The 57,013-nt window shown below is 64.9% G+C and carries 48 protein-coding genes (2 of these 48 only partly in view); 22 read left to right on the top strand and 26 right to left on the bottom strand.

Features of this window, described 5'->3' with window-relative positions; translation table 11 throughout:
- Both WN72_RS15740 and WN72_RS15735 read left to right on the top strand, forming a co-directional pair.
- Positions 1–505, top strand: the 3' portion of a protein-coding gene (locus WN72_RS15740) for a fumarylacetoacetate hydrolase family protein (RefSeq protein ID WP_092216948.1). 365 nt of this gene lie to the left of the window's left edge; only the last 505 of its 870 coding nucleotides appear in the window; its start codon lies off the left edge, out of view; it ends in the stop codon at positions 503–505.
- Positions 506–530: 25 nt separating this feature from the next.
- Positions 531–2,156: a thiamine pyrophosphate-dependent enzyme gene (locus WN72_RS15735; protein ID WP_092216947.1), complete on the top strand. Its 1,626-nt coding sequence runs from the start codon at positions 531–533 to the stop codon at positions 2,154–2,156.
- Positions 2,157–2,267: 111 nt separating this feature from the next.
- Here the strand turns inward: WN72_RS15735 and alkB are convergent, their stop codons facing one another.
- The 4 genes from alkB to WN72_RS15715 all read right to left on the bottom strand — a co-directional run bounded on the left by alkB (position 2,268) and on the right by WN72_RS15715 (position 5,885).
- Positions 2,268–2,921 carry a DNA oxidative demethylase AlkB gene (alkB, locus tag WN72_RS15730; RefSeq protein WP_027558654.1) on the bottom strand — a complete coding sequence of 218 codons (654 nt, stop codon included), beginning with the start codon at positions 2,919–2,921 and terminating at the stop codon, positions 2,268–2,270.
- A gap of 9 nt (positions 2,922–2,930) precedes the next feature.
- On the bottom strand, positions 2,931–3,680 hold the full coding sequence (locus tag WN72_RS15725; RefSeq protein ID WP_092216946.1) for a 2OG-Fe(II) oxygenase: 750 nt from the start codon (positions 3,678–3,680) through the stop codon (positions 2,931–2,933).
- A 176-nt stretch (positions 3,681–3,856) separates the two neighbouring features.
- Positions 3,857–4,543: a DUF2848 domain-containing protein gene (locus tag WN72_RS15720; RefSeq protein ID WP_092216945.1), complete on the bottom strand. Its 687-nt coding sequence runs from the start codon at positions 4,541–4,543 to the stop codon at positions 3,857–3,859.
- Positions 4,536–5,885, bottom strand: a complete 1,350-nt coding sequence (locus WN72_RS15715) for an amidase (protein ID WP_092216944.1) — start codon at positions 5,883–5,885, stop codon at positions 4,536–4,538. The genes WN72_RS15720 and WN72_RS15715 overlap by 8 nt, the downstream gene beginning before the upstream one ends.
- 192 nt (positions 5,886–6,077) lie before the next feature.
- Between WN72_RS15715 and WN72_RS15710 the strand changes: the two genes are divergently transcribed.
- The 4 genes from WN72_RS15710 to WN72_RS15695 all read left to right on the top strand — a co-directional run bounded on the left by WN72_RS15710 (position 6,078) and on the right by WN72_RS15695 (position 9,930).
- The gene (locus WN72_RS15710) at positions 6,078–6,491 is read left to right on the top strand and encodes a Zn-ribbon domain-containing OB-fold protein (RefSeq protein ID WP_027558650.1); all 414 of its coding nucleotides are present in this window, start codon (positions 6,078–6,080) and stop codon (positions 6,489–6,491) included.
- A gap of 4 nt (positions 6,492–6,495) precedes the next feature.
- On the top strand, positions 6,496–7,635 hold the full coding sequence (locus WN72_RS15705; protein WP_092216943.1) for a thiolase C-terminal domain-containing protein: 1,140 nt from the start codon (positions 6,496–6,498) through the stop codon (positions 7,633–7,635).
- A 138-nt stretch (positions 7,636–7,773) separates the two neighbouring features.
- Positions 7,774–8,688 carry an SDR family oxidoreductase gene (locus WN72_RS15700; protein WP_027558648.1) on the top strand — a complete coding sequence of 305 codons (915 nt, stop codon included), beginning with the start codon at positions 7,774–7,776 and terminating at the stop codon, positions 8,686–8,688.
- 129 nt (positions 8,689–8,817) lie between these two features.
- A complete protein-coding gene (locus WN72_RS15695; protein WP_092216942.1) occupies positions 8,818–9,930 on the top strand; it encodes an SMP-30/gluconolactonase/LRE family protein in 1,113 nt (370 codons plus the stop codon).
- Between the two features lie 68 nt (positions 9,931–9,998).
- On the opposite strand, the gene ppc is transcribed toward WN72_RS15695, so the two are convergent.
- Both ppc and WN72_RS15685 read right to left on the bottom strand, forming a co-directional pair.
- Positions 9,999–12,788, bottom strand: a complete 2,790-nt coding sequence (gene ppc, locus WN72_RS15690) for a phosphoenolpyruvate carboxylase (RefSeq protein ID WP_092216941.1) — start codon at positions 12,786–12,788, stop codon at positions 9,999–10,001.
- Positions 12,789–12,988: 200 nt separating this feature from the next.
- Positions 12,989–13,393 carry a YccF domain-containing protein gene (locus tag WN72_RS15685; RefSeq protein WP_027558645.1) on the bottom strand — a complete coding sequence of 135 codons (405 nt, stop codon included), beginning with the start codon at positions 13,391–13,393 and terminating at the stop codon, positions 12,989–12,991.
- A gap of 192 nt (positions 13,394–13,585) precedes the next feature.
- Between WN72_RS15685 and glgX the strand changes: the two genes are divergently transcribed.
- The gene (glgX, locus tag WN72_RS15680; protein ID WP_092216940.1) at positions 13,586–15,703 is read left to right on the top strand and encodes a glycogen debranching protein GlgX; all 2,118 of its coding nucleotides are present in this window, start codon (positions 13,586–13,588) and stop codon (positions 15,701–15,703) included.
- 188 nt (positions 15,704–15,891) lie between these two features.
- Here the strand turns inward: glgX and WN72_RS15675 are convergent, their stop codons facing one another.
- The gene (locus tag WN72_RS15675) at positions 15,892–17,436 is read right to left on the bottom strand and encodes an acyl-CoA synthetase (protein WP_092216939.1); all 1,545 of its coding nucleotides are present in this window, start codon (positions 17,434–17,436) and stop codon (positions 15,892–15,894) included.
- Between the two features lie 155 nt (positions 17,437–17,591).
- Positions 17,592–18,401 (bottom strand): crotonase/enoyl-CoA hydratase family protein, encoded by an 810-nt coding sequence (locus WN72_RS15670; RefSeq protein ID WP_092216938.1) that lies wholly within the window; start codon positions 18,399–18,401, stop codon positions 17,592–17,594.
- A gap of 105 nt (positions 18,402–18,506) precedes the next feature.
- Between WN72_RS15670 and WN72_RS15665 the strand changes: the two genes are divergently transcribed.
- Both WN72_RS15665 and WN72_RS15660 read left to right on the top strand, forming a co-directional pair.
- The gene (locus WN72_RS15665; protein WP_027558641.1) at positions 18,507–19,379 is read left to right on the top strand and encodes an SDR family oxidoreductase; all 873 of its coding nucleotides are present in this window, start codon (positions 18,507–18,509) and stop codon (positions 19,377–19,379) included.
- Positions 19,380–19,635: 256 nt separating this feature from the next.
- Positions 19,636–21,216 (top strand): fatty acid--CoA ligase, encoded by a 1,581-nt coding sequence (locus WN72_RS15660; RefSeq protein WP_092216937.1) that lies wholly within the window; start codon positions 19,636–19,638, stop codon positions 21,214–21,216.
- 270 nt (positions 21,217–21,486) lie between these two features.
- Here the strand turns inward: WN72_RS15660 and WN72_RS15655 are convergent, their stop codons facing one another.
- The gene (locus WN72_RS15655; RefSeq protein ID WP_092216936.1) at positions 21,487–22,761 is read right to left on the bottom strand and encodes an acyl-CoA dehydrogenase family protein; all 1,275 of its coding nucleotides are present in this window, start codon (positions 22,759–22,761) and stop codon (positions 21,487–21,489) included.
- A 229-nt stretch (positions 22,762–22,990) separates the two neighbouring features.
- Here WN72_RS15655 and WN72_RS15650 point away from each other — a divergent pair, with 229 nt between their 5' ends.
- Entirely contained in the window at positions 22,991–23,770 is a 780-nt protein-coding gene (locus WN72_RS15650; protein ID WP_092216935.1) for an enoyl-CoA hydratase-related protein, read from the top strand.
- 239 nt (positions 23,771–24,009) lie between these two features.
- On the opposite strand, the gene WN72_RS15645 is transcribed toward WN72_RS15650, so the two are convergent.
- Genes WN72_RS15645 through WN72_RS15635 form a run of 3 tightly spaced genes read right to left on the bottom strand, consistent with a single transcriptional unit; the run spans position 24,010 to position 26,162 of the window.
- Complete coding sequence (locus WN72_RS15645; protein ID WP_092216934.1) at positions 24,010–24,387, bottom strand: DUF6285 domain-containing protein; 378 nt, start codon at positions 24,385–24,387, stop codon at positions 24,010–24,012.
- Positions 24,388–24,390: 3 nt separating this feature from the next.
- Positions 24,391–25,377, bottom strand: a complete 987-nt coding sequence (locus tag WN72_RS15640; RefSeq protein ID WP_092216933.1) for a phosphotransferase family protein — start codon at positions 25,375–25,377, stop codon at positions 24,391–24,393.
- Positions 25,374–26,162 (bottom strand): enoyl-CoA hydratase/isomerase, encoded by a 789-nt coding sequence (locus tag WN72_RS15635; protein ID WP_027558635.1) that lies wholly within the window; start codon positions 26,160–26,162, stop codon positions 25,374–25,376. The genes WN72_RS15640 and WN72_RS15635 overlap by 4 nt, the downstream gene beginning before the upstream one ends.
- Before the next feature lie 167 nt (positions 26,163–26,329).
- Here WN72_RS15635 and WN72_RS15630 point away from each other — a divergent pair, with 167 nt between their 5' ends.
- From WN72_RS15630 to WN72_RS15615, 4 genes are all read left to right on the top strand, one after another.
- Positions 26,330–27,109, top strand: a complete 780-nt coding sequence (locus WN72_RS15630) for an SDR family NAD(P)-dependent oxidoreductase (protein WP_092216932.1) — start codon at positions 26,330–26,332, stop codon at positions 27,107–27,109.
- A gap of 133 nt (positions 27,110–27,242) precedes the next feature.
- Positions 27,243–27,623 carry a VOC family protein gene (locus tag WN72_RS15625; protein WP_027558633.1) on the top strand — a complete coding sequence of 127 codons (381 nt, stop codon included), beginning with the start codon at positions 27,243–27,245 and terminating at the stop codon, positions 27,621–27,623.
- Positions 27,624–27,925: 302 nt separating this feature from the next.
- The gene (locus tag WN72_RS15620) at positions 27,926–29,203 is read left to right on the top strand and encodes an acyl-CoA dehydrogenase family protein (RefSeq protein ID WP_092216931.1); all 1,278 of its coding nucleotides are present in this window, start codon (positions 27,926–27,928) and stop codon (positions 29,201–29,203) included.
- 150 nt (positions 29,204–29,353) lie between these two features.
- Complete coding sequence (locus WN72_RS15615; protein WP_092216930.1) at positions 29,354–29,971, top strand: flavin reductase family protein; 618 nt, start codon at positions 29,354–29,356, stop codon at positions 29,969–29,971.
- A gap of 192 nt (positions 29,972–30,163) precedes the next feature.
- On the opposite strand, the gene yghU is transcribed toward WN72_RS15615, so the two are convergent.
- Positions 30,164–31,042 (bottom strand): glutathione-dependent disulfide-bond oxidoreductase, encoded by an 879-nt coding sequence (gene yghU / locus WN72_RS15610; protein WP_027558630.1) that lies wholly within the window; start codon positions 31,040–31,042, stop codon positions 30,164–30,166.
- A 169-nt stretch (positions 31,043–31,211) separates the two neighbouring features.
- Positions 31,212–32,867: a flavin-containing monooxygenase gene (locus WN72_RS15605; RefSeq protein WP_092216929.1), complete on the bottom strand. Its 1,656-nt coding sequence runs from the start codon at positions 32,865–32,867 to the stop codon at positions 31,212–31,214.
- Positions 32,868–33,121: 254 nt separating this feature from the next.
- Here WN72_RS15605 and WN72_RS15600 point away from each other — a divergent pair, with 254 nt between their 5' ends.
- Together WN72_RS15600 and WN72_RS15595 are read left to right on the top strand one after the other, a co-directional pair.
- A complete protein-coding gene (locus WN72_RS15600; RefSeq protein WP_027558628.1) occupies positions 33,122–34,255 on the top strand; it encodes a nitronate monooxygenase in 1,134 nt (377 codons plus the stop codon).
- A 204-nt stretch (positions 34,256–34,459) separates the two neighbouring features.
- The gene (locus tag WN72_RS15595) at positions 34,460–35,974 is read left to right on the top strand and encodes an acetyl-CoA acetyltransferase (RefSeq protein ID WP_092216928.1); all 1,515 of its coding nucleotides are present in this window, start codon (positions 34,460–34,462) and stop codon (positions 35,972–35,974) included.
- A gap of 125 nt (positions 35,975–36,099) precedes the next feature.
- On the opposite strand, the gene WN72_RS15590 is transcribed toward WN72_RS15595, so the two are convergent.
- The 6 genes from WN72_RS15590 to ltnD all read right to left on the bottom strand — a co-directional run bounded on the left by WN72_RS15590 (position 36,100) and on the right by ltnD (position 45,548).
- Positions 36,100–37,296: an efflux RND transporter periplasmic adaptor subunit gene (locus WN72_RS15590; protein WP_027558626.1), complete on the bottom strand. Its 1,197-nt coding sequence runs from the start codon at positions 37,294–37,296 to the stop codon at positions 36,100–36,102.
- A complete protein-coding gene (locus WN72_RS15585; protein ID WP_092216927.1) occupies positions 37,283–40,462 on the bottom strand; it encodes an efflux RND transporter permease subunit in 3,180 nt (1,059 codons plus the stop codon). Before WN72_RS15585 ends, WN72_RS15590 begins: the two co-directional genes overlap by 14 nt.
- Positions 40,463–40,708: 246 nt before the next feature.
- Positions 40,709–42,400 carry a methyl-accepting chemotaxis protein gene (locus WN72_RS15580; protein WP_092216926.1) on the bottom strand — a complete coding sequence of 564 codons (1,692 nt, stop codon included), beginning with the start codon at positions 42,398–42,400 and terminating at the stop codon, positions 40,709–40,711.
- A 165-nt stretch (positions 42,401–42,565) separates the two neighbouring features.
- A complete protein-coding gene (otnK, locus tag WN72_RS15575) occupies positions 42,566–43,840 on the bottom strand; it encodes a 3-oxo-tetronate kinase (RefSeq protein WP_092216925.1) in 1,275 nt (424 codons plus the stop codon).
- A complete protein-coding gene (gene otnI, locus WN72_RS15570) occupies positions 43,837–44,619 on the bottom strand; it encodes a 2-oxo-tetronate isomerase (RefSeq protein WP_092216924.1) in 783 nt (260 codons plus the stop codon). The genes otnK and otnI overlap by 4 nt, the downstream gene beginning before the upstream one ends.
- A gap of 11 nt (positions 44,620–44,630) precedes the next feature.
- The gene (ltnD, locus tag WN72_RS15565; protein WP_092216923.1) at positions 44,631–45,548 is read right to left on the bottom strand and encodes an L-threonate dehydrogenase; all 918 of its coding nucleotides are present in this window, start codon (positions 45,546–45,548) and stop codon (positions 44,631–44,633) included.
- 102 nt (positions 45,549–45,650) lie between these two features.
- Between ltnD and otnC the strand changes: the two genes are divergently transcribed.
- A complete protein-coding gene (gene otnC, locus WN72_RS15560; RefSeq protein WP_167380891.1) occupies positions 45,651–46,337 on the top strand; it encodes a 3-oxo-tetronate 4-phosphate decarboxylase in 687 nt (228 codons plus the stop codon).
- Between the two features lie 181 nt (positions 46,338–46,518).
- Here the strand turns inward: otnC and WN72_RS15555 are convergent, their stop codons facing one another.
- From WN72_RS15555 to WN72_RS15530, 6 genes are all read right to left on the bottom strand, one after another.
- Entirely contained in the window at positions 46,519–47,223 is a 705-nt protein-coding gene (locus tag WN72_RS15555) for an ABC transporter ATP-binding protein (protein ID WP_027558619.1), read from the bottom strand.
- Positions 47,207–47,938: an ABC transporter ATP-binding protein gene (locus WN72_RS15550; RefSeq protein WP_092216921.1), complete on the bottom strand. Its 732-nt coding sequence runs from the start codon at positions 47,936–47,938 to the stop codon at positions 47,207–47,209. Before WN72_RS15550 ends, WN72_RS15555 begins: the two co-directional genes overlap by 17 nt.
- Complete coding sequence (locus WN72_RS15545) at positions 47,935–48,918, bottom strand: branched-chain amino acid ABC transporter permease (RefSeq protein WP_027558617.1); 984 nt, start codon at positions 48,916–48,918, stop codon at positions 47,935–47,937. The genes WN72_RS15550 and WN72_RS15545 overlap by 4 nt, the downstream gene beginning before the upstream one ends.
- Positions 48,918–49,751: a branched-chain amino acid ABC transporter permease gene (locus WN72_RS15540; RefSeq protein ID WP_231164374.1), complete on the bottom strand. Its 834-nt coding sequence runs from the start codon at positions 49,749–49,751 to the stop codon at positions 48,918–48,920. Before WN72_RS15540 ends, WN72_RS15545 begins: the two co-directional genes overlap by 1 nt.
- Positions 49,752–49,950: 199 nt before the next feature.
- Positions 49,951–51,195 (bottom strand): ABC transporter substrate-binding protein, encoded by a 1,245-nt coding sequence (locus WN72_RS15535; RefSeq protein ID WP_027558615.1) that lies wholly within the window; start codon positions 51,193–51,195, stop codon positions 49,951–49,953.
- Between the two features lie 88 nt (positions 51,196–51,283).
- Positions 51,284–52,099, bottom strand: coding sequence for a putative hydro-lyase (locus WN72_RS15530; RefSeq protein WP_027558614.1), 816 nt, complete (start codon positions 52,097–52,099; stop codon positions 51,284–51,286).
- Between the two features lie 119 nt (positions 52,100–52,218).
- On the opposite strand from WN72_RS15530, the gene WN72_RS15525 reads away from it, so the two are divergent.
- The 5 genes from WN72_RS15525 to WN72_RS15505 all read left to right on the top strand — a co-directional run.
- Positions 52,219–53,136, top strand: a complete 918-nt coding sequence (locus tag WN72_RS15525) for a LysR family transcriptional regulator (RefSeq protein ID WP_027558613.1) — start codon at positions 52,219–52,221, stop codon at positions 53,134–53,136.
- Positions 53,137–53,168: 32 nt separating this feature from the next.
- Positions 53,169–54,419 carry a Zn-dependent hydrolase gene (locus WN72_RS15520; RefSeq protein WP_092216920.1) on the top strand — a complete coding sequence of 417 codons (1,251 nt, stop codon included), beginning with the start codon at positions 53,169–53,171 and terminating at the stop codon, positions 54,417–54,419.
- A gap of 12 nt (positions 54,420–54,431) precedes the next feature.
- Entirely contained in the window at positions 54,432–55,343 is a 912-nt protein-coding gene (locus WN72_RS15515; RefSeq protein ID WP_092216919.1) for an NAD(P)-dependent oxidoreductase, read from the top strand.
- A gap of 12 nt (positions 55,344–55,355) precedes the next feature.
- Positions 55,356–56,429 carry a malate/lactate/ureidoglycolate dehydrogenase gene (locus tag WN72_RS15510; protein ID WP_092216918.1) on the top strand — a complete coding sequence of 358 codons (1,074 nt, stop codon included), beginning with the start codon at positions 55,356–55,358 and terminating at the stop codon, positions 56,427–56,429.
- Between the two features lie 165 nt (positions 56,430–56,594).
- On the top strand, positions 56,595–57,013 hold the 5' portion of the coding sequence (locus tag WN72_RS15505) for a suppressor of fused domain protein (protein WP_092216917.1). 223 nt of this gene lie beyond the right edge of the window; 419 of the gene's 642 nt are visible here — the first part of the coding sequence; it begins with the start codon at positions 56,595–56,597; the stop codon falls past the right edge of the window.

Below are 57,013 nucleotides of genomic sequence, written 5' to 3'. Positions count from 1 at the left end.
TCCGCGCGCCTCACACCAGCTCGACTATGAAGGCGAGATCGTGCTGGTGATCGGCAAGCCCGGGCGGCACATTGCGGAAAGCGCCGCGCTCGACCACATCGCCGCGCTGACGCTCTGCAACGAAGGCTCGGTGCGCGATTGGCTCCGCCACGCCAAATTCAACGTCACGCAGGGCAAGAATTTTGATTCCAGCGGCAGCCTAGGGCCGTGGCTCGTGCCTTACGCAAAGGAATCCCAGATCGCCGACATCCGCCTCACCACGCATGTCAACGGCGAGCTGCGCCAGGACGACCGCACCAGCCGACTGATGTTTCCGTTCCGCTACCTCATCAGCTATATCTCGACCTTCGCAACGCTCGTTCCCGGTGACGTCATTGTGACAGGCACGCCGACCGGCGCCGGTGCACGGTTCGAACCGCCGCGTTACCTCAAGCCGGGCGACGTGATTGAGGTCGCGGCCGAGGGCATCGGCTCTTTACGTAACGGTGTCGTCGACGAAGCCTGAACAACAATGGAAGTGGAATAGTGCAATGACCACCCTCACCGGCGGCGAAGCGATCGTCAGCGGCCTTGTCGCTCACGGGGTCGACACCGTGTTCGGCCTGCCCGGCGCGCAGATCTACGGCCTGTTCGACGCATTCCACCAGGCCCAGCTCAAGGTGATCGGCGCGCGGCACGAGCAGGCCTGCGGCTACATGGCGTTCGGATATGCGCGCGCAAGCGGCCGGCCCGGGGTGTTCAGCGTGGTGCCCGGCCCCGGCGTGCTCAACGCCAGCGCGGCGCTGCTCACCGCCTATGGCTGCAACGAGCCGGTGCTGTGCGTCACCGGCCAGGTGCCGACGCAGTTCCTCGGCAAGGGCCGCGGCCATCTGCACGAGATGCCGGACCAGCTCGCGACCTTGCGCACCTATGTGAAATGGGCCGACCGCGTCGAGACGCCCGGCAACGCGCCGACCACGGTGGCGCGCGCCTTCCAGGAGATGACCTCAGGCCGGCGCGGCCCTGCCTCGGTCGAAATGCCCTGGGACGTCTTCACCCAGCGCGCCGACACCTGTGCCGCACAGGTGCTGGAGCCGCTGCCCGCGCCGCTGCCTGATCCCGACACGATCAAGCAGGCGGCCGCGCTGATCAAGGCCAGCAAGGCGCCGATGATCTTCGTCGGCAGCGGCGCGATCGATGCGGGCGCGGAGATCCTCGAGCTCGCCGAGATGATCGATGCGCCTGTGGTCGCCTTCCGCAGCGGCCGCGGCATCGTCTCCAATGCGCATGAGCTCGGCCTCACCATGGCCGCCGCCTACAGGCTGTGGCCGAACACAGACTTGATGATCGGCATCGGCACGCGGCTGGAGCTGCCGACCATGTCGCGCTGGCCGTACCGGCCCGACGGGTTGAAGTGCATCCGGATCGACATCGATCCCGTCGAGATGCGGCGCTTCATCTCCGACATCGCCATCGTCGCCGATGCCAGGGCCGCCACTGCCGATCTCGCCGCCGCCGTCAGCAAGGCCGGCTACAGCAAGACCGCCGGCCGCCGTGCCGCGATCCGTGAGGCCACTGCCGCCGCGCAAGCCGATATCCAGCGCGTCCAGCCGCAGATGGCGTATCTCAACATCCTGCGTGAGGTGCTGCCGGCGAACGCGATCGTCACCGATGAATTGTCGCAGGTCGGCTTTGCCTCCTGGTACGGCTTTCCGATCTATGAGCCGCGCACCTTCATCACGTCGGGCTATCAGGGCACGCTCGGCTCGGGCTTCCCGACCGCACTTGGCGCCAAGGTCGCCAATCCCGACAAGCCGGTCGTCGCGATCACCGGCGATGGCGGCTTCATGTTCGGCGTGCAGGAGCTTGCCACCGCCGTGCAGTTCAACATCGGCGTGGTGACGCTGGTGTTCAACAACAACGCCTATGGCAATGTCCGCCGCGACCAGCGCGAACGTTTTGACGGCCGCGTGGTGGCGTCGGATTTGGTCAATCCGGATTTCGTCAAGCTCGCGGAGTCCTTTGGTGTGGCGGCGGCGCGTGTGACGGCGCCGGAGCAGTTCAAGGCGGCGATGGAGAAGGCGCTTAGCCACGGTGGGCCGTATCTAATCTCGGTCGAGGTGACCAGGGATTCGGAAGTGAGCCCGTGGGCGTTCATTCATCCGCCGAAGCCGTAGTTTCTGTCATTCCGGGGCGCGCGTAGCGCGAGCCCGGAATCCATAACCACGATCGGGAGTATGGATTCCGGGCCTGCGCCTTACGGCGCATCCCGGAATGACGGAAAAGCTTCACCGCGTCCTGCGAAACGTCAGATTGATCCGCTTCCGTCCAAGCAGCGCGTGCTCGCCCTCGGCGAGCGGCGCGACGCCGTGATAGGCGAGCCTGCTGGCGCCACCCCACACCACGACATCGCCGTGGACGAGGCGGAAGCGGCGCGGCTTGTCGCTGCGGGCGAGGCCGCCGAACAGGAAGGTCGCGGGCAGGCCCAGCGAGACCGAGACGATCGGCGCCGAATAATCCAGCTCGTCCTTGTCCTGATGCAGCGACAGCCGCGTGCCGGGCTCGTAGCGATTGACGAGGCAGGCATCGGGCGCGAAGTTCTGGAAGCCGCCCTGCTCCGCCGCGTTGCGGGCGAGATCACGGAGCACTTGCGGCATCGCCGGCCACGGCGCGCCGGTCCGCGGATCGATCGGATCATAGCGATAGCCGGTGTGGTCGGTGATCCAGCCGCGCTCGCCGCAATTGGTCATCGCCACCGACATCAAATGGCCGCCGGGCGTCGTCATCCGCCGGAACGGCGATTGCGCCACGATGGCGCGCACGGCGTCGATCAGCTCACTCTCGATCGGCTTGACGAAGCCGCGCAGCAGCACCGCGCCGTCGGCGATCTCCTCGCGTGACGGCTGCGCCTCGGCAACACTGTCGAACAGATCACCAATCAATCGTAGCGCTCATTTGGCATCATGGAAGATCACACCCACCGTGTGGCGCTGCCCCGAACGAAGCCGGCTGACGCCGTGGCGCAGATTAACGCGATAGGTGCCGCGTGTCCCCTGCACCGGGCGGTGATGCACAGCGAAGGCAACCGCGTCGCCCTGCGTGAGCGGAACCACCTCGGCGCGCGACTGCATGCGCGGCCGCTGCTCTGTCAGCACAAACTCGCCCCCGGTGAAGTCGCGGCCCGGCTCGGACAGCAGGATCGCGACCTGGAGCGGGAAGACGTGCTCGCCATAGAGGTCCTGGTGCAGGCAATTGAAATCGCCGGCTTCATATTGCAGCAGCAGCGGCGTCGGCCGCGTCTGGCCGGCCTCATGGCAGCGCTTCAGGAATGCCGGATGGCTCGCGGGATAGCGGATGTCGATCCCCATCGCCTCGTTCCAGCGATTGGCGACGGCTTGAAGATGCGCGTAGAGCGCCGGGCGCAGCTGCGCGATCAGGTCGGGCAGCGGATAGGAGAAATATTTGTACTCGCCGCGGCCAAAGCCGTGGCGGCCCATGACGATGCGGCTGCGGAAGTGCGCGTCGTCCGGATAGAGAGCGGCGACGGCGCGGCATTGGTCCGGCGTGAGCAGGCCCTTCAGGACGGCGCAGCCCTGGCTGTCGAGCTCGGCGCTGATTTGCGGCCAGTCGAGGGTGTCGACGTGGGCGGTGAGGTCGGTCGCGTCATCGACAGCGGCGGAAACACGTTTCGCGATAGCCATTAGCGCTCATCCTATCCACTCCGTCATTCCGGGGCGCGCCACTTGGCGCGAGCCCGGAATCCATACTCCCGATCGTGGTTATGGATTCCGGGCTCGCGACTACGTCGCGCCCCGGAATGACAGGAGTGGGTGTGGCAGATCGCGGCAGCCACAGCCACCCGATTTCCGGATGGGAGCTAGCCCCGCACCGGCAGCGTCAACACGTCGTAGCCGTGCCTGATCGTCCGCTTCAGCACGGGGTCCTCCAGCTCGAAGTCGAAGCGATCAGCCGAGCGGATGCCGCCCTTGGCGGCAAAGGTCCCGCCAAACATGGCGCAGCCGTCGGGCAGCTTGCCGCCCTCGAAACCTCGCGCGATGAGGTCATTCACCGGCAGCATCGCGTCCAGCGTGCCCTCCTGGTAGAGCACGCGCTCGCCCTTGATGGTGGCGTAGGAGCGCAGGATCATCTTGTCCCAGTGGCCGAGCACGTCCTCCAGCTCCCACAGCGTGGAGGCGACCGGCTTGTCGCACATCTGCTTGGAGACCGTGACGTTGTAGGCCTCGACCTTGCGGTCGGTGTGGTCGGAGCCGCAGCCGACGAAGATGCGGCCCTGCCAGCCGATCAGCACGAACTCGACCTCGCCCGAGGAATCGCCGCCGGTGCATTCGATGCGGTCTTCCATGGTGAGCCGCCGCGCCGAGGCGCGGTAATAGATCGGCGTCGAGGCCGGCGGGGCGATGCCCATCTCCTGCAACTCTTTGATGTGCTTGTCGCGCGCGACGGGATCGCGGCCGGTCCAGCCGGCGATGACCATCTGGTCGATCGCCAGCGTCAGCGGCGTGGTGGTGTCCTGGGCGTCGACGGTGAAAGTGAGATCAAACACGAATGACGGCCTCCATGCCGGCAGCAAGTTCAAAGATACGGCGATCGGAACCGCCCGCCCCCGCCAGCATCAGACCGACGGGAATGTCGCCCTCGCGATGACACGGCAGCGAGATGGCGCAGCCGTCGATCATGTTGATCAGGGTGCAGTTGCGCAGCGCGCGCAGATTTTGCGTGGCGAACGCCTTGTCGTCGGCCAAATCTGAAATCTTCGGCGGCGTGTTGGCGGTGGTCGGCAGCACCAGGGCGTCATAGGGCGCGATGCGCGCGTTGACGCGGGCGACCAGCGAGCGGCGCTCGTTGAGGAGATCGATGTAATCGGCCGCGCTCTGCGCCTCGCCGCGCATGATGCGCACGAAGACCCTGGGATCGTAGACGTCCCCCTTGGCGGTGATGAGATAGCGGTGCCAGGCGTAGCTTTCGGAGGCCGCAAAGCCGCCCTTGGCGTTCATCGGCCCGACGTCGTGGAACTCCGCCATCTCGATGCGCTCGATGCTGGCGCCATGATCAGAAAGTGTCTTCAACGCGCGCTCGAAGGTCCCGGCGACAGCCGCATCGAGATCATCGAGCGCGACCGTGGTGGGCACCGCGAGCCGCATGCCCTTCACCGGGCGCGGCTTGAGCGGAACGATCGGCTCGTTCGCGAGCACCGCATCGAGAATGGCACAGCAGCTGACCGATCGCGCCAAGGGCCCGATGCTGTCGAGCGAGTACGACAGCGGCACGGAGCCGTCGAGCGGCACGCGCCGCTGCGTCGGCTTGTAGCCGACGATGCCGTTGAAGGCCGCCGGAATGCGGCAGGAGCCGCCGGTGTCGGTGCCGAGCGCGCCATGCGCCATGCCGTCGAGCACGGACACCGCCGCGCCCGAGGACGAGCCGCCGGGCACATGGCCCTGGGCCCGGTTCCAGGCGCCCTTCGGCGTGCCGTAGTGCGGATTGATGCCGATGCCGGAATAGGCGAACTCGGTCATGTTGGTGCGCCCGATCAGCACGAAGCCGGCGTGGCGCAGCCGCGCGACCGCCGCCGCGTCGTGCTCCGCCGGATCGGAATCGTCGAGCGCACGGGAGCCGGCGCGCGTCGTCTGCCCCCTGATGTCGAAGAGATCCTTGATCGAGATCGGGATACCCGCATAGGGCGACGGCGCCGCCTTGACCTTGCGCAAGGCGTCCATCGCATCCGCGGTCGCGAGCGCGGCGTCCTTGTCGACATGGATGAAGGCACGCTGGCCCTCGCCGGCGGGGTCGGCGATTTTGGCGATGCACGCCTCGACCAGCTTGCGGGAGGTGGTGCGGCCGCTTTCGAGGTCTTCGGCCAGTTTCGCCAGTGTCGGAAAATCGGGCATGTCTGTCTCACGGAATATTGGCGCGCGCAATCTATAGCGCTGGCTCAGTTCGACACAAGCATTGTGCGCATGATGGCATGCATGCGCATTGCTGGACCGTTGACGCGCCATGGTCGATTGTCGCATCAAGATCGAAACAGGCGGGCGTCAAGCCTGCCCTTGTCAAAAGAAGTCCTGGGAGGGCGTTCCGAGATGGCCGAACCGCAGCGCGCGCGACCGAAACCGACGCCGGAAACCCAGCATTTCTGGGACGGCACGAAAGCCGGCGAGCTGCGGCTGCAGCGCTGCGACGCCTGCGCGCATGTCTATTTCCCGCCGCGCCCGTTCTGCCCATCCTGCGCCTCGCGCAAGGTCAGCATCTTCAAGGCGAGTGGCAAGGGTTTCCTCTACAGCTACGTGATCAACCACCGGCCCGCCGCGCCCGGCTTCACGCCGCCTTACGCCATCGCGGTGGTCGAGCTCGACGAGGGCCCGCGGATGATGAGCAACATCATCGACTGCCCGCAGACGCCGGAGGCGCTCGAGCTCGACATGAAGCTCGAGGTCGCGTTCCAGGAGCTGGACGACAAGATCACCCTCCCCGTCTTCCGTCCGGCGAAGGGGTAAGGCCATGCGCAAGAACCAGGTTGCCGTCGTCGGCGCGGCCGAGACCACCGAGCTCGGAATCATCCCCAATATGTCGCAGCTCCAGCTGCACGCGGATGCGGCGCTCAATGCCATCGCCGATGCCGGGCTGAAGCTCTCGGACATCGACGGTTTCGCCACCGCGGTCGAAACGCCGCAGCAGGTCTGCCACTATCTCGGCATCAAGCCGACCTGGGTCGACGGCACCTCGGTCGGCGGCTGCTCGTTCATGCTGCATGTCCGCCACGCGGCCGCAGCGATCGAGGCTGGTCTCTGCAAGACCGTGCTGATCACGCATGCCGAAAGCGGCAAGTCGATGATCGGCAAGCAGCCACGTTCGACGCCCGCGGACAGCCTCAACGGCCAGTTCGAGGCGCCCTACGGCGTCTACGGCCCGCCGAGCATGTTCCCGATCCCCGTGCTGCGCTTCATGAAGACCTACGGCATCACGCACGAACAGCTCGCCTCGGTGGCCGTGGTGCAGCGCGAATGGGCGGCGAAGAACCCGCGCGCGATGATGAAGGACCCGATCACGGTCGCCGATGTCCTCAATTCGCGCATGATCGCCTATCCGTTCCGGCTGCTGCAATGCTGCCTCGTCACCGACGGCGGCGGCGCGCTGATCCTGACTTCGGCCGACCGCGCCCGGGATTTTCCAAGGAAGCCTGTCTACATCATGGGCACCGGCGAGAGCGTGGAAACGCCGATGGTCAGCCAGATGGAGACATTCAACTCCTCGCGCGCCTTCAAGACCGCGGGGCCGCTGGCGTTCAGGGAGGCCGGCATCGCGCACAAGGACGTCGATCATCTCATGATTTATGATGCGTTCGCGCATCTACCGCTGTTCGGGCTCGGCGACCTCGGCTTCATGCCGTATGAGGAAACCGGCAAATTCATCGCGGACGGCAATACGCGACCCGGCGGGAAGCTGCCGCTCAACACCAATGGCGGCGGCCTCTCCTACATGCATTCGGGCATGTACGGCATGTACGCGCTCCAGGAGAGCGTGCGCCAGATGCGCGGGATCGCACCGGCGCAGGTGGCTGGCGCGAAGATTTCGGTGTGCCACGGCGTCGGCGGCATGTTCGCGGCGAGTGGCACGATCGTGTTTACGAACGAGAGGTAGTGGCTGTCATTCCGGGATGCGCCGTCAGGCGCAGGCCCGGAATCCATAACCACGATCGGGAGTATGGATTCCGGGCTCGCGCCAAGAGGCGCGCCCCGGAATGACGGCGGAAATTGGAACGGCTAGCGGAGAACCCACATGAGCAAATCACTGCAGGACAAGGTCATCATCGTCACCGGCGCAGGCCGTGGCATCGGGCGCGAGATCGCGCTGCTCTGTGCCGCCGAAGGCGCCAAGGTCGTCGTCAACGATCCCGGCGGCGCCGCCGACGGCGCCGGCACCAGCGCCACCCCCGCGGAAGAAGTGGTCGAGGAGATCAAGAAGCGTGGCGGCATCGCAGTCCCCAACTTCGAGTCGGTGGCAGAAGCCGTGCCCGCCAGCAAGATCGTGAAGACCGCGACCGATCATTTCGGCAAGCTCGACGGCGTCGTCAACAATGCCGGCATTTTGCGCGACATGATCTTCCACAAGATGAGCGTGGAAGCGTTCGAGGCCGTCATCAAGGTGCATCTGATGGGCTCGTTCTATGTCAGCCATGCCGCGGCGCGCATCTTCCGCGAGCAGGAGAGCGGCTCCTTCGTGCACTTCACCTCGACCTCGGGCCTGATCGGCAATTTCGGCCAGGCCAATTACGCCGCCGCCAAGCTCGGCATCATCGGGCTGTCGAAGTCGATCGCGCTCGACATGGGCCGCTTCAACGTCCGCTCCAACTGCGTCTCGCCGTTCGCCTGGACCCGCATGATCGGCACCATCCCGACCGAGACCGAAGCCGAGAAGGCGCGCGTCGAGAAGATCAAGCAGATGGGGCCGGAGAAGATCGCGCCGATCTGCGCCTACCTGCTCTCCGATGCCGCCAAGGACGTCACCGGGCAGATCTTTGGCGCGCGCATGAACGAGCTGTTCCTGTTCAGCCAGAACCGCCCGCTGCGCTCGGTGCACCGGAGCGAAGGTTGGACGCCGCAGTCGATCGCGGAACACGGCATGCCGGCGCTGAAGGGCTCGTTCTACAAGCTCGACCGTTCCGCCGACATCTTCCCCTGGGACCCCGTGTAAGGATTTCCGTCTAGCCACATTTTTGGCATCCCTGCGCTGCGATCCCTGGTTGTCTTCTCCAGAGATCGCCCCGTTTTATGCCTGAATGCGGGCGAATGGTGTCCTCCCAACAAACTTTGGGAGGAAACCATGACAAGAATACTGACCAACTCCGACGACACGATTGTAACCCGCGGTCTCGGCCGCCGCACGCTCCTCAAGGGCGCGGCAACTGTCGCCGCAACCACCCTGCTCGCCTCGAAGGCCGACGCCCGCGACTTCGGCGCCAATGCCGAGCCGCAGCGCTATCCCGACCCCGACATCGTCGTCATCGATCCCAAGCGCTTCAAGGCCAAGGTCGGCAACACCTCGATCAAGCGGCTCTATACCGGCTGCCTGTGGGCGGAAGGACCGGCGTGGAATGCGCAGGGGCAATATCTCGTCTGGAGCGACATCCCGGCCAACCGGCAGCTGCGCTATCTCGACGATGACGGCCACATCTCCGAGCAGTTCCACAAGCCGTCGAACGAGGCCAACGGCAACTCGTTCGACACCGAGGGACGTCAGATCACCGCAGAGCGGACCCGCCTCGTCCGCTACGAGCACGACGGCGCGGTGACGACGCTGGCCGAGCAAGCGAACGGCAAGCCGCTCAACGGCCCCAACGACATGGTGGTGCATCCCAACGACAAGGCGATCTGGTTCACCGATCCCGGCTATGGTGCGATCAGCATCTACGAGGGCAAGCTCGCCAATACCGGCTCGCTGCAGCCGTACCAGAAGGAAGCGGTCTACCGGCTAGACGCACAGACGGGGCAAGTCGCGAAAGTCGCCGACGAGCCGTTCAAGCCGAACGGCATTGCGTTCTCTCACGACTACAAGAAGCTCTATGTCTGCGACACCGGCATCACGCATTATCCGCAAGCGGAGAATGTCGTGTGGTCCTACGACATCGACGGACCCAAGCTGTCGAACCCGAAGAAGCTGATCGACATGAAGCTCGAGGGCAAATCAGGCTTCCCGGACGGATTGCGCGTCGACACCGAAGGCAACATCTGGGTCGGCGCCGGCTGGGTTGGCCCCGGCTATGACGGCGTGCAGGTGTTCTCGGGGGCCGACGGCGCGCGGATCGGACAGATCCTATTGCCGGAGACCTGCGCCAACCTCTGCTTCGGCGGCAAGAAGCGCAACCGCCTGTTCATGACCGCGAGCCAGTCGCTGTATTCGGTCTATGTGGAGACGCAGGGCGCGCATTTCTGTTGAGTGAGGCGAATGGTGAGTAGCGAATGGCGAGTGGACTCCATTCGCTATTCGCCATTTCGCTATTCGCCCTACCCCGTATTCCTTAGCCCCGCCGAGATGCCGTTGATGGTGAGCTGAATCCCGCGCAGCACCTGCTCGTCCGGGTTCTGCGCGCGGTGCTCCTTCAAAAGCTCGACCTGCACGTGGTTGAGCGGATCGAGATAGGGGAAGCGGTGGCGCACCGAGCGCTCCAGCAACGGATTGCCTTGCAGCAGGCGGTCCTGCCCCATGATGTCGAGCAGCGTCTCGATGCAGGAATGCCATTCACGGCGGATGCGGCCGAATATCTTTTCGCGCAAGCCCTCGTCCGGCACCAGCTCGGCATAGCGCGAGGCGATCGCGATCGAGCTTTTCGCCAGCACCATGTCCATGTTCGACAGCAGCATGCGGAAGAACGGCCATTCCTTGTAGAGCTCTTTTAGGAACGGCATGCCCTGTTGCGGATGCGCCGCGATCCACTGCGCGACCGCGCTGCCAAAACCGTACCAGCCCGGCAGCATCAGGCGGCATTGCGCCCATGAGAACACCCAGGGGATGGCGCGGAGGTCCTCGATCGCGCGGGTCTTCTTGCGCGAGGCCGGACGGCTGCCGATGTTCAGCGTCGCGATCTCGTTGATGACAGTCGAGGCCCAGAAGTAATCGACAAAGCCCTCGGTCTCGTAGACGAGGCCGCGATAGGCCTTGAACGCAAGGTTGGAAAGCTCGTCCATCGCGGCGAGATATTCGCGGCGCGGCGCGCTCTGGCGCGGCTGCAGCAGGCTCGCATCCAGCGTGGCGGCTGCGAGGATCTCCAGATTGTTGCGGCCGACTTCGGCGTTGGAATATTTCGACGAGATGATCTCGCCCTGCTCGGTGATGCGGATCTGGCCGTTCACCGCGCCGCCGGGCTGCGCGACGATGGCATCATAGCTCGGACCACCGCCGCGGCCGACTGAGCCGCCGCGGCCGTGGAAAAGACGAAGGCGCACGTGATGGCGCTCGAACACCTCGACGAGCCCGATCTCGGCCTTGTAGAGCTCCCAGCCCGAGGTGACGAAGCCGCCATCCTTGTTCGAGTCGGAATAGCCGAGCATGACCTCCTGCACGCTGCCGCGGCTGTCGACCAAGCGCCGGTAGTCGTGCAGCGACAGCATCCGGTCCATGATGCCGGAGGAAGCCTGCAGATCCTCGATGGTCTCGAACAGCGGCACGACGTTGATGGCGCTGCGCCCGGAGGGATGGACGAGCCCCACTTCCTTGAGCAGGACCGCGACCTCGAGCATGTCGGACATGCCCTTGCACATCGAGATAATGCATTGGGGAATCGCGTCCGAGCCGAACTTCGCATGCGCTTCGGCGGCGGCATGGAAGACGTTGAGCTCGCCCATGGTCTCGTCGCTGTATTTGACGAAGGGCGAGACCAGCGCGCGCGTCGAGCGCAGCTCATTGGTGAGCAGCGAGATGCGGGCGTCCTCGCCGAGCGCGAGATAGGACATGCCGGGGTTGGCGGCATCCATCAGTTCGGCGATGGTGCGCTCGTGCACGGCCGAATTCTGGCGGATGTCGAGCCGCGCCAGATGGAAGCCGAAGCAGTCCACCGCGCGCCGCAAGAGCCGCAGCCGGCCGCGGGCGATGACGCGGGCATTGTTGGAGATCAGGGAGCGATGCAGCACGTCGAGATCGGCCTGCAATTCCCTGACGCTCTCGTAAGGCTTGCCCTTGCCGACCGGCCGGCGCGTGATCTCGACCTCGAGCTTTTCGGCCGTCGCCGTCAGGCGTGCATAAATGCCGGAGACTGCGAGACGATAGGGCTCGCCGCTCCGGTGCGGCGAGGTGTCCGGCGAGCGCTCCGCGAGCGTACGCAGCTCCTCGGAGACGTCGGCGAGATGCGCCGCGATCGACAGTTCCGAGCCGAGCACGTGCAGCTCGTTCAGATAGAACTGCATCACCCGGCTCGACTGCAGCCGCAGCGTGCCGCGCATCACGTCGGCGGTGACGAAGGGATTGCCGTCGCGGTCGCCGCCGATCCAGCTGCCCATGCGCAGGAACGAGGCGAGCTCGCTCGCGGCCGCCTCGCCGCCCTCCTCCAGCCGGTCTTCCAGCACGTTGACCAGCCGCGGAACCTCGCGCAGGAAGGTGTAATCGTAGAATGACAGGCCGTTGGCGACCTCGTCGAGCACGGTGAGCTTGGTGCGGCGGAGCAGATTGGTCTGCCACAGCGTCAGCACCTCGCGGCGGAGCTGCTCATCGCTGGCGGCGGCCTCGTCCGCGGTCAGCGCGACCCGCTCGCGGCGGTCGAGCAGCGCGGCCACCTCCATCTCGCGGTCCATGGTGCTCTTGCGGCGGACCTCGGTCGGGTGCGCGGTCAGGACCGGGCTGACCAGCGCACTCTTGAAGAAGCTGCGCAAGGTGTCGGAGTTGATGCCCGCGGCCCTGGCATGGGCCAGCGTCTCCGCCAGCACACCGGAGCCGCCGCCCTTGCCGGCGCGCATCTGGCGGATGTTGTTCTGGTCCTCGGCGATATTGGCGAGGTGGGAAAAATAGCTGAAGGCGCGGACGATCCGCACCGTCTCGGAGGTCGACATGCTGTCGAGGATCTGCTCGAGCTCGCGGCGGGCAAGCCGGTCCTCGTCGCGGTGGAACCGGATCGAGGTCTGCCGGATGCGCTCGACCAGGTCGAACACGTCGGCGCCCTCCTGGTCGCGCACGGTGTCGCCAAGAATGCGCCCGAGCAGGCGGATATCGTCGCGCAGCCGCGCGTCCGCCTCCAGCGCCTGAACGTCCTCAGGGCGGTTGGAGCGGTGATCAGGCGCGTCGGATGGTATGGTCTGGAGGGACATTGGCTCGCTCCCCTTAAGTAGAGCTCCCTATGGCTCCCCGGCTGACCGAGTGTGCAAGTTTTTTGCCGCAGCGCAAGACGAAGTTGGGGGCGGCGCACACCTAGAGGGCTAGAGCGCGAAGATAATCGTCCTCGCGCTCTAGGTCGTTGTTTAGGCATGATCTTTTCGGAAAAACGCGCCGCACTTTTCCGGATCATGCCCTAGGCCGGCACGATGACCTTGCCGATCGGCCAGAGCGCGATGCCGGCGAGCTTCAGATGGGCCCATGCGAAGGGGATGCCGATGATGGTGATCGCCAGCACCAGCGCGGTCACGAGGTGGCCGAGCGCCAGCCACCAGCCCGCGAGCACGAACCAGATGATGTTGCCGATCACCCCGAGCGGGCCGGTGCCGATATCGCTCTCGCCGGTGACGTCGTAGCGATTGACCGCGCGCGAGCCGAACGGCAGCAGCGTGTAGACGGCGATGTTGAACGCCGCCCGCGCCCAGGGCAGGCCGATGATGGTGACGGCCATGATGACCGCAGCCACCAGCCAGCCGAACGCCATCCAGGCGCCGCCGATGAGAATCCAGAGAATGTTGAGCAGGATGGAAACGGGGGACATGGCTTTATCCGCGGGTCGATGACCCCGCCTATATAGGTGCGAAAGTCATCGCTGCGAAGACATTGCCTCAAAACGCGTCACCCGCTCTCGCTTCATTGAATTGACGCACGTAGCGCCCAGAATGGCACGCCGCTTGAAACATTCGGCAGGCGATGGCGTTGGCGTCGCGGCCATCGGGGCCTGGGGATTCACATGTCCGATTTCATCATCGAGGAAGGCCTGCCTTATCCGCTGGGTGCGCATTGGAGCGGCAGGGGCACGAATTTTGCGGTGTTCTCCGCCAACGCCACCAAGGTGGAGGTCTGCCTGTTCGACGGCGACCGAGAAACACATCGCTTCGAGCTGCCGGAATATACCGACCAGGTCTTTCACGGCTACATCGCCGGCATCGGTCCCGGCACCTTCTACGGCTACCGCGTCTACGGGCCCTATCAGCCGGACGGCGGTCATCGCTTCAATCCGAACAAGCTGCTGCTCGACCCCTATGCCCGCGCGCACGCCGGGAGCCTGAACTGGAATCCGGCGGTGTTCGGCTACAAGATGGAGAGCGGCGACGACCTCACCTTCGACGAGCGCGACAGCGCGCCGTTCATGCCGAAATGCGTCGTAGTCGATCCCGATTTCGACTGGCAGGCCGAAGCGGCGCGGCAGAACGTCCATTGGGACGAGACCATCGTCTACGAAACCCATGTCAAAGGCTTCACGAAGAAGCACCCGGGTGTGCCGGAGAACCTTCGCGGCACCTATGCCGGTTTCGCTGCGCCTGAGCTGATCGCCTATCTGACTTCGCTCGGCATAACCTCGATCGAGCTGCTGCCGATCCATTCCTTCGTCAACGACGACAATCTTCTGAAGAAGAACCTCGTCAATTACTGGGGCTACAACACCATCGGCTTCTTCGCGCCCGATCCGCGCTATGCCTCCGATGTGCCGAACAGCCTGCGCGAATTCAAGGAGATGGTGTCGAAGCTGCACGGCGCCGGGCTCGAGGTGATCCTCGACGTCGTCTACAACCACACCGCCGAAGGCAACGAGCTCGGGCCGACGCTGTCCTTCAAGGGCATCGACAATGCGAGCTACTATCGCCTGCTGCCGGACCGTCGGCGCTACTACATCAACGACACCGGCACCGGAAACACCGTCAATCTCTCCCATCCGCGCGTGATCCAGATGGTGATGGATTCCTTGCGCTACTGGGCCGGCCACATGCATATCGACGGCTTCCGCTTCGACCTCGGCACCATTCTCGCCCGCGAGGTCTACGGCTTCGACGAGGAGAGCGGCTTCCTGAAGGCAATGGACCAGGATCCGCTGCTGTCGACCGTCAAGCTGATCGCCGAACCCTGGGATTGCGGACCCGGCGGCTACCAGGTCGGCGGCTTCCCGCCCGGCTGGGCGGAGTGGAACGACAGATTTCGCGACACCGCGCGCGACTATTGGCGCGGCGAGGCGCCGCCCTCCGCGCTCGCAACGCGGCTGCTTGGCTCCGGCGATATCTTCGGCCGCTGGGGCGGCCGCCGCTCCTGGGCCAGCGTCAACTTCATCACGGCGCATGACGGTTTCACGCTGAACGACTGGGCGAGCTACAACGACAAGCACAACGAGGCCAATGGCGAGGGCAACCGCGACGGCAATTCCAACAACCGTTCCTGGAATTGCGGCGTCGAGGGCCCGACCGACGACAAGAACGTCATTGCGCTGCGCGAGCGGCAGAAGCGCAACATGCTCGCCACCTTGCTGCTGTCGCAGGGCACACCGATGCTGCTCGGCGGCGACGAGTTCGGCCGCACCCAACAGGGCAACAACAACGCCTATTGCCAGGACAGCGACATCTCCTGGTTCGACTGGAGCATGGGCGAGAACTCGCAGAAGCTGCTGGCTTTCACCAAGCGCGTGATCCAGCTCCGGCGCGACTATCCGATCCTGCGCCGCAGCCGCTTCCTCACCGGCGTGCACGACACCAAGCTCGACATCCGCGACGTGGTCTGGGTCAATGCCAATGGCAGCGAGATGTCCAGTGCTGACTGGCAGACCGGCTGGCTGAAATGCTTTGGCGTCGTGCTCGACGGCCGCGCGCGAAAGACCGCGATCCCGCGCCGCGGTGAGGACGACAGCGTGCTGATCATCCTCAACAGTTTTGAGGGCGAGGTTGATTTCAAGCTGCCGCACACTTCGGCCGGCCCGTGCTGGTCATTGCTGCTCGATACCAATGTCGGCGACGGCGGATCCGGGGCACGGTTCGAGTTCGACAGCATCTACAAGGTGCCGGGCCGGTCGTTCCTGTTGTTCGTGGGCGGGGAGCTGGTTTAGGGGCGCCGGGCACGGCCCTCGCTCCTGTCGCCTGCGCCAAATCTTCCGTCCCGCCTTCTCCCAATAGGGATCGCGCAGTCTCGTAGGGTGAGCAAAGGCGCGCTTGCGCCGTGCCCACCATCTGTCTCCGTAAGCGAATTTGGTGGGCACGCTTCGCTTTGCCCACCCTACGGGTTCTCGTTGAATTGTCAGATTTTCCGCCCAGCCTGCTCCCAATAGGGATCGCGCAAGCGGCGCTTGAAGATTTTTCCGGAGTCTTCGCGCGGCAGCCCAGAGCGGATCTCGATGTGCTTGGGCACCTTGTAATCGGCGAGCGAGGTCTTCAGCTTTGCGCGGACGTCGGCGGCATCGAGCGCGACGCCAGCTTGCGGCTCGACCACCGCCATCAGCGCCTCGCCGAACTCGGCATCGGGGATGCCGAACACCGCGCAATCATGCACGCCGGGCACGGCATGCAGCACGGATTCGATCTCGGCCGGGTAGATGTTCACGCCGCCCGAGATCACCATGTCGCGCTTGCGGTCGCAGATGAAGACGTAGCCGTCCTCGTCGATATAGCCGACGTCGCCCGAGGTGATGAAGCCGCCGAGATCGATCTCGGCGCGTTTGTCCGGCTTGTTGTGGTAGGTGAAGTCGGCTAGCTCCGCCATGCGGGAATAGATCTCGCCGATCTCGCCGACGCCGCGCTCGCTTCCGTCCTCGCCGATGAAGCGCAGCTCGGCGCCGGGTGAAATCTTGCCGACGGTGCCGGGCTTCTTCAGCGCGTCCTCGGAAGTTGCGAACGTGACGGCGCTTGATTCCGTCGAGCCGTAGAATTCGTAGATCACCGGCCCCCACCATTCGATCATGGCGCGCTTGACGTCGGCCGGGCACGGCGCGGCGGCATGGATGACATGGCGGAGCGAAGAGACGTCGTATTTCCTGCGCACCTCTCCTGGTAGCTTCATCAGGCGGATGAACATGGTCGGCACCATGAAGATGGTGTCGATCTTGTATCTCTCGATCAGCGCGAGAAACTCCTCCGCCTCGAAACGCGGCATCAGCACCAACGCGCCGCCGAGCTTGCCGGCGCGGATGCCGAACGAGTTCGGCGCGGAATGATAGAGCGGCCCCGGCAGGATCGCGCGGGCGCCGGGCTTCAGCCCATAGATCATCGCGCGCATGCGCTCGCCGGCCGCTTGCTGATCCGGCGTCGGGGCATTGCGCCGCACGCCCTTGGGATGGCCTGTCGTGCCTGACGTGTAGATCATGTTCATCGGCTGCGGCACGACCGGGCCCTCATAGGGCTGGAATTGCGCGAGCCAGGGCTCGAAATCGATGGCGAAATCCGGCGTCTTGAGGTGATCGGGATCGATCTTGTAGTTGGACAGGATCTCCGGCGGCGTCGGCACGCTGAGCACGGTGACGCCTTTCGGGACCGCATCGCGCAAGGCGTGCAGCATGTCGGCGTGCCCGATCAGCACGGACGTGCCGGTGTCATCAAGGATGTAGTTGATCTCCTCCGGCTTGAAGTGCCAGTTGATCGGCACGCCGTAGGCACCCAGCCGCATCGCGGCGTAGGCGGCTTCCAGGAAGGCGATGTCATTGCGCATCAGCATGCAGACGCAATCGCCCTGGCGGACGCCGATTTTGGCAAGGCCCGAGGCGATGCGGTCGGCGCGGGTGGCGACTTCGGCGTGGGAACGGCGGCGTTCGCCGGAGACGATGCCGAGGAATGGGGACGTTTCGCTCATTTTTGTTTTCCGATCTTTCGTCGGGTTAGAACAGTAGCCACAACCACGCTCGTCATTCCGGGATGCGCCGAAGGCGAGGCCCGGAATCCATAACCACGAGCCGGGGTTATGGATTCCGGGCTCGCCGCTCACGCGGCGCCCGGAATGACGGGAGACTAATCCGCATACTTCGCCGCGCGCTTCTCCAGATTCGACCGCACCGCCTCGGTCTGGTTCGCGCTGCCGATCAGCTTCTGCTGCTCGACGGACTCGGCGAGCAGCGCAGGACCCGGATCGACCGAGAGGTTGTTGAGCAGGCGCTTCGCCGCGCGGATCGCATCAGGGCTCTTGCCGGCGATCTCGCGCGCGACTTCGAACGCGGCAGCGCGCGGATCGTCGCAGATGCGCGTCGCGAGACCGTAAGCCATCGCCTCCTGCGCGGAGAAGATGCGACCGGTGAAGGTGAGATCTCGCAGGATATCATCGCGCACCAGCGAAGCGAGGATCGGCGTGCCCGCCATATCGGGGACGAGGCCCCATTTGATTTCCATGATCGACATGCGCGCATCTGCGCTGAGGAAGCGCATATCTGCACCGAGCGAAAGCTGGAAGCCGCCGCCGAAGGCAACGCCATGCACGGCCGCGATCACCGGAACCGGAAGCTGGCGCCATCCCCACACCGCCTGCTGCGGAAAGTTCGCCTGGCCATGAGTCCGCTTGGTGAGATCGCGATTTTCGCCACCCGGAATTCCGTTGCCGCCCTTCTCCTTCATGGCGGCAAAACGCCCCATGTCGAGACCGGCGCAGAAGGCGCGGCCTTCACCCGACAGCACGACGACGCGCAGGCCTTTTTCCTTCGAAAGCCGCTCGGTTGCCGCGACAAGGGCCTCGAACATGGCCTGATCCAGCGCATTCATCTTGTCCGCGCGCACCAGCCGCACGTCGGCGACGCCTTCTGAGATCGAAATCGAGACGCGCTCTTCCATGGACGAATTCTCCCCTGTTCTTGTTCAGTGCCGCTTTACAGGAAGCTGGCGGCCGGATTTAGTCAATCGACCAATTAACTGACAATCCGTACGGGAGAAACAGCCATGTTCAAGGAAAATCTTCTGGCCGGGCGGCGCATTCTCGTGACCGGCGGCGGCACCGGGCTCGGCAAGTCGATGGCGGCGCGCTTCCTCCAGCTCGGCGCCGAGGTGCATATCTGCGGCCGGCGCAAGATCGTGTGCGACGAGACCGCGACCGAGCTGATGGCCGAGTATGGCGGCCGCGTCACCAGCCACGGCGTCGACATCCGCAACGCGCTCGCGGTCGAGGAGATGATCGAGAACATCTTCCGCGACGGACCGCTGACCGATCTCATCAACAACGCCGCCGGCAATTTCATCTCGCGCAGCGAGGAGCTGTCGCCGCGCGGTTTCGATGCGGTCGCCAACATCGTCATGCACGGTACGTTCTACGTCACGCATGCGGTCGGCAAGCGCTGGATCGCCTTGAAGCAGCCCGGCAATGTCGTGTCGATCACGGTGACCTGGGTGCGCAACGGCTCGCCCTACGTGGTGCCGTCGGCGATGAGCAAGTCGGCAATCCACGCCATGACGATGTCGCTCGCCACCGAATGGGGCCGCTACGGCATCCGCCTCAACACCATTGCGCCGGGCGAAATCCCGACCGAGGGCATGAGCAAGCGCATCAAGCCCGGCGATGAGGCCGGTGCACGGACCAAGGCGATGAACCCGATGGGCCGCGTCGGCACCATGGAGGAATTGCAGAACCTCGCGGTGTTCCTGATCTCCGGCGGCTGCGACTGGATCACCGGCGAGACCATCGCCATGGACGGCGCGCAGGCGCTCGCGATGGGCGGCAATTTCTACCAGCTGCGCGACTGGAGCGACGACGACTGGAAAGCCGCGCGCGAGAGCATCATGGCGCAGAACGAGAAGGACCGGGCGAAGCGGGGGTAGATGTGCGAAAGCTTGTAAGTGGCTGACACTTTCGCCCCACCCGCAATTGTCGTCCCTGCGAAAGCAGGGACCCATAACCACAGGGAAGAGTTGTAGTGCGAGACAGGCAACTCCGAGTCTTCGCCAAACCACTCCCTGTGGTTATGGGTCCCGGATCTTCGCTTCGCTCGTCCGGGACAGTGGGGCTCCCATCTTGTCTTCACGCGCTTATGACGCCACACTCCCCGGCATAAAAACAAGACGCCACGGGAGAAACATGTCCACCACACAGCCATTGGCGAATCTCGCCGACATGGTGCGCGAGCGCGCGACGAGCCGCGGCGATGCCATCGCCTATGAGTTCGAAGGCCGCATCACCAGCTTTGCCGAGTTCGACATCAAGACCAACAAGGTCGCCAACGCGCTTCTCGCGATGGGCGTGAAGAAAGGCGACCGCATCGCCTATCTCGGCAAGAACAGCGATCTCTATTTCGAGCTTCTAATGGGCGCGATGAAGGTGGGCGTCGTGATGGCGCCGATGAACTGGCGGCTCGCCGGGCCCGAGGTCGCCTTCATCGTCGCCGATTGCAAGGCGCCGGTGCTGTTCGTAGGACCCGAGTTCATCACACTGGTCTCGCAGATCAGGGACCAGATACCAGGCGTGCGCACGGTCATCACGACCGAAGGCGGCGCGCCGGAATGGCAGGATTTTACAGCCTGGCGGGATGCGCAGAGCGGCACCGATCCGAAGGTGCCGATCGACACCAAGGACATCGCGATCCAGCTCTACACGTCGGGCACCACGGGCAAGCCGAAAGGCGCGATGCTGAGCCACGCGAACTTCCTCAACCTCGTGCAAACCGGCAATGCCGAGGACAAGCCGGAGTGGAACCGGTGGTCGACCGACGATGTCTCGCTGGTCGCGATGCCGATCTTCCATATCGGCGGGTCGGGCTGGGGCGTGATGGGCCTCTATCACGGCGCGCGCGGCGTCATCGCGCGCGAGTTCGATCCGACCAAGGTGCTGGATTTCTTCGAGCAATCCGGCATCACAAAACTGTTCATGGTGCCGGCGGCGATGCAGTTCGTGGTGCGGCAGCCGCGCGCGAGAATGGTCGATTTCTCCAGGCTGAAATACATGCTGTACGGCGCCTCCCCGATTCCGGCGGCACTGCTGAAGGAATGCATCGAGGTCTTCAAATGCGGCTTCGTGCAGATGTACGGCATGACGGAGACCACCGGCACCATCGTCGCGCTGCCGCCGGAGGATCACGTCGAGGGGCTTGAGCGGATGCGCTCGGCCGGCAAGGCCCTGCCGGGCATCGAGATCGCGATACTCGATGCGGACGGCAAGCCGCTGCCGCCGCGTGAGGTCGGCGAGATCGCGACGCGCTCGGGCTCTAACATGGCCGGCTACTGGAACCTGCCGGAGGCGACCGCCGCGACGCTGCGCGGCGACGGCTGGCTGCGCACGGGTGATGCCGGCTACCTGGACGAGGACGGCTACCTCTACATCCACGACCGCATCAAGGACATGATCATCTCCGGCGGCGAGAACATCTACCCCGCCGAGGTCGAGAGCGCGCTGTGCGATCACCCTGATGTCGCGGAAGCTGCCGTGATCGGCGTGCCCGACGATAAATGGGGCGAGGCAGTGAAAGCCGTCGTGGTGATGAAGCCGGGCAAGCAGGCGAGTGCCACCGACATCATCAACTTCACCCGCGAGCGCATCGCCGGCTACAAGACGCCGAAGAGCGTGGAGTTCTTGCCGGCCCTGCCGCGCAATCCGTCAGGCAAGATTTTGCGCAGACAGTTGCGCGAGCCGTATTGGGCGGGGAAGGATCGACAGGTGAATTGATCCCCGCTGTCGTCCCGCGGCGCGCGCAGCGCGAACCCGGGACCCATAACCACAGGATCGGGTTTTGCGAAGACTCGGAGTTACCATCTCGCCTCAAACTTCTCCCTGGGGTTATGGGTCCCCGCGTTCGCGGGGACGACTCGGGAGAGATATGTGCGCAATCCCGTAGGGTGGGCAAAGGCGCAACGCGCCGTGCCCACCATCTCGTTCCGTATTCGAGGGATCGTGGGCACACTTCGCTTTGCCCACCCTACGGCACCGGTGCAAGTCTCAGTGCTTGTTCGGCCCCATATAGCCGAACAAGAACCCCGCCACTTTCCGCATCTGGATCTCCTCGCTGCCTTCGGTGATCCGGTAGCGGCGGTGATGCCGATAGATGTGCTCGAACGGCTTGTGGCGTGAATAGCCCATGCCGCCATGGACCTGCATGGCGCGGTCGGCGGATTCGCAGCAGAGGCGGTTTGCCCAGTAGTTGCACATCGAGACGCGGTCGGAGAGCGTGCGCTCGATCTGCTCCTCGGTGAGCTGGTCCATCTCCCAGGCGGTCTTGCGGATCAAGAGGCGCAGCATCTCGGCTTGCGTGGCGAGCTCGACCAGCGGAAACTGGATCGCCTGGTTCTCGGCGAGCGCCCGGCCGAACGGCTTTCGCTCGCGCGCGTATTTGACGCTCTCGTTGATGCAGTAGACGGCGGCACCGAGCGAGCTCGCCGCCTGGCGGATGCGGTTCTGGTGCACAAAACATTGCGCCAGCGACAGGCCGCGGCCAACCTCGCCGAACTGCGCATCCCCCGGCACGAACACGTCGGTGAAACTGACGCGCGGATGGTCGGTCGGCATGTTGAAGGTCCACATATACTCTTCGACCTTCACGCCGTGGCTCTTGGCCGGCACGAGAAAGCAGGTGATGCCGCGGGCATCGCCGTCATTGCCCGACGTGCGTGCAAACAGCGCGCAATGCGTGGCGACGTGCATGCCTGTGGTCCACATCTTCTCGCCGTTGATGATCCAGCCCTTGACGTTGTCGCGGGTCGCCGGCACCGCGCGTGTCTCCATGTGGGTGGCATCCGAGCCGTGATGCGGCTCAGTCAGGCCAAAGGTGATGCGGTACTTGCCCTTGATCGACCCGTCGATCATCGCCTTCTGATCGTCGCGACCGTAGCGGTCGAGCATGGTGACGACGGGGAAGTTGCCGACGATGGAGTGCTCGTTCTGGAGATCGTTGTGCAGGCCGAGGCCCTTGGCGGCAAAATGCTCGCGGATCACGGCCATCCAGAGGTTGGAGCCGTCCTTGCCGCCATATTGCTTCGGCACCGGAAAGCGCAGATGGCCGGCGGCGTCGGCGAGATCCTTGGCCTTGCGCAGCAACGCTTCCCATTCATGGCGCGGCAGACCGCCATTCTCGAAATCGGTGCGCGCCCATTCGCGGCGATGATCGAAGAAGCGGATGTTGTCGTCGGCCTCCTCCAGCGGCTTGATCTCACGTTCGATGAAACGGTCGAGCTCTCCGAGATAGGCGACGAGATCGGCAGGCAATGAAAAATCCACAGATTCTCTCCCGGATTGATTTTATCGTTTTGTGTTAAGGCGCTAGGCGCGATCTTGCTTCGCACGATTAAGGTGAGAAGAGCGGGCTCAAGTCAAGCAAGCAGAAATCAAGCAAGGCGAGACGTGCCAGATGCGCAAGGCGTGCCCGCGCAATTCGATGGTGCTCTGGCGCCAACGCGCGGTAGTATGACGCCAATATTCATTTCAGAAGAAAATGCGGGAGCGCGCGATGGAGCTGAAATTTTCGAAAGTGGAACGCAAGGGGCCGATCACGATCATCACGCTGTCGCGGCCGGAGGTCTACAATGCGCTGCATACCGATGCGCATTTCGAGCTGCAGAAGGTGTTCGACGATTTCGCCACCGATCCCGAGCAGTGGGTTGCGATCGTCACCGGCGCCGGCGACAAGGCGTTCTGCGCTGGCAACGACCTGAAGTGGCAGGCGGCGGGCGGCAAGCGCGGCTGGGACAAGGGCGGCTTTGCCGGCCTCACCTCACGCTTCGACTGCGACAAACCGATCATCGCGGCGGTCAACGGCGTCGCCATGGGCGGCGGCTTCGAGATCGCGCTCGCCTGCGACCTGATCATCGCCGCGGAGAACGCGACCTTCGCCCTGCCCGAGCCGCGCGTCGGCCTTGCTGCGCTTGCCGGCGGCCTGCACCGGCTGCCACGGCAGATCGGCCTCAAGCGTGCCATGGGCATGATCCTTACCGCGCGCCATGTCAGCGCGAAGGAAGGCCAGGAACTCGGCTTCGTCAACGAGGTGGTGCCGCAGGGCGAGGCACTCGCGGGCGCATTGCGCTGGGCGGAGATGATCACCAAGAACTCGCCGATGTCGATCCGCGCATCCAAGCAGGCGATCCAGCGGGGACTGGGCGTGTCGCTGGAGCAGGCCATCGCGGAGCAGCGGGACTATCCGGCCGTGCAGGCGATGGCGGCCTCGCAGGATTACATCGAGGGGCCGAAGGCGTTTTCGGAGAAGCGGCCGCCGAAATGGGTGGGGAAGTGACCGCGCTTTTGCGCGGCCATTCCGGGGGCGCGCCCACTTGGCGCGCGCTATGATGCGCAATTGCGCATCTGAGAATCCATCGCGCGTCAGTGAAAGTGGATGAATGGATTCCGGGCTCGTCGCTGCGCGACGCCCCGGAATGACAGAGGGGAGAGTGCGTAGGATGGGTAGAGCGCAGCGAAACCCATCGATGACAAAGCAAGGTGCGAGATGATGGGTTTCGCTGCGCTCTACCCATCCTACGGATTGCGGCCGAGCTCGCGCTTGTAGGACGCGTAATTCGGCTGATCGACGGCGAGCTTGTCCATCGTGGTCGCCCACAGGTGCTCGGCGAGGCCGGGCGTTGCGAGATCGACCTCGCCCTTTGCAATACGCTCCGCGAGCGCGCGGTTCAGCTCTGTCACCGAGCCATCCATGCCGAGCAGCGCGCGCAGCCGCTCCACCTCCTTCGCATCGCTCCCCGCCTCCTGCGTCAGCTGCCGTGTGACGAGGTCGAGGATGTTGATGGCGACGCGCAGCTTGAAGGCCTGATGACCGGAGATCAGCGGCGTGATGTCGCTCCGGAGGAAATCGGCGACCGCCTTGGTCAGCTCGATCGGCGTCGGTTCATCCTGCATGTGTCAACTCCCGCGCGGCGCCAGCAGCCGCAACAGATCGATCTCGGTCTCGCTGGCGCGGCGGCCGATCATGGCGCGCTCCATGGAATGATCCGGGCCCTCGCGGAACCGTTGCATCATGCCGCCGCACATGATGCCCCAGCGCAGCGTCCCCATCACTTCCCAGAATTTGACGCGCGCGGGATCGACCTTGCGGCCCGCGGCCTCATAGCCCGCGAACAGCTCCTCGCGCGAGCCAAAGCCGCCGACGGGCTTGTCGATCTCGCCGAACCGCCAGGAATTGACGCAGACCCAGCCGAGATCCTCCATGGGATCGCCGAGATGGGCGAGCTCCCAGTCCAGCACCGCGCGGACACCATCAGATCCGATGATGAGATTGCCGTTGCGGAAATCGCCATGCACCAGCGTGGTCTCGACTGAGGGCCCGGGATCGTGGTCGCGCAGCCAGCGCAGCGCCAGCTCGAACACGGGCTTGGGCCACTTCAGGCTACGATAGTCGCGCTCGAACTCCGAGATCTCCTGGGTCACGCCGCGGCTGCGCAACTCGGGCAACTTGTCCCGCGGCAACCGATGCAGGCCGGCGAGCACGCCGCCGATCTGCCGCGCAAGTAGCGGCCGCGCCGCTGCGAACTCATCATCGCGAAGGATCTTGCGCGCGATGGTCTCGCCCTCGACGCGCTGCATGATGAAGCCCGTGCCGAGATCGTCGTCCGGCGTCAGCACATGCATCACGCGCGGCGACGGCACGCCGGCCTCGTAAGCGAGTTGCATCAGCTGCGCCTCAGCCGCGAGACCCGCCGCACGCGTGGGAGCCGCGCCATAACCTTTCGGCGAGCGGCGCAGGATCGCACCGATCGGCCCGTCAGGATGCGTGATGTCGAAGCGCCAGGTCTCCTGACTGGCGCCGCCCGACAGTTTTGCCGCGCCGGTGACGCCGGTCGCGCCCTTACACCAGCGCGCGACGCTCCGCGAAAGCTCCGCCTCGATCATTTGCCTTTGAACTGCGCGGGGCGCTTCTCCAGGAACGCGCCGACGCCCTCACGGAAATCCTGGGTGTCGCCGGCACGCAGCTGGCACTGGAATTCGAGATTGAGCTGGTCCTCGAAGGAATTTTCCGGGCTGTCCCAGTAGAGCTTGCGGATCAGCGACAGCGCCACTGTCGGCCCGCTGGCGAGATCGCGCGCGAGCTTCATCGCCTCCTCCATCAGCACGCCGTCGTCATAGACGCGATTGACGAGGCCCCATTCCAGCGCCTTCTCGGCCGGCAGCCGCTCGCCCATCAGCGACAATTCGATCGAGCGCGCCCGGCCGACGAGGCGCGGCAGCAGCCAGGTCGAGCCGCAATCCGGCACCAGGCCGATGCGGCGGAACGCTTGCAGGAAATACGACGAGCGCGCGCAAAGGATCATGTCGCCGAGCAGAGCGAAGCTCATGCCGGCGCCCGCCGCCGGCCCGTTGACCGCGGTGACGATCGGACAGTGCAGATTGCGGATGCGGCGGAGGAAGGGATGAAAGCCGGTCTCCAGCGTCAGGCCGGCCTTGGTCTTCTTCGACTGGTTGTTGCGCCCTTGCAGATTAGCACCCGTGCAGAACGCCCGCCCCGCGCCGGTTAGCACGACGCAGCGCACATCGTCCTTCTTCTCCTCGATCGCGTCGAGCGCCTCGGCAAGGCCGCCCAGCATGTCCACGGAGACCGCGTTCATCACCTCCTGATGGTCGAGCCGGAGGATCGCAACCGAGCCATCGAAATCGAGCGTGACGTGTTTGAACTGCATGGTTTCCTCGTCAGTTGCGGACCGCGCCAGTTTCGCAGACCGGAATTTAGTTTTGCCGGGGCGCATATTTGATTTTTGTCGCGGCCTTGTCCATGGTGATCACAGCATAGCAAGCAATCTTGTGCGCAGCGGCTGATGCGCCTCATATCAAGAACAGGAAACGCGCCATGAACATTTTCGACCTCACCGGACGCGTCGCCGTGATCACCGGCGGCAATGGCGGCATCGGGCTCGGCATCGCGCAGGCCCTCGCCGGCCAGGGCTGTAACGTCTCGATCTGGGGCCGCAATGCTGACAAGAACAAGGCCGCTGCCGCGAGCATGGCGGGGCTATCAGGCAAGGTCGATAGCCGCGTCTGCGACGTCACCGATCCCGCCTCGGTCAACGCCGCGATGAAGGCAACGCTCGACACGTTTGGCCGGGTCGACGGCTGCTTCGCCAATGCCGGCATCGGCGGCGGCGGCCGCAGGTCTTTCATCGAGCGCACCGAGGACGAATGGCGCACGATGTTCGCGACCAATCTCGACGGCGTGTTCCACGCTTTCCAGGCCGCCGCAAGGCACATGACCGACCGCGCCAATGCCGGCGATCCCTTTGGCCGGCTGGTGGCGACCTCGAGCCTCGCTTCGATCTTCGGCACCGCGCGCAACGAGCACTATGCCGCGACCAAGGCCGCCATCAACGCGCTGGTGCGCGCGCTCGGCGTCGAGCTCGCCCGCCATGGCGTCACCGCGAATGCGATCCTGCCCGGCTGGATCAAGAGCGACATGACATCAGGTCTCATGGCCAACGAAAAGTTCGTCGCGAACGTGATGCCGCGGATTCCGGTGCGGCGCTTCGGCGAGGCCTCCGATTTCGGCGGCATCGCGGTGTATCTGATGAGCAAGGCGTCGTCGTATCATACGGCCGATACGTTCGTGATCGACGGCGGCTATACCGCGTTTTGAGATTTCGTAGGGTGTGCAAAGGCGCGCCTGCGCCGTGCCCACCAGAAGCATCTCTCATTGTCGTGGTGGGCACGCTGCGCTTTGCCCACCCTACGGTTTTCCGAGTTTGTAAGCGCAGAGGGGAACAGGGCAAATGTTTTCACACGTGATGATCGGCACCAACGACCTCGACAAGGCCAAGGCGTTCTACGACAGCCTACTGAGCACACTCGAGGTGCGGCCGGCCAGGGTCGACGGGCACCGCATCTTCTACATCACCAAGACCGGCGTGTTCTCGGTGACGAAGCCGATCAACGGCGAGCCGGCGACCTGTGCGAACGGCGGCACCATCGGCTTTGCCGCCAACTCGCCTGAGCAGGTCGACAAGTGGCACGCCGCCGGCGTCGCGGCCGGCGGAACGCCGATCGAGAATCCGCCCGGCATCCGCGAGGGCGCGGGGAACAAGCTCTATATCGCCTATTTGCGCGATCTCGACGGCAACAAGATCTGCGCGATGCACCGGATGCCGAATTGATTTAGCGGCAACCACTGTTGTCATGCCCCGGCTTGACCGGGGCATCCAGTACGCCACGGCTTCTCTGTGAATCACCGCTGTCTCTGGAATACTGGATCGCCCGAACAAGTCGGGCGATGACAGCGGAGAGTGACGCACGCGCCCGCCGTCTCTCGCCCGCCTCCCATTCAAACAACATTTCAAACGCCCTCGCGAAATTCCATCACATGGCATGGCTCGCGTGAGAAAATACGCGCTCGCACTTTGGCGTCGCTGCGACTATTGTTGCGGCCAACACGATCTCAGCGCCTTCGGGAGGAACAATGACAAAGCACGCCTACATTCCCCGCACCACCAACTACACGCTCAATCCCGGCGACGAGCTGAACGACCTTCGCATGTCGGACCAGGTCCGGCCGCTTTATGATCACGTCAAGAAGTTCATCCGCGACACCGTCGAGCCGATGTCGATCGAGTTCGCCAAGGCCGGCGAAGGCAAGGAGGATCGCTGGAGCTTCACGCCGAAGCAGCTCGAGGTGCTCGAGAAGGCCAAGAACAAGGCCAAGCAGGAAGGCCTCTGGAATTTCTTCCTGCCCGACGACGAGACCGGCCAGGGCCTGAAGAATCTCGACTACGCCTATATCGCCGCCGAGCTCGGCAAGAGCCCGCTGGCCTCCGAAACCATGAACTGCTCGGCGCCCGACACTGGCAACATGGAGGTGCTGGAGCGCGTCGGCACCAAGGAGCAGAAGGAGAAGTGGCTCAAGCCGCTGATGAACGGCGAGATCCGCTCGGCCTATGTCATGACCGAGCCGAACGTCGCCTCCTCCGACGCCAAGAACATCTCGACGACGGCAAAGCTCGTCGGCGACGAATGGGTCATCAACGGTGAGAAGTATTACATCTCGGGCCTTGGCGATCCCCGCTGCAAGATCCTCATCGTGATGGTGAAGACCAATCCGGATGCGGCGCCGAGCAAGCAGCAGTCGCAGATCCTGGTGCCGCGCGACACGCCCGGCGTCGAGGTGCTCGGACCGATGTACGTGTTCGGCCAGGACCATGCGCCGCGCGGCCACATGCACATGCGCTTCAACAATGTGCGCGTGCCGAAGGAGAACATGCTGCTCGGCGAAGGCCGCGGCTTCGAGATCTCGCAGCTCCGTCTCGGGCCGGGCCGCATCCATCACTGCATGCGCACCATCGGCAAGGCCGAGAAGGCGCTCGACCTGATGGTGCAGCGTGGCCTCACCCGCGAAGCGTTCGGCAAGAAGATCGCCCATCTCGGCGGCAACATGCAGATCATCGCGCAGGCCCGCTGCGAGATCGAGGCGATGCGGCTGATGGTGCTGAAGGCGGCGAAGGCGATGGACGTGCTCGGCAACAAGGAAGCCCGCGTCTGGGTCTCCATGGTCAAGGCCATGGTGCCCGAGCGCGCCTGCAAGATCATCGACCAGGCGATCCAGATGCACGGCGCCACCGGCATCTCGCACTGGACCCCGCTCGCGGAGATGTACCAGGACGTGCGGCACCTGCGTTTCGCGGATGGTCCGGACGAGGTGCACTGGATGGTGGTGGGACGGCACGAGCTGAGCATGGCGTGAGGCGTCGCCTCTCCCCGCTCGGGAAGAGCCGTAGGGTGGGCAAAGGCGCGCACTTCGCGCGCCGTGCCCAGCATCGCGGCTCACGCGACAGGTGGTGGGCACGCTTTCGCTTTGCCCACCCTACGAAGTTGCACCCCTCCAGGAGCCGCCATGGACTACGCCGCCAGTGACCTGACGCCACGCGAGCGCTACAAGGTGCTGACGTCCTTCATCCTGCCACGGCCGATCGCCTGGGTGACGTCAGTGGGGCCGACCGGCGTGGTCAACGCCGCGCCGTTCAGCTTCTTCAACGCCTTCTGCGAGGATCCGCCGCTCTGCATGTTCGCGGCCAACCGCAAGCCGAATGGCGAGGACAAGGACACCTTTCTCAACATCCAGCGTACCGGCGAGTTCGTGGTCAACCTCGCCGACGAGCCGCTGGCGCGGGCCATGCACGAGAGCAGCGGCGATTTTCCGCCTGAGATCGGCGAGCCCGATTATCTCGGCCTGAAGCTCGCGCCCTCGACCAGGATCGCCGTGCCGCGGCTTGCCGACGCGCCCTGGGCGATGGAGTGCAAGCTCTGGAAGCTGATCGACGTCAACGACGATCGCCGCCTGATCATGGGCGAAGGCATCCACTTCCACATCCGCGACGAGCTGTGGGACGACACGGCGATGCGGGTGCACATGGACCGCTATCACCCGATCGGCCGCATGTTCGCCGACCGCTACTGCCGCACGGACGACCGCGTGGTGTTTCCGGCGGCGGAGGGAGTGAAGAAATCGTAGGGCGTAGGGTGGGCAAAGGCGCGGAGCGCCGTGCCCACGTCTTTTTGCGCATCATGCCGATTGGTGGGCACGCTTCGCTTTGCCCACCCTACGAGACTGAGATCGCAGTGAGACCCGTACCCCCTCACCCGAATTCGATCTTCGATCGAATTCGACCTCTCCCCGCAAGCGGGGAGAGGTGAAGAAAGGCACCTACGTCGCCGGCTCGATCTTGTCCTGAGTCTTCGTCTCGAAATCGCTGGCGTCGTGCCGCTCGTGGAGCTGGCTCGAGGGATCGCCGGAGACACGGTTGACCATGCGGCCGCGCTTCACCGCGGGGCGCTGCGCGATCTGGTCGGTCCAGCGCTGCACGTTCTTGTAGTCCTGCACCGACAAAAATTCGCCGGCGCCGTAGACCAGCCCCTTGGCGAGCGCGCCGTACCACGGCCACACCGCCATGTCGGCAATCGTGTACTCCTTCCCCGCGAGGTACTCATTGTCGGCGAGGCGACGGTCGAGCACGTCGAGCTGCCGCTTCACCTCCATCGCGAAGCGGTCGATGGCGTATTCGATCTTGAACGGTGCGTAGGCATAGAAATGGCCAAAGCCGCCGCCGAGATAGGGCGCGCTGCCCATCTGCCAGAACAGCCAGGACATGGTGTCAGTGCGGGCCTTGATCTCCTTCGGAAGGAAGGCGCCGCCGAATTTCTCGGCGAGGTAGAACAGGATCGAGCCGGATTCGAACACGCGGATCGGCTCCGGACCCGAGCGGTCCATCAGCGCCGGGATTTTCGAGTTCGGATTGATGTCGACAAAGCCGCTGCCGAACTGGTCGCCGTTGCCGATCCTGATCAGCCAGGCGTCGTATTCGGCGCCCTTGTGGCCGAGCGCCAGCAGCTCCTCCAGCATCACCGTGACCTTCACCCCGTTCGGGGTCGCCAGCGAATAGAGCTGGAGGGGATGCTTGCCGATGGGCAGCTCCTTGTCGTGGGTGGGGCCGGCAATGGGCCGGTTGATGCTGGCGAACTGCCCGCCATTCTCCTTGTTCCAGGTCCAGACTTTGGGCGGCACGTAGGCGGGGGCGTCGGTCATGCGGGGGCTCCGGCAAAAAGATGCGCGTGCATTAATTAGCCCGCGGATGGCCGATAGCAAGGCCTCCGAAATGCATTGCCCGGCGGGGCAACTCTACGTTTCGTCATGGCAGGTGCCCTCCCCACACAATTCCGGGGCGCCCGCAGGACGAGCCCCGGAATGACAGCCTCTATGACGCTGCCGCCTGCTGCCGCAGTTCCGCCTCCATCACAAAACCCTCATATCCCTTCGCTGCGACCTCGTCGCAGATGCGGCGGTAGACGCCGACGCCGCCGATATAGGGCATGAAGATGCGCGGCTTGCCCGGGATGTTCGCCCCCATGTACCAGGAATTGGCCTGCGGATAGAGCGTGCCGTGGGCGACCTCGTTGACATGGGCGACCCATCTCTCCTCGGCGTCCCCGTCCGCCTCAATCGTCGCGAGGCCCTGCCCGCGGATATGGACAAGGCTGTCGGCGATCCAGTCGACATGCTGCTCGATCGACACGATCATGTTCGACAGCACAGACGGGCTGCCGGGGCCGGTGACGATGAAGAGGTTCGGAAAGCCCGCGCTCATCAGCCCGAGATAGGTCTTTGGCCCCTCCGCCCATTTCTGGTTCAGCGTCTGCCCGCCACGGCCGTGGATGTCGATCTTCGCCACAGACCCCGTCATGGCGTCGAAGCCAGTCGCCATGACCAGCGCATCGACCTCGTGATCCCGTCCTGCGACACGGACCGCGTTCGCGGTGATCTCCTCAATCGGGTTGGTCTTGATGTCGACCAGCGAGACGTTCGGCCGGTTGAAGGTCTTGAAGTAATCCGTGTCGATGCAGATGCGCTTGGTGCCGATCGGATGGCTGCTCGGCTGCAGCAGCCTGGCGGTCTCAGGGTCCGTCACGATTTCGGCGATCTTGCCGCGGACGTAATTGGCGGCGGTGTCGTTCGCGGCCTGATTGAGGCCGAGATTGTTGTAGACGTACATGAAGGTGAGCCCGCCATGATCCCACCGCGCCTTGTATTTGGCGCGCCTGACGTCCTCGGCATCGTCGAGCGCGCCGCGGTCGGGCTGCTCGGCATAGATGCCGTTGCGGGCGACCTCGCGGGCGAAGCGGCGGATCTCCGGATAGTTCTTGCGGAACGCATCGCGCTCCTCGTCGGTGAGCGCGGCGTTGCGGGCGGGAATCGAGAAGTTCGCGGTGCGCTGAAACACGGTGAGATGTTTCGCCTGTTCGGCAATGATAGGCGCCGACTGGATGCCTGACGATCCCGTGCCGATGAGACCGACGCGCAGGCCGGTGAAGTCGACGTCTTCATGCGGCCAGTTGCCGGTGTGATAGACGGCCCCCCTGAAGTTTTCGAGGCCCTTGATGTCGGGCTTGCGCGCGTTCGAGAGACAGCCGGTGGCGAGCACGACGAACTGCGCCTGAACGATCCTGCCGTCGGAAGTCGTAACCGACCAGCTGTTCGCACGCTCATCGAACACGGCGCGCTCGACGCGGGTGTTGAACTGGATGTCGCGGCGAAGGTCAAAACGGTCGGCGACGTGATTGGCGTATTTCAGGATCTCCGGTTGCGGCGCGTAGCGCTCGCTCCAGTCCCATTCCTGCTGGAGCTCCTCGGAGAAGGAGTAGGAATACTGCATGCTCTCGACGTCGCAACGCGCGCCGGGATAGCGATTCCAGTACCAGGTGCCGCCGACGCCGCCGCCCTGCTCGAAGACGCGTGCCGAGAAGCCGAGCCCGCGCAACCGGTGCAGCATGTACAGGCCGGCAAAGCCTGCACCGACGACGACCACGTCGTAGGCTTCCGCACCCTGGGCTGGACTCGCTTGCGCTGACGACATCGCTTGGCGCTCCCCGATTGTTTTCTGCTGTTGTGAGCCAGCATTCTCTGAAGGATGCGAAAGCGCAAGAGGCAAATCGGACAGCCCCGGCCCGCTTATTTTGTGGAGCGGAATGGTGCATCTACTGCGCGGCGCCTGCACGCAAGATGCACGGCCGAATCCGGCATGGCATCGCTGATAACAATGGGCTAGCGTCAAACAATCTTCGCGCGCAAAGCAACAACAGCAACGAAGGCGACCGCCGGGAGAGAGCCATGAAATCGCCGATCTGCGACATGCTGGGCATCGAGTTCCCGCTACTCGCCTTCAGCCATTGCCGTGATGTCGTTGCCGCTGTCAGCCGCGCCGGTGGCTTCGGCGTGTTGGGCGCCACCGCGCACACGCCCGATACGCTCGAACGCGAGCTGAAATGGATCGACGACCACGTCGACGGCAAGCCCTATGGCATCGACGTGCTGATCCCCGAAAACATCTCGACCGCCGGCGAGAAGGACGTCACCTGGAAGAGCCTGGAAGCTCGCGTGCCGCAGGAGCACCGTGCCTACACGCGCGACCTGCTGAAGAAATACGATATCGAGCTGACCACCACTGATGTCGCCGACAACCGGCCGCAGCCGTTCGACGCCAAGACGGCGCTGGAGCTGCTCGAAGTCTCCTTCAATCATCCGATCCGCCTGATCGCGAATGCGCTGGGCGTGCCGCCGAAGGCGATGATCGAGATGGGCAAGACGCACGGCGTGCCTGTGGCCGCGCTCGTCGGCGCCAAGGAGCACGCGCTGCGCCAGGTCGCGGCCGGTGTCGACATCCTCGTGGTGCAGGGCACCGAGGCCGGCGGCCATTGCGGCGAAGTCTCGACCATGGTGCTGGTGCCCGAGGTGATCAAGGCGATCAAGAAAATCCGCGACGTACCAGTGCTGGCGGCCGGCGGCATCATGACGGGGCGGCAGATGGCCGCCTGCATGGCGATGGGCGCCGCGGGCGCATGGACCGGCTCGGTGTGGCTCGCGACCGTCGAAGCCGAGACCAGCGAGATCTTTCGCGAGAAGATGATCGCTGCGTCCTCGCGCGATGCGATCCGCTCGAAGGGCCGCACCGGCAAGCCGGCGCGCCAGCTCCGCTCGGTCTGGACCGATGCCTGGGACCGCGCGCCGGAAAGCCCGGGCGCGCTGCCGATGCCGCTGCAAAGCATCATCAGCCGCGATGCATTCAATTCGATCGATCGCGCGGCCGCAAGCGGCAATGCGAAGGCGCGTGATCTCGTCAGCTATTTCGTCGGCCAGGGCGTGGGACTGATCGACAGCGTGAAGTCGGCAGGCGCCGTGGTGCAGGAGTTCAAGGAAGATTTCGCCGAAGCCGTCGAGCACATGAATGCGCTGGTGGCGGAGTGATGGTGTGTGTGGCCAGAGCAGCGCCCGCGGCCCATCCTTCGAGGCTCGGCCGGCGGCGCAAATGCGCGGCCGACCTCGCACCTCAGGATGACGCTGTCCCCGTAGCCGTCACCCTGAGGTGCGAGCCGCGCGGTGCGTAGCGCCGCGCAGCGAGCCACGAAGGGCGACGGCGTGCCCAAGATCCGAAACGTAAAGCAAGAAGAAATGACCAATTCCCTTACTCCCGAAGAGCGCATCCCCGTCATCGTCGGCATCGGCGAGATCGTCGACCGCCCGAAAGAAATCACCGAAGGCCTCGAGCCGCTCGATCTCCTCGAACAGGCATTGCGACGCGCAGAAACTGATGCCGGCGCAAGGCTGCTCGGTGAGGTGCAGTCGCTCGACGTCGTCAATTTCCTGAGCTGGCGCTATCGCGATCCGGAAAAGCTGCTGGCGCAGCGCCTCGGCGTCTCGCCGGCGCATTGCTATTACGGCCCGGTCGGCGGCGAGAGCCCGATCCGTTACATCCACGAGGCGGCCAAGCGCATCGCGCGCGGCGAATGCACCGTGGCGGCGGTGTGCGGCGCGGAGGCGCAGTCGACCGCGACCAAGGCCGAGCGCGCGGGCGCAAAGCTACCATGGACGCCGTTTGCGCATGACGTCGAGGAGCCCAAGCGCGGCGCGGCGTTCCAGAAGCCGCTAGCGGTGAAGCTCGGCGTGTTCCGGCCCGTCACGGTCTATCCGTTCTATGAGGCCGCCTCCTCCGCGCATTGGGGCCAGACGCCGCGCGAGGCGATGGCGGAGTCAGGCACGCTGTGGTCGCGCTATTCGGAAGCGGCCGCGCAAAACCCCAATGCCTGGCTGAAGCGGCGCTATGCGCCTGAGGAGATCACGACGCCGACCGCGGACAACCGCCTGATCGCGTGGCCCTACAACAAGCTCATGGTGGCCAATCCCAGTGTCAACATGGGCGGTGCGCTGCTGCTCACCAGCCTTGCCAAGGCGCGCGCGGCAGGCGTCGCGGAAGACAAGCTGGTCTATCCGCTCGGCGGCGCCTCCGCGGAAGAACCGCGCGACTATCTCTTGCGCGACCAGTTTTACGAGAGCCATCCGCAGAATGCGGTGCTCGGGAGCGTGATGGACCTCGCTGGTGGCGACGGCAAGAAGTTCGACGCGATCGAGCTCTACAGCTGCTTCCCCTGCGTGCCCAAGATGGCACGGCGGACGCTGGGTCTTTCCGACGACGTCCAGCCGACCGTGACCGGTGGCCTCACCTTCTTCGGCGCGCCGCTCAACACCTATATGACGCATGCCGCCTGCGCGATGGTGCGGCGGGTGCGTGATGGCGCCAGTCTCGGCCTGCTCTATGGCCAGGGCGGCTTCGTCACCAAGCACCACGCGCTGGTGGTGTCGAAGGCGCCGCCGCGCGAGGCGCTGGCGCAGGAGACGAGCGTGCAAGGCGAAGCCGATCGCAACAAGCGCGCGGTGCCGGAGTTCGTGACGGAGGCCTCAGGCAAGGGCAAGGTCGAGAGCTTTACGGTGCTCTACGGCCGCGGCGGCGAGGTCGAGCATGGCGTGGTGATGCTGCGGACGGAAGACGACCGGCGCACGCTGGCGCGGATTCCGGCGAGCGATAGCGCGACGCTGACCCATCTGCTGAACATGGATCGCACGCCGGTGGGTTCGATTGGCGAAATCACGATAGCCGCGGATGGCGTGCCGGAGTGGCGGGTGGCGTAGGTCTTGTAGGGCGGGCAAAGGCGCACTTGCGCCGTGCCCACCAATCTTTCCGGATCACATGAAATGGTGGGCACGCTTCGCTTTGCCCACCCTACGAGACCGGCGTCCGGGGTATGAGACCGCGCCTAGCTCTTCGGCTGCTGCTTCTCCGACGCCGTGGCCGGCTTGCCGCCGGCGCCCACGACCCGCACCGCATCGCCGTCGGAGAGGCCGTCCGGCGGAGCGGTGATGACGCGGTCATCAGGGGCAATGCCCGAGGCGAGCTCGATCTCGCGGCCGAGGTCGCGGGCGATGGTCACGGTCTTGAACAGCACCTTGTCGTCGGCACCGACGGTCGCAACCCGCAATCCGCTGCCGTTGAAGATCAGGGCGCTGGCGGGGATGCTGAGCGGCGCGGTGTCGCGCTGGAGGTTCAGCTTCACGCTGGCATAGCCGCCGGGCATCAGTTCGCCGGAGGAGTTGTCGAGGCCGAGCTGCATGCGCGTGGTGCCCGAAGCAACATCAACCGCTTGGGATGAGGCTTCCACCGTCGCCTGGAAGGTCCGGTTCGGATACTCCGGCAGCGCGATGGTGGCCTTGGCGCCGATCTTGATCGCCGGCACGTAGTTCTGGGGCACGTTGACATAGACGCGCAGCTTGGTGATGTCGGACACCACGAACATCGCCGGACCCGAGCCGCCGCCGGCATTGATCAGCGCGCCGACGTCGGTGTCGCGCGAGGTCACCACGCCGTCGAACGGCACCGTGATCTTCTTGTAGCCGGCGAGCGCTTCGAGCCGCTCGACATTGGCCTGGCCCGACTTGACCGCGGCGTTCTTGTTGGAGAGGTCGGCGGTACGCTCGTCGATCTCCTGCGCGGAGACGAAGTTGGAAGCGACCAAGGTCTTGCGCCGGTTCAGCGTCGCCTCCGACAGCCTGGCGCTGGCCTGCTGGCTGGCGAGGTCGGCGCGGGCCTGGAGCAGCTGCTGGTCGAGGTCCGGCGCCTCGATCTCGGCGATCACCTGCCCTGCCTTGACGCGGGCGCCGATGTCGGCGCTCCAGCTCTTCAGATAACCTTGGACACGGGCGAAGATCGGAGCGCGGTAATAGGCCTCCAGCCGGCCCGGCAGATCGATGGTCGCATTGAGGGACTTGGCGTTGGGCAGGGTCACTGCAACGCTGGGGACGGCCTGGTCGTCGGTCCATTCCTTCAGCTTGGAGCCCTGCTCCTCGCGGGCCCGGATACCGGTGCCGACGGCGAGGCCTGCCGCGATCAGCGCCACCACGCCGAAGATGCCCAGTTTCCGGTGCGACACCGGGGAGCGAGGTTCAGTGGGCGACATGCGGGGTCTCCGATGAGGCGGCGGCTTTGGCGCCTTGTTTCTTGTGTACCATACTGAACACCACGGGAACAAACATCAGCGTGGCGAAAGTTGCAAAGATCAGGCCGCCGATCACGGCGCGGCCAAGTGGCGCATTCTGCTCGCCGCCCTCGCCCAGCCCTAAGGCCATCGGTGCCATGCCGATGATCATGGCCAGCGCGGTCATCAGCACCGGGCGGAACCGGACGAAGCCTGCTTCGAGCGCGGCCGCGACGGGATCGCCGAGTTCCTCGTAGCGCTCGCGAGCGAAGGAGATCACCAGCACGCTGTTGGCGGTCGCAACGCCCATGCACATGATCGCGCCTGTCAGCGCCGGCACCGACAGCGTCGTCTCCGTCATGAACAGCATCCAGACGATGCCGGCGAGCGCGGCCGGCAGCGCGGTGATGATCACGAACGGATCGGACCAAGACTGGAAGTTCACGACGATCAGGAAGTAGATCAGCACGACGGCGCCGAGCAGGCCGAACAACAGGCCGGTGAAGGCGCTGTTCATGGTCTGCACCTGGCCTAGCAGCACCACGGACGAGCCCTTCGGCACGTCCTTGGCGGTGTCGGCGATCACCTTGCGGATGTCGGCGGCGACCGCCCCGAGATCGCGACCCGAGGTCGTCGCGAAGATCTGCACCATCGACTGGATGTCGTATTGCGAGACCACCGCGCTCGAGGTCGAGCGCTTGATGTCGGCGATGCCGCCGAGGATCGGCGACTGCGAATTGCCTGCTGCCGTGATCGGCAACGTCTGCAGCGCGCTGAGCGAGTCAATCTGGTATTGCGGCGTCTGCATCACGATCGAGTAGGACACGCCGTTATCGGGGTTGAGATAGTAGGTGGGCGCGACCTGCGAGGAGCCGGCGAGGTTGACCACGAGGCTGTTGGTGACGTCGCGTTCGGTCAGGCCAACATATTGCGCGCGGGTGCGGTCGACATCGATGTTGAAGGTCGGGTTGTTCGGCGATTGCTGGATGCGCGCGTCCGCAACGCCCGGGATCTTGCGGACCTTGGCCAGCAGGTTGTTGGCGTAGACGAAGTTGGCGGCGAGATTGGCGCCGCGGATCTGCAGGTCGATCGGTGCCGGCGCGCCGAAATTCAGGATCTGGCTGACGATGTCGGCGGGCAGGAACGCGAAGCTGACGCCGGGGAACAGCCGCGGCAGCTGCTCGCGCAGAACCTTCACGTGCTCCTCGGTCGGCTTGTGGCCTTCCTTGAGCTTGATCTGGATGTCGCCGTCCTGCGGGCCGATCACGCCGGTGTTGTTGTAGGTCATGTTGATGCCGGAGATCGGCATGCCGATGTTGTCGGTCATGGTCTCGATCTCGCCAGGGATCAGCTTGCGCACCGCCTTCTGCACGTCGGCGAGCTGGTTGGCGGTCTCCTCGACGCGGGTGCCCACTTGCGTGCGAACATGCATCAGGATGTTGCCGGCATCGACGGCCGGGAAGAAGTTGCGGCCGAGGAACGGCACCAGCGCGAAGGAGGCGCCGACCACGCAGAGGAAGCCGATCACGAACACCGCGCGGTGCGCCAGCGCAAGGCCAAGGAAATCATGATAGCCGCCGCGAATGCGCTCGAACCGTTTCTCGAAACCACGCTGAAACCAGACGAACGGATTGCGCGATTTCGGCGGCTCGCCCTCATGATGGACATGCGCCTGCAGAAGGTAGTTCGCCATGGTCGGCACCAGCGTGCGCGACAGGATGAACGACCAGATCATCGCGAACATCACCGCTTCCGCCATCGGCACGAACAGGAAGCGCGCGACGCCGGTGAGGAAGAACATCGGCACGAACACGATGCAGATGCAGAGCAGCGAGACGAAGGCCGGCGTCACGATCTGGTTGGCGCCGTCGAGGATCGACTGCTCGACCGGCTTGCCCTGCTCCAGATGGTAGTTGATGTTCTCGATCGTCACGGTGGCGTCGTCGACGAGGATGCCGACCGCGAGCGCAAGACCGCCGAGCGTCATGATGTTCAGCGTCTCGCCGATCGCCGACAGCATGATGATGGCGCCGAGAACGGAGAGTGGGATCGACACCGCGATGATGATGGTCGAGCGCCAGCTACCGAGGAACAACAGGATCATGACGCTGGTGAGCAGCGCGGCGATCACGCCTTCGAAGGCGACGCCCTCGATCGCGCCGCGGACAAACACCGACTGGTCGCCGATGAAGCCGATCTTCAGCGCATCCGGCAGCTGATCCTTGACCTCGATCACCTTCTGCTTGATGCCGGCGATGATATCGAGCGTCGAGGTCGCGCCCGCCTTCAGCACCATCATCAGCACGGAGCGGTTGCCGTCGACATGGACGATGTTGGTCTGCGGCGGATTGCCGTCGCGCACGGTCGCGACGTCGCGGACATAGACCATCGCACCGTTCACGGTGCGGATCGGCAGATTGCCGAGCTCGTCGATCTTCAGCGGCGAGTTGTTGAGCTGGATGTTGTACTCGAACTGGCCGATCTTCTGGGTGCCGACCGGCGTGATCAGGTTCTGGGCTGCGAGCGCATTGGCGACGTCCTGGCCGGACAGGCCGCGGGCCTGGAGCGCGGTGGGATCGAGGTCGATCTGGACCTGGCGCTGCTTGCCGCCGAACGGATAGGGGATCGCCGCGCCCGGCACGGTGACCAGCGGCGTGCGGAGCTGGTTGATGCCGATGTCGGCAAGGTTCTGCTCGGTGAGGCCCTCGCCCGACAGCGCCACCTGGATGATCGGCACGGTCGAGGCGGAATAGTTCAGGATCAGGGGCGGCGTCGCGCCCGGCGGCATCTGCTTGAGCAGCGTCTGCGAGATCGCGGTGACCTGCGCGTTGGCGGTGCGGATGTCGACGTTCGGCTGGAAGAAGATCTTGATGATGCCGAAGCCGTTATAGGAGTTGGCGGTGATGTGCTCGATGTCGTTGACCGTCGTCGTCAGCGCGCGCTGGAACGGCGTCGTGATGCGGCCGGACATCTGGTCGGGCGGCAGGCCGGTGTACTGCCAGACCACACCGATCACGGGGATGCGGATATCAGGGAAGATGTCGGTCGGCGTCCGCAGCGCCGCCAGCGGCCCGATGATGAGCAGCAGGAGCGCGAGCACGACAAACGTGTAGGGTCGGCTCAGGGCAATACGGACCAGAGCAATCATTCTCAGGTAATTCCAAATCAGGGGACACGGGAACACGCCCCTACGGTTCCTAGCGCTGATTTACCTGAACACCGCCGAAATGGCTAACCACGGCGCGTTACGAGGCGGTCACTTCCCTGCTATCGCACAGCGAAATCGCATTCCAGATATGCAGCGCTCGCCCGGAAGAAGATCGAAACGGCTTACCCCGACGTAAAAAAGCGGCGCCCGCGGGCGCCGCTTCCAGGATTTCCACGGCCTCGCGCCTCAGGCAGCGCGGACGTTGGTCAGGAATTTGCTGACCTCGGTCTTGAGCCGGCTCGAATCGTTGGACAGCATCTGCGCCGCCGACAGCACCTGCGAGGAGGCCGTGCCGGTCTCGGTGGCGCCGCGCTGCACGTCGGTAATGTTCGACGAAACCTGCTGGGTGCCCTGCGCCGCCTGCTGCACGTTGCGGGCGATCTCCTGGGTCGCGGCGCCCTGCTCTTCCACCGCAGCCGCGATCGCCGACGAAATCTCCGAGAGGCGCTCGATGGTCGAGGAGATCTCCTTGATCGCGCCGACCGAGTCGTTGGTCGCCGCCTGGATGCCGGAGATCTGCTGGCCGATCTCGCCGGTCGCCTTCGCGGTCTGCTCGGCCAGCGCCTTCACTTCGGACGCCACCACGGCGAAGCCGCGGCCGGCTTCACCCGCGCGCGCCGCCTCGATCGTGGCGTTGAGCGCCAGGAGGTTGGTCTGGCCGGCGATGGTGTTGATCAGCTCGACGACGTCGCCGATGCGGGACGCCGCCTTGGAGAGCTCGCTGACGCGCTCGGTGGTGGCGCGGGCCTGGCCGACGGCATCGCCCGCCATCCGCGCCGATTCCTGCACCTGACGGCTGATCTCGCCCACCGACGAGGCCATCTCCTCGGTCGCCGAGGCCACCGACTGCACGTTGGTCGAGGCTTCCTCCGAAGCTCCGGCAACCGTGGTCGCAAGCCGCTGGGAGCGGTCGGCGGTCGAGGTCAGCGTCGAAGCGGAGGCCTCCAACTGGGTCGAGGCCGACGACACGGTCTGGACGATCTCGCCGATCATCGATTCGAATTCACGGGTGATGTTGTCGACGCGGCGGCCGCGCTCGATCTTGGCCTCGGCGTCGGCCGCGGCAGCCTCGTCGGCGGCCTTCTTGGCGATCAGCGCCTCCTTGAAGATCTGGAGCACGTCGGCCATGGCGCCGATCTCGGTCTTCTCGCCGCGATGCGGGACCTCGGCGGAGAGGTCGCCCTTGCCCAGCGCCTGCATCGGCAAGGTGATCGAGTTGATGCCGCTGGAGACGTCTTGGACCAGATAGAAACCGACGCCGATGCCGACGATGACGGCAGCACCGAGGATGATCGAAAGCAGCATGAAGGCGGAGGCATAACTGTCGCCCGCGTCCTGCGCTGCCTGATCGCCGCCCTTGGTGTTCAGCTCGATATCCTTGGCCAGGATGGAGTCAGCCTCGAGCCCGATCTTGTTGACCGTCTTGGTGTTCAGCTCGTGCGCCTCGTGGGGGATCTTGCCGGCCTCCTGGCGCGACAGCGCCATGACTTCCTGGGTACCCTTCTTGTAGGCCTCCCAAGACCTGGACCACTGGTCGTAGAGCGCGCGCTCCTCCGGCGAGGTGATCAACGCCTCATATGTCTTGCGGAACTTGGTGTTGGACTCGACCACGGTCGCAAGCGTCTTCTCGGCCGCGAGCTTCTCTTCCAGCGTTTCCGACAACATGTGCTCACGGATCACGTTGCGGTAGGTGATCACGCCGGCACGCAGATCGCCCAGCACCCGTACGCTCGGCATCCAGCTCGTGGTGATGTCGACCGTATTGGCGTTCATCGACCGCATCTTCATGACGGCGAGCAGGCCCATGCCGGCCATCGCGACCAGCAGGAACGCCACGACACTGATGATCTTGGCGCGGATGGAAATCTTGGCGAGCATAAGCGGTCTCTTTGCGTTGGCGCGGCGGCGCGTCCGGAAATGGTCATCAACCAAACGGTGCGGCGCCGATATCCAACAACAAGGCAACTGAGCAGTGGTTAACTACGACTCCGCACAAGTACGGAAACCGAAAGAAATGAATGAGGGGCTAAGAATGCTCTGCGCTCAGCGCATGAGCCTAAGCGCATCCGTGAAAAATTCGGCGCCGCCAAAATTTCCGGACTTCAGCGCGAGCAGCATGTCGCCGCCAGCACCGACCGCACGCAGCACCGGAACGCCCGCGGCGATTTCCACTCCCACGAGAAACCCGGGAATTCTCAACCGGTCAACGACCGCGCCGGATGTCTCGCCACCGGCAACGACTAAGCGCCGGACACCGGATTTCACAAGGCTTTCGGCGATATCAGCCATGGCCTGCTCGATCGCATGGCCCGCCGCGTCGCGGCCGTGACGCGCCTGAAGCGCGGCGACCTGATCGGGTGTCGAGCTCGATGCGATCAGCACCGGACCTTCGGCCAGTCGCGGCCTTGCCCAGTCCAGCGCACGCTGCGCCTCGCCCGCTCCCGTAAGAATACGGTCCGGATCGAGATGAAGCACGGGCATGACCTTTTCGGCATTCGCGATCTGCCGAAGCGTCGCCTGCGAGCAGCTTCCGGCAAGGCAGGCCGCCGGTCCGCCGACCGCGGCACCGGCCTCTGCGCTCGTCGCTGCCGATTTGACCTTGCCGGTCGACACCAGCGCCCGCGCCAGCCCAAGGCCGATGCCGGAGGCGCCGACCGACAGCCGATGTCCGGCGGCGACGAGGCCGATGGTCTCGAGGTCACGGTCGAACACGGCGTCGATGATCGCTGCCCCAATGCCCTTGCCCGCGAGCTCGGCCAGCCGCGCCCGCACGGCATCCGCGCCGCGCGTCACGGTGGCGAGATCGACGAGGCCGATTTGGGTCCGGCTCTGGCGCGCCAGCACGCGCACCAGGTTGGAATCGTGCATGGGGTTGAGCGGATGGTCCTTCAGCGGGCTCTCGTTCAGCGGCACCGCGCCGACAAAGAGGTTGCCCTGGTAGACGGTGCGGCCGGTCTCGGGAAAGGCCGGCGTCACCAGCACGACGCCCTCGCCGCCATCGGCGCGTAAGGCATCCATCACCGGGCCGATATTGCCGGCATCGGTGGAATCGAAGGTCGAGCAGATCTTGAACAGCACATGGCTCGCGCCGCGGCCCCGCAGCCATGCCTCCGCCGCACGCGAGCGCGATACGGCAAGGCCAGCCTCGATCGAGCGGCTCTTCAGCGACACCACGACGGCATCGACATCGGGGAGCGCGAGGTCGTCGGCGGGAATGCCGATGGTCTGGACGGTCCGCAGGCCCGCGCGCGTCAACGTGTTGGCGAGATCGGAGGCGCCAGTATAGTCGTCGGCGATGCAGCCAAGCGAAAGCGTCACGGCTTCACTCCAGCGTAAGGCTTGAACCAGGCGAGGCCATCGGTGGTCTTGCCGCGCGGATTGTATTCGCAGCCGACGAAGCCGGGATAGCCGAGCCGGTCGAGCTCCTCGAACAGGAACGGATAGTTCAGCTCCTCGCCGTCGGGCTCGTTGCGCGAGGGGATGCTGGCGATCTGGATATGGCCGATGATCGGCATCATCTCGCGCAGCCGCATGGTGACGTCGCCATGGATGATCTGGCAGTGATAGATGTCGAACTGGAGCTTCAGATTTGGCAGTCGCAGCTCCTGGATCAAATCGCGCGCGAAGCCGAAATCGTTGAGGAAGTAACCGGGCACGTTGCGGGAGTTGATCGGCTCCAGCACGATATCGATGCCGTGCGGGGCGAAGAACTCCGCGGCCCAGGCCACCGATTTGTAGAAGGCCTCGATCGCGACGCGCTCGCCGCGATTGGCGATGCCGGCCATCAAATGCAACCGCTTGACGCCGGTCGCCTTGGCATAAGGCAGCGCGGTCTCGAGGCTCGCCTTGAGATCGTTGAAGCGCGCGGGGAGCGCGGCAAACCCCTTCTCGCCGGCATTCCAGTCGCCCGGCGGCAGGTTGAACAGTGCCTGGGTCAGGCCGTTGCGCTTGAGCCGCTCGCCGACCACCTCGGCCGGATGCTCGTAGGGAAACAGGAACTCGACGGCGGTGAAGCCCGCTTGCGCAGCGGCATCGAAGCGGTCGAGGAACGGCACCTCGGTGAACATCATCGAGAGGTTGGCGGCGAAACGGGGCATTGGAGATCCTCTTACTTGTCGCCGGGAAGCTTGACGCCGGTGACCTGCGCATACATGCGCGCCACCGAGGCGTCGTCGTCGCGGCCCATGCCGGCGGCTGCCGTCATCAGGAACATCTGAAGCGCGGCGGCGGAGACCGGCACCGGGAACCTGGCACTGCGCGCCATGTCCTGGATGATGCCGAGGTCCTTCACGAAAATCTCGACGGCGCTGCGCGGCGTGTAATCGCCATCGAGCACGTGCGGCATACGATTCTCGAACATCCAGGAATTGCCGGCGGAGGCGGTGATCACCTCGTAGACCTTGCGGATGTCGAGGCCCTGCTTGGCCGCGAATGCCATCGCTTCCGAGGCAGCCGCAATGTGCACGCCGGCGAGCAACTGGTTGATCATCTTGAAGGCGGCGCCCTGCCCGGCGGCATCGCCAAGCTCGTAGAGTTTTGCCGCCATGGCGTCGAGTGCCGGCCGCGCCTTCGCGAAGGCCGCCGCACTGCCGGAGGCGAGGATCGTCAATTCGCCCTGCGCGGCGCGCTGCGCGCCGCCCGAGATCGGCGCGTCCAGATAATGCCGGCCGGTCGCCTCGAGCTGCTTTGCGAGGCGTCGCGCCACGTCCGGATCCATGGTGGCGGAGGAAATGAAGACGCCGTCCTTTGGCAGGGTCTCGGCGACGCCGTCCTTGCCGAACAGGATCGCTTCGGTCTGCGCGGCATTGACGACCACGCTGACGACGATGTCGGCGCCCTTGGCCGCCTCGGCCGGCGTCTTGGCGCCCGCGCCGCCGTCCTTCACGAAACGCGCCACAACGTCCGCCGAGACGTCGCAGCCGGTCACGGTGTGGCCGGCGCGCTTCAGCGAGGTCGCCATGCCAAATCCCATCGAGCCGAGCCCGATGACGGCGATGCGCTGATTTTGTGACGTGGAGGCAGACATGCAACTGACCCTTGAACGTTTCCCGAATAGCCGCCCTTTGCGGCGACTTGGCAACCGAATAACACGGCTTGGCCGCGCTGCCAAAGCGTGAGACAAGCGGGCATGACGGCCATGAGAACTGAAACGAGCCACGAGACAAGGCTGCGTGAGGAGATCTGCCGGTTCGGACGGTCCCTGTTCGAGCGCGGGCTGACGCCGGGCTCCTCCGGCAATATCAGCGTCAGGCTGGACGGCGGTGGCTGGCTGGTAACCCCGACCAATGCCTCGCTCGGCTTCCTCGATCCGGCAAAACTGTCCCGGCTGGATGATCAGGGCCGGCTGGTATCGGGCGATGCGCCGACCAAGGAAGTTCCGCTGCATACCGCGCTCTACGACACGCGCGGCAGCGCACGCGCGATCGTGCATCTGCACTCCACCCATTCGGTCGCGCTCTCGATGCTGCCCGAGATCGACCCGCGCGCCGCGCTGCCGCCGATGACCGCGTATTACCTGATGAAATGCGGCGCTACCGCGCTCGTGCCCTATTACCGCCCCGGTGATCCCGCGGTGGCGGATGCGATCAAGGGCCTGGCGGGAAAATACTCATCCGTGCTGCTCGCCAATCACGGCCCGGTGGTCGCGGGCGACACGCTGGAAGCCGCCGTGTTCGCGACGGAGGAGCTGGAGGAGACGGCGAAGCTGTACCTGCTGCTGCGGGGGATGAACCCGCGGTATCTGTCGCCGGAGCAGGTGAAGGATCTGGTGAAGGTGTTCGGGGTGAGCCTGCCGGAGCATGGGCACGAGCACTAGCGCCGTGGTGTCATGGGCGGGTTAACGCCGCGTCCCCGCCGCTGTCATTCCCCGCGAAGGCGGGGAATCCAGTACGCCGCGGCCTCTCCGTATTCCTCTGACGTCTCTGGAATACTGGATCGCCCGCCTTCGCGGGCGATGACACCGAACATGTTGCGCCAGCGCGCCCAACGTTCCGCGGCTACAGCCCCAGATACGCCTTGCGCACGTCCGGATTGCCCTTGATCTCGGCCGACGGGCCCTGCATCAGCACGCGGCCGGTTTGCAGGATGTAGGCGCGGTCGGCGATCTCGAGGCACTCGGCCATGCGCTGCTCGACGATCAGAACGGTCATGCCGGCGTCGCGGATGCGTTTCACGGCCTGAAAAATCTCGTCGACCAGTTTCGGCATGATGCCCTGCGAGGGCTCGTCCAGCATCAACAGCCGCGGACGCGTCATCAGGGCGCGGCCGATCGCGAGCATCTGCTGCTCGCCGCCGGAGAGCGTCTCGGCGCGTTGCTCGAGACGCTCGGAAAGACGCGGAAACAGGTTGAAGACCAGGTCGAGCGGCCCCTCGCGATTCGCCTCGCCGCGATAGAGGTAGCTACCGAGGCGGAGATTGTCGCGCACCGACAGGCGCGGGAACAGGCGACGGTTCTCCGGCACATAGGCAATGCCGGTGGCCGTGATGTGGTGCTGCGCCATGCCGTCGAGGCGCTTGCCGTCGAACGTCACCGTGCCCGAACGCGGGCGCTCGGCGCCGGCGATGGATTTCAGCAGCGTCGACTTGCCCGCGCCGTTGGCGCCGGCAACGCAAACGATCTCGCCCTTCTGGACCTCGATCGAGACCGCGGAGATCGCGACCAGGCCCTGATAGGCGGTCGTGACTTCATGCACGCTGAGCATGACGATCTCCCAGATATGCGCTGATCACCTTGGGATCGCGGACGACATCGGCGGGCTTGCCCTCGACCAGCACCTTGCCGAGGTCGAGCACGATGGCGCGGTCGACCAGCGGCATCACGATCTCCATGACATGCTCGACCATCAAGACGGTGATGCCGGCATCGCGCACCTTGCGCACCAGCGCCACGCCAGTCTGCGCCTCGGTCGGCGTGAGACCGGTGAGGACCTCGTCGAGCAGCAGCAGTTTCGGTTCGGTCGCGAGCGCGCGCGCGACTTCGAGGCGGCGCTTCTCGGCCGGCACGAGATCGCTCGCGAGCACGTCGGCGCGCGCAGCCAAACCGGTGAACTCCAGCACCTCATGCGCCTTGCGGCGCGCCTCGCGCATCACGGTGTTGCGCACGAGCGCACCGACGATGACGTTGTCGATGACGCTCATGGTCTCAAAACTCTTGACCACCTGGAAGGTGCGTCCGACGCCGCGTTGGCAGCGCGCGGCCGCCGGCATGTGGGTGACGTCCTCGCCGTCGAACCAGATCGAGCCTTGCGTCGGCGGCAGCACGCCGGCGATGAGATTGAACAGCGTCGACTTGCCGGCGCCGTTGGGGCCGATCAGGCCGACGATCTCACCGCGCCCGACCGAGATCGAGACATCGCTGTTGGCGACGAGGCCGCCGAACCGCTGCCAGACGCCGCGGGTTTCAAGGAGCGCGGTCATCGCGTGGCTCCCTTCGCTTTTGCGCGGGAGAACAGGCTGACGAGTCCCTGCGGCAAGGCCAGCGAGATCGCCACAATCAACGCACCATAGACGATGAGGTCAACACCGCGGCCGGAACCGCCGATATAGGACCGCGTCAGCTCCGTCATCGGGATCAGGATGGCGGCGCCAAGCACCGGACCCCAGAGGGTCCCGATGCCGCCGAGCACGGCCGGCAGCGCCATCAGCAGCGAGAACTGGAAGCCCATGACGCTTTCAGGATCGATATAGGCCAGGAACTGCGCGTAGAAGGCGCCGCCGATGGCGACGAGGAAAGCCGAGACCGCAGCCGCCCCCATCTTGGAGTTGAACACGACGACGCCGAGGCTTTCGGCAGCTTCCGGATTGTCCTTCACCGCGCGCCACCAAAAGCCCCATTTGGAGTCTTCCAGCCACCAGGTGACGAACCAGGCGAGGCTGCACAGCGCCAGCGCGAAATAGAAGTACGGCAGCTTGCTGCGCAGGAACTGGAATTTCAGCCAGCTGTCGCCGCGCACCGGAATGGTGATGCCCATCGCGGCGCCCGCCCACTCCCAGTTCTGGAACAGCAGCAGGCCGATCTCGGCGATGACGATGGTCGCAATCACAAAGTAATGGCCGCGCAGGCGGAAGAAGGGATAGCCGAGCCCCATCGCGATGACCGCCGCGATCACGCCGCCGGCGAGCATGCCGAACCAGGGCAGCACGCCGAACTTGGTGAACAAGAGCTCCGTGGTGTAGGCGCCGATGCCGAAATAGAGCGCGTGGCCCAGCGAGATCTGACCGCAATAGCCGGACAGGATGTTCCAGCTCTGCGACAGCGCCGCATACATCAGGGTCAGGATCAGGATGTTCTGGACGTAGACGTCCTTGATGAACAGCGGCGCGAGCGCGGCGAGGGCTGCCAGCACCGCGGCGATGATGAGGTCGCGGCGGCGCCGCGCGGCAAAATTCTTGTCCATCACATCGACCCGAACAGGCCGCGCGGCCGGATGAAGACGACGAGCAGGTAGACCGCATATATGCCGACCGATTTCAGCGAGGGCGGCAGCACCAGGGCGGTCGTGGCCTCGACGAGGCCGACGATGATGCCGCCGGCGAAGGCGCCGAACACGCTGCCGAAGCCGCCGAGCGCCACCGTCACATAGGCGATCAGCGCGAAGGACGCGCCGACATCGGGATAGATGTAGAAGAATACCGCCATGATCGCGCCGGCGAGACCGACCAGCGCGGCGCCGAGGCCCCAGCCGAGCGCGAACACGCGGTTCTTGTCGATGCCGACCAGCGCGACGGCGCCGGGATCTTCACGCGTCGCTTCCAGTGCGCGGCCGAAATCGGTGCGGTGGATGAAGAAGTAGAGGCCGGCGAAGGCCGCGATCGACACCAGCGCGCCGATCAGCTGCGGTTCCGGCAGGAAGATGCCGGCGATCGACACCGTCTTGCCGCCGAGCCAGGACTGCGGAATGCTGCGGTAGTCCGGCGTGAAGAAGAACTGCGCGAGGCCGCGCATGACGATGGCAAGGCCGAAGGTCGAGAAGATCTGCACCATGCCGGCATTGGCCTTGGCCCGCATGGCGAAGCGTACAATCAGGAGGTAGACCACCGCCCCGAACACGAACAGCGCCGCGGCGACCAGCGGCGCCGACAGCAAGGGGTCGATGGCGAAGAACGCGAACAGGAAGAAGCTCGCATACATCGCGATCATCAGGAACTCGCCATGGGCGAAGTTCACGACGTCCATCAGGCCGAAGATCAGCGCGAGGCCGACCGCGATCAGTCCATAGAGCAGGCCCATGAGAAGACCGCTCGCGAGACTCTGGATAATGGCTTGGGCTGTCACTGCATCGTCCCCCACACTCAGACCTCATCCTGAGGAGCGCGCCCCCGGCGCGCGTCTCGAAGGATGGCCCACCCTCGTCCTTCGAGACGCGGGCTGCGCCCGCTCCTCAGGATGAGGGTGGGAGCTAGCGTCGTTGCTCCCGTTCTCCGAAGTCTTACTTCATCGGCCAGGTCGCTTCGGCGATCGCGGCCTGCGGCGGGAAGATGGTGACGAACTTGCCGCCGATATATTGCAGCAGCACCGGGTCGGCGTCGTTGTTCTGGCCCATCTCGTCGAACTTGACGCGCTTCCAGGGCATGATGGTCTGCTCGCCCGGGATATCGGTTGCCGCCAGCGCATCGCGGACCTTCTCGCCGTCGGTCGACTTGGCGCGGTTGATCGCATCCGCCAGGATAATCAGGCCCATGAACTGGCGCGAGGTGAGGTCGTTGAAGTCCTTGCCCGAGCGCGCCTTGAACATCTCGTTGATCTTGCCGACCATCGGGCGCTTCTGCGCGAGGTCGAGCGAGAAGGTGCCGCGCGAGATCACGCCTTCGAGCTTGTCACCGACGGCGTCGTACAGCGCCTTCTCGGAGAAGCCGGCGTCCTGCGCCACGATCGCATTCGGCTTGTAGCCGAGCTCGGCCATGGTCTTGACCAGCAAGATGCCGTCGGTGGTGTAGCTCGACGGCATCAGCACGTCGGCGTTGGCGGTCTTGAGTTGCTGCACCTCGGCCGAGAGCGAGGGCGAGTTGGCGCGGTACTTGATGTCGGAGACGATCTTGTAGCCGCGCTCGCCGGCGATCTTGGCCTGGGCGTTGCCGGAGTCGGTGCCGAAGATGGTGTCTTCGTGGAACAGCGCCAGCGTCTCGATCTTGGTGCCCTTCTTCTTCATGGCATCGAAGAAGTCGAACATCGCGGCCGAGTACATCTCGTCATGCGGCGCGGCCCGGAAATAGTACTTCAAACCGCGGCGATGCAGGCTCGGCGAGGAATTGTCGGCGGAAACGAACGGAATCTGATAGCGTTCGCAGATCTGGCTGACGGTGACGGCGACCGCGCTCTGATAGGTGCCGATGATGGCGCAGACCTTCTCCTGCGTGATCAGGCGCTCGGCCTCGGCGCGGCCCTTCTGCGGATCGGCCTGATGGTCGGCGAACACGAGGCGCACCTTGGCACCGCCGAGGCCGGACAGACCCTCGCCCTTGGCCAGCGGCAGATCGAAATCGGTGTCCTTGTTGATGACCTCGAGCGCGGTCTCATAGGCCTTCTGCGCGTCGACGCCCTGCTGAGCGCTGCCGCCGGAGAACGGATAGATGACGCCGATCACGACTTCCGAGGTCTGGGCGCGTGCGGCGAGCGGCACCAGCGCAGCAGTGGCGGTGGCACCTAACAGCACGTCGCGGCGAGTGATCGTCATGGCAAAGTCCCCTGTTACGAATTTCGACTGTTCGAATGAAGCGATTGGCGGTTAGCGTAAAGCCCGAAGAAGCAGCAAACGCTGCCTCCTAAATCACGGCCATGGTCCTGTTCTTCAGATCCGTCACCAGCATCAGGCCGGGCGAATGCGTGATCGCGAACGGAAGCTTCGCGGCATTGATCACCGATTGCGGCGTCACGCCGCAGGCCCAGAACACCGGGATCTCGTCGTCGGCGACGGGCACGGGATCACCATAGTCGGGCTTGGCGATGTCCTTGATGCCGATCAGGTGCGGATGGCCGAGATGCACGGGCGCACCGTGCACGGCGGGATAGCGCGAGGTGATCTGCACCGCGCGGATCGCGTCCGCCGGCTTGAACGGACGCATCGACACCACCATGGGACCGGCGAACGGACCGGCTTCGCCGCAGGCGATGTTGGTGCGGTACATCGGGACGCGCACATTGTGCTCGATGTGGCGGATCGGCATGCCTTCATCGAGCAAAGCCTCTTCGAACGAGAAGGAGCAGCCGAGCACGAAGGTCACGAGGTCGTCGCGCCAATAGCTAGTCACGTCGGTCGGCTCGTCCACCACTTCGCCGTCGCGCCAGACGCGGTAGCGGGGAACGTCGGTGCGGATGTCGAGATCGGCGCCGAGCGCCGGAATGTGCGGACTGCCGACATCGGACATGCCGATGATCGGGCACGGTTTCGGATTGAGCTGGCAGAAGCGGTGAAAGGCGCTGGCGTATTCGGCCGGCAGGATCGCCAGATTGCCCTGGACGAAGCCGGGGGCGATTCCGGCGGTGGAAGCGACCAGCCCCTCGCGATAGGCGAGCCGGGCCTTGCGGCTCGGGAGCGTGTCGGGCGTTTCAGTTTGCTGCGCTGCCACTAAAACAGTCATTTGATCGACCTGCCTATGAACTCGACAAGCACAGCCAACATCAAGCATACTATAAAGTCTAATCGTCCTTTCTAATCGATATCGATAAAACTGTTTTATCGATCGGGAAAATCCTTCCAATGCTCGACTTCAGGTCGATCGAAACCTTCCTCTGGGTCGTGAAGCTCGGCAGCTTCCGGGGCGCTGCTGCGCGGCTCAATACGACCCAGCCGGCGATCTCCCAGCGCATCGCCCAGCTCGAGCGCGAGATGGGCGTGAAGCTTCTGAACCGGGATCACCGCGTCGCCTCGCCAACCCCGAGCGGGCGGCAGATGATGGTCTATGCCGAGAAGCTGATCGGCCTGCGCGCCCAGATGATGGCGGAGATCGGCGACCGCTCCGCGATGCGCGGCGTGATGCGTCTCGGTGTCGCCGAGACCATCGTGCACACCTGGCTGCCGCGCCTCGTGAAGAGCGTGAACGAGATCTATCCGAACCTGTCGCTGGAGATCGAGGTCGACATCACGCCGAACCTCACCGCCCGGCTGCTTGCGCAGGAGATCGAGCTGGCGTTTGTGGTGGGACCGCTGTCGGCCTCGGGCGTGCATAATCGCGTGCTTGCCGATTATCCGATCGGCTTTCTCGCAAGTCCCTCCCTCGGCCTCGGCAAAGGTCCGGTGACGCCGGCGGAGCTCGCGCGGTTTCCGATCATCACCTTCCCGCGCAAGACCAAGCCGTACGAGGTCGTGCGCGAAGTGTTCGACCGGCCGGAGCTGCCGCCGATCCGGCTGCATGCGTCCGCCTCGCTCGCGACCGTCATCCACATGGCGGTCGAGGGGCTCGGCATCGCCGTGATCCCCGACGCTATCGTCGAGAACGAACTCGCCGACGGACGGCTGCAACTGCTCGACACCGATCTCGCCATCGCGCCGCTGACCTTTACCGCGAGCTGGCTCGCCTCGCCCGACGTCGTCGCGGTGGAACGCGTCGCCGAGCTTGCACGGCAGATTGCGCAGAGGAGCCTTGCGGTTGACGCGCCCGCGCTGGCGGGTCATTGAAAAAGGCGCCGGACAAAAGAGAGAACGACCGCATGAGCCGAGCCGCCACCAATCTGCAAATCGATTCCGCCCGTCTCTGGGGCTCCATCCACGAGACCGCGCAATTCGGCGCGACGGCCAAAGGCGGTGTGAAGCGGCTGACGCTGAGCAGCGAAGACAAGCAGGTGCGCGACTGGTTCCGCAAGGCCTGCGAAGAGGCCGGCCTCGAAGTGCACACCGATGCGCTCGGATCACAGTTCGGTCTGCGCAAGGGCCGCGACATGTCGAAGCTGCCCGTCGGCATCGGCTCGCATCTCGACACCCAGCCGACCGGCGGCAAGTATGACGGCATTCTGGGGACGCTCGGCGCGCTGGAAGTGATCCGCACGCTGAACGATGCCGGGATCGAAACCGAGGCGCCGATCTGCGTGGTCAACTGGACCAACGAGGAAGGCTCGCGCTTTGCGCCGGCGATGATGGCCTCCGCCGCTTACGTCGGCGATTTCACCACCGACGACATTCTGTCGCGCAAGGATATCGAGGGCACGACCGTCGGCCAGGCACTCGACAGCATCGGCTATCGCGGCGACAAGCCGGTCGGCTTCCAGAAGCTCGGCTGCTTCGTCGAACTGCACATCGAGCAGGGTCCGATCCTGGAGGCCGAGGGCAAGACCATCGGCGTGGTCGATTCCGGCCAGGGCGTGCTCTGGTACGACGGCAAGATTTCCGGCTTCGAGAGCCATGCAGGCTCGACCCCGATGCCGCTGCGCCGCGATGCGCTGGCAACGCTCTCGGAGATCGTGCTGGCAATGGAGGCCATCGCCAGGAAGCACGGGCCGAACGCCGTCGGCACCATTGGCGAGGCCGTCATCGCAAATCCCTCGCGCAACGTCATCCCCGGCGAGATCGCCTTCACCATGGATTGCCGCAGCGCGGATGGCGCCATCATGGATGCGCTCGATCGCGATTTGCGTGCCGCGATTGCCGAGATCGCCGCGCGCCGCAAGGTCGACGTGAAGATTGATCTCGTCTGGCGCAAGCCGCCGACGCATTTCGATCCCAAGCTGATCGCGGCGGTCGAGAACGCGGCCAAGACGCTCGGTTATTCCTCCCGCCGCATCACCTCCGGCGCCGGCCATGACGCCTGCAACCTCAACACCGTGATGCCGGCGGCGATGGTGTTCGTGCCCTGCAAGGACGGCATCAGCCACAACGAGCTGGAGGACGCCACGCAGCCCGACTGCGCCGCGGGCACCAACGTCCTCATGCATACCGTGCTGGCGATCGCCGGCGTCGCGTCCTGATCGGAGAGAGCCATGCGCGGAGTTTTCGTCGACGCCAACGAAGCCCTCGCCGTAATCATGGAGCGGCTGGAGAAGCCGGGTGATCCCCAGGTGCGGATCCACCGGGATCCCGATATCAAGCCCGAGCAATACCCCGAAATCCTCGACGGCGCCGAGATCGCGATCGTCGACCACACGGCGCTGCCGACCGAGGTCGCGAAGAAATGCGCCGGCCTCAAGCACGTCGTGTTCCTCGGCACTGGCGCGCGCAGCTACATGAACCCCGAGGAGCTCGCCGAGCTCGGCATCTCCGTGCACCTGATCAAGGGCTACGGCGACACCGCCGTCGCGGAATCGGCGATCGCGCTGATGTGGTCCTCCGCCCGCGTCATCGCGATGATGGACCGCGAGATGCGCGCCGGCAATTGGCTGCGCGAGGACGGCATGCAGCTCACCGGCAAGACGCTCGGCCTGATCGGCTTCGGCGGCATCGCCGCGGAAGTTGCGCGCATCGCGTCCGGCTCGGGCATGAAGGTGATCGCCTGGAACCGCTCGCCGAAGACCTATCCCGGCATCGAGTTCACCGATCTCGATATTGTGCTGGCCAGGAGCGACGTCGTGTCGCTGCACCTGTTGCTCAACGACGAGACGCGCGGCATGATCACCCGCGAGAAGATCGCGAAAATGAAGCCGGGCGTCATCCTCATCAACACCGCCCGCGGCGCGATCGTGGACGAAGCCGCGATGATCGACGCGCTGAAGTCGGGCCATATCCGCCATGCCGGCCTCGACGTCTTCAACATCGAGCCCCTGCCCGCGGACCACCCGCTGACCAAGATTTCGAACGTGACGCTGTCGGCGCATTCGGCTTTCCGCACGCCGGAGGCGAGCGAGAACCTGATTGAGGCGGCCTGGGTCCACTGCCGCCGGATCGTGAAAGGATAAGAGCAAACAACAATGGCCGACTACCGCACCATCAAGGCAGAGCCGCTCACCAACGCCATCCATGCCATCGTCAAGGCCGGCGGCTCCTCGGACCGCGAGGCCGAGCTCGTCTCCACCAATCTCGTCGAGGCCAATCTCAAGGGACATGACTCCCACGGCGTCGGCATGATCCCGCGCTATGTCCAGAGCGTCACCAACGGCGGCCTCGCCGTGAACTCGCACGTCAAGATCGTGCTCGACACCGGCCCGCTTCTCACCCTCGACGGCGTCACCGGCTACGGCCAGGTGATCGGCCACGAGGCGATGGAGCTGGCGACCGAGCGCGCCAAGCGCAACGGCGTGTGTCTTGTCGGCCTCTCCAACTCGCACCACATCGGCCGCATCGGCCACTGGGCCGAGCAGTGCATCGACCACGGGCTGGTGTCGATCCACTTCGTCAACGTGATCTCGCGCCCGATCGTGGCACCCTGGGGCGGCAGCGATGCCCGCCACGGCACTAACCCGTTCTGCGTCGGCATCCCGCGCAGGGGCAAGGACCCGATCGTGCTCGACTTCGCCACCAGCAGGATCGCGCAAGGCAAGACCCGCGTCGCGCACAACAAGGGCGTCGAGCTCGAGCCCGGCACCATCATCGACAATGAAGGCAAGCCGACCACCAATCCGCGCTACACCGTGATCCCGCCGCACGGCGCCATCCTGCCGTTCGGGGAGCACAAGGGTTCGGGGCTCGCGCTGGTGTGCGAAATCCTCGGCGGCGCGCTCTCCGGCGGGCAGGTGGTCAAGGGCCCGTCCGACGGCAAGTACAACGTCCTCAACGGCATGCTCTCGATCGTCATCGATCCGAGCAAGCTCGGCACCGGCGAAAACCTCGCACGCGAAGTCGAGAGTTTTGTTGCCTGGCACACCGGCTCGCCTCCCGGCCCCGGCGTCGACAAGGTCAAGATCGCCGGAGAACCCGAGCGCGAGACCAAGACGAAGCGCCTCGCCGAAGGCATCCCGGTCGATCCGACCACCTGGCAGGAGATTCTGGAGGCCGGGAAGAAGTTCGGGCTGGATCAGGCGGCGATCGAGAAGATCGCGGGCTGACCGAACGAAGCGCATCGCTGAGAACAGCCCGGCCGAATGCACTATCGCGCAAGAAGGTCTGGACTAAAGCGCATCACCGCCGCCCTCGTGGAGCGGATTTGAACCGGCCCGCGTCGTCTCGCGACAACGCGGATATCCCGGTCCACATCTGCCCCCGAGGTTCACATGTTCTCCCGTCTTGCAAAGCTCATGTCCGGCCCGAGCGAGCCGTCACCCGTAGCCGACCTCTATCGGCATCGGCTCGCGATCTACGAAAGCAAGCTTGGCGAGCCCGAGCACAGCTTCACCGACAGCGCGGAGCGCCGCATCGACATCCACGCCTTTGGCCGCGATTTCGTGCCGGTCTGCCAAGAGGGATCCGACGAAGGTTATGTCCTTCTCACCAACGGCATGAGCGAGCAACGGATGTCGGGCGTGCATGGGGACGCAAAGCCGCGCGCCGAGCTGATGTGGTACGTCCGCGAGCCGACAGAGGAGATCTGCGCCAATCTGCGCTGGCTGGCCAATCTGCCGTTCATCGACACGACCTGGTTCGGCTTCGGCCATCGCGTCGCGCTGCCGTGGCCGCCGGTTGCAGGAACGGA

The organism is Bradyrhizobium arachidis (assembly GCF_015291705.1).
In the GTDB taxonomy this organism is placed as follows: Bacteria; Pseudomonadota; Alphaproteobacteria; order Rhizobiales; family Xanthobacteraceae; genus Bradyrhizobium; species Bradyrhizobium arachidis.
This window is presented reverse-complemented; position numbering and strand designations above follow the sequence as displayed.

What these genes read in the sequence shown, in the direction of transcription:
- WN72_RS15630 (WP_092216932.1), top strand. Translation starts at nt 26,330, where the DNA reads ATGAACATTTTCGACCTCACCGGACGCGTCGCCGTGATCACCGGCGGC.
- otnC (WP_167380891.1), top strand. Translation starts at nt 45,651, where the DNA reads ATGACGGCCATGAGAACTGAAACGAGCCACGAGACAAGGCTGCGTGAG.
- WN72_RS15605 (WP_092216929.1), bottom strand. Translation starts at nt 32,867, where the DNA reads ATGTCGTCAGCGCAAGCGAGTCCAGCCCAGGGTGCGGAAGCCTACGAC.
- WN72_RS15555 (WP_027558619.1), bottom strand. Translation starts at nt 47,223, where the DNA reads ATGCTCAGCGTGCATGAAGTCACGACCGCCTATCAGGGCCTGGTCGCG.
- WN72_RS15705 (WP_092216943.1), top strand. Translation starts at nt 6,496, where the DNA reads ATGCGCAAGAACCAGGTTGCCGTCGTCGGCGCGGCCGAGACCACCGAG.
- WN72_RS15600 (WP_027558628.1), top strand. Translation starts at nt 33,122, where the DNA reads ATGAAATCGCCGATCTGCGACATGCTGGGCATCGAGTTCCCGCTACTC.
- yghU (WP_027558630.1), bottom strand. Translation starts at nt 31,042, where the DNA reads ATGACCGACGCCCCCGCCTACGTGCCGCCCAAAGTCTGGACCTGGAAC.
- WN72_RS15695 (WP_092216942.1), top strand. Translation starts at nt 8,818, where the DNA reads ATGACAAGAATACTGACCAACTCCGACGACACGATTGTAACCCGCGGT.
- WN72_RS15520 (WP_092216920.1), top strand. Translation starts at nt 53,169, where the DNA reads ATGAGCCGAGCCGCCACCAATCTGCAAATCGATTCCGCCCGTCTCTGG.
- ltnD (WP_092216923.1), bottom strand. Translation starts at nt 45,548, where the DNA reads ATGTCTGCCTCCACGTCACAAAATCAGCGCATCGCCGTCATCGGGCTC.
- WN72_RS15725 (WP_092216946.1), bottom strand. Translation starts at nt 3,680, where the DNA reads ATGGCTATCGCGAAACGTGTTTCCGCCGCTGTCGATGACGCGACCGAC.
- WN72_RS15585 (WP_092216927.1), bottom strand. Translation starts at nt 40,462, where the DNA reads ATGATTGCTCTGGTCCGTATTGCCCTGAGCCGACCCTACACGTTTGTC.
- WN72_RS15640 (WP_092216933.1), bottom strand. Translation starts at nt 25,377, where the DNA reads ATGATCGAGGCGGAGCTTTCGCGGAGCGTCGCGCGCTGGTGTAAGGGC.
- WN72_RS15670 (WP_092216938.1), bottom strand. Translation starts at nt 18,401, where the DNA reads ATGGAAGAGCGCGTCTCGATTTCGATCTCAGAAGGCGTCGCCGACGTG.
- WN72_RS15550 (WP_092216921.1), bottom strand. Translation starts at nt 47,938, where the DNA reads ATGACCGCGCTCCTTGAAACCCGCGGCGTCTGGCAGCGGTTCGGCGGC.
- glgX (WP_092216940.1), top strand. Translation starts at nt 13,586, where the DNA reads ATGTCCGATTTCATCATCGAGGAAGGCCTGCCTTATCCGCTGGGTGCG.
- otnI (WP_092216924.1), bottom strand. Translation starts at nt 44,619, where the DNA reads ATGCCCCGTTTCGCCGCCAACCTCTCGATGATGTTCACCGAGGTGCCG.
- WN72_RS15515 (WP_092216919.1), top strand. Translation starts at nt 54,432, where the DNA reads ATGCGCGGAGTTTTCGTCGACGCCAACGAAGCCCTCGCCGTAATCATG.
- WN72_RS15620 (WP_092216931.1), top strand. Translation starts at nt 27,926, where the DNA reads ATGACAAAGCACGCCTACATTCCCCGCACCACCAACTACACGCTCAAT.
- WN72_RS15685 (WP_027558645.1), bottom strand. Translation starts at nt 13,393, where the DNA reads ATGTCCCCCGTTTCCATCCTGCTCAACATTCTCTGGATTCTCATCGGC.
- WN72_RS15660 (WP_092216937.1), top strand. Translation starts at nt 19,636, where the DNA reads ATGTCCACCACACAGCCATTGGCGAATCTCGCCGACATGGTGCGCGAG.
- WN72_RS15595 (WP_092216928.1), top strand. Translation starts at nt 34,460, where the DNA reads ATGACCAATTCCCTTACTCCCGAAGAGCGCATCCCCGTCATCGTCGGC.
- WN72_RS15590 (WP_027558626.1), bottom strand. Translation starts at nt 37,296, where the DNA reads ATGTCGCCCACTGAACCTCGCTCCCCGGTGTCGCACCGGAAACTGGGC.
- WN72_RS15535 (WP_027558615.1), bottom strand. Translation starts at nt 51,195, where the DNA reads ATGACGATCACTCGCCGCGACGTGCTGTTAGGTGCCACCGCCACTGCT.
- WN72_RS15530 (WP_027558614.1), bottom strand. Translation starts at nt 52,099, where the DNA reads ATGACTGTTTTAGTGGCAGCGCAGCAAACTGAAACGCCCGACACGCTC.
- WN72_RS15635 (WP_027558635.1), bottom strand. Translation starts at nt 26,162, where the DNA reads ATGCAGTTCAAACACGTCACGCTCGATTTCGATGGCTCGGTTGCGATC.
- WN72_RS15675 (WP_092216939.1), bottom strand. Translation starts at nt 17,436, where the DNA reads ATGAGCGAAACGTCCCCATTCCTCGGCATCGTCTCCGGCGAACGCCGC.
- WN72_RS15525 (WP_027558613.1), top strand. Translation starts at nt 52,219, where the DNA reads ATGCTCGACTTCAGGTCGATCGAAACCTTCCTCTGGGTCGTGAAGCTC.
- WN72_RS15615 (WP_092216930.1), top strand. Translation starts at nt 29,354, where the DNA reads ATGGACTACGCCGCCAGTGACCTGACGCCACGCGAGCGCTACAAGGTG.
- WN72_RS15650 (WP_092216935.1), top strand. Translation starts at nt 22,991, where the DNA reads ATGGAGCTGAAATTTTCGAAAGTGGAACGCAAGGGGCCGATCACGATC.
- WN72_RS15665 (WP_027558641.1), top strand. Translation starts at nt 18,507, where the DNA reads ATGTTCAAGGAAAATCTTCTGGCCGGGCGGCGCATTCTCGTGACCGGC.
- WN72_RS15700 (WP_027558648.1), top strand. Translation starts at nt 7,774, where the DNA reads ATGAGCAAATCACTGCAGGACAAGGTCATCATCGTCACCGGCGCAGGC.
- WN72_RS15735 (WP_092216947.1), top strand. Translation starts at nt 531, where the DNA reads ATGACCACCCTCACCGGCGGCGAAGCGATCGTCAGCGGCCTTGTCGCT.
- ppc (WP_092216941.1), bottom strand. Translation starts at nt 12,788, where the DNA reads ATGTCCCTCCAGACCATACCATCCGACGCGCCTGATCACCGCTCCAAC.
- WN72_RS15580 (WP_092216926.1), bottom strand. Translation starts at nt 42,400, where the DNA reads ATGCTCGCCAAGATTTCCATCCGCGCCAAGATCATCAGTGTCGTGGCG.
- WN72_RS15645 (WP_092216934.1), bottom strand. Translation starts at nt 24,387, where the DNA reads ATGCAGGATGAACCGACGCCGATCGAGCTGACCAAGGCGGTCGCCGAT.
- WN72_RS15545 (WP_027558617.1), bottom strand. Translation starts at nt 48,918, where the DNA reads ATGGACAAGAATTTTGCCGCGCGGCGCCGCCGCGACCTCATCATCGCC.
- WN72_RS15710 (WP_027558650.1), top strand. Translation starts at nt 6,078, where the DNA reads ATGGCCGAACCGCAGCGCGCGCGACCGAAACCGACGCCGGAAACCCAG.
- WN72_RS15625 (WP_027558633.1), top strand. Translation starts at nt 27,243, where the DNA reads ATGTTTTCACACGTGATGATCGGCACCAACGACCTCGACAAGGCCAAG.
- WN72_RS15540 (WP_231164374.1), bottom strand. Translation starts at nt 49,751, where the DNA reads ATGGGCCTGCTCTATGGACTGATCGCGGTCGGCCTCGCGCTGATCTTC.
- WN72_RS15715 (WP_092216944.1), bottom strand. Translation starts at nt 5,885, where the DNA reads ATGCCCGATTTTCCGACACTGGCGAAACTGGCCGAAGACCTCGAAAGC.
- WN72_RS15510 (WP_092216918.1), top strand. Translation starts at nt 55,356, where the DNA reads ATGGCCGACTACCGCACCATCAAGGCAGAGCCGCTCACCAACGCCATC.